Below are 57,671 nucleotides of genomic sequence, written 5' to 3'. Positions count from 1 at the left end.
ACCCGGCGCGAGCGAACCTCGACCGAAGGTTTGATGTTGTCGAGCGCTTCGTGGAACACTTCGACAGGAGCGCGCTTTACCTTGTTCTCAACGCGGTCAAATGCGTTGTAGACGATGCGCTCTGCGACCGACTTCTTGCCGTCGATCATCAGGTTGTTCATGAATTTGGTCAGTACCTTGTCGCCAAATTTGGCGTCAGGCAGGACTTCGCGTTTTTCGGCGGCGTGACGACGTGACATATCAGCCTCTCCTTCTTACTTGGGACGCTTCGCGCCGTATTTCGAACGACGTTGCTTACGATCTTTGACGCCCTGAGTATCCAGAACACCGCGCAGGATGTGGTAACGCACACCGGGAAGGTCTTTCACACGGCCGCCACGGATCAGAACAACCGAGTGTTCCTGCAGGTTGTGGCTTTCACCGGGGATGTACGAGATGACCTCGAACCCGTTGGTCAGGCGCACCTTGGCAACCTTACGCATCGCCGAGTTCGGCTTTTTAGGCGTTGTGGTATAGACACGTGTGCAGACACCGCGCTTTTGCGGGCACTGCTCCAGGTGCATGGACTTCGAGCGTTTGACTTTGGGCTGCCGCGGCTTGCGGATCAGCTGTTGAATAGTTGGCATTCCGGTTCTTTCCCCGTTTTGCAACACACATGACATGCACGCGCGTTGCGTGCGGCTAAATTCGCTGCACTTATGCGTCCACAAGCGCAAAACCCACGAGCGTTCCCATTCCGAGGTGAACGTCGCGGTTGGTTCTCAGAGGGCGCGAACTGCAAAATTGTCCGGGCCTTGACCAGTTCATTACTGGAATCGGCTACGGGGCGGCCCCCGGTACCGAGATGACGCGCGTATAGGGGGAGTCGGCCCAAGTGTCAACAGCACGATACCGGCGCCCCGGCGCGCGCGTTGAATGCAGCCTGTAGGATTGCCATTCCTGCGCGCCGCTGTCCCGGTTGCGGCTGAACCGCCGCAAGGGCATAGTCGGGTCGAATATCTGCTGATGGATTACAGATGCAAGTGATTGGCCTTTGCCGGTTTTCCTATCCCGCAACCGGCGGTTTTCGGCTGAACCGGGATACGATCGAAGAGCAACGGCAATTTCTGTATGCCCCCGACAGGCTGGAAGAACGCTTTCGTCTTTTCGAGGCGATCACCCTGCCCGGTTTTCGCATCCAGACCGATGAGACGTTCGAGTTGTTTGTTTTGACCGGGACGTGCCTGCCTCAGATCCATGCGGACCGGCTGCGCGACCTGACCGCCGGGATTAAACAGATCCGTATCATTGCAAAAAAACCAGGGGATCATAAGCAGATTGTACGAGAGGTGCTGAACACCGCCCGCGCGGACCCGCATCAGCCGTGCCTACAGTTTCGGCATGATGACGATGACGCCGTTTCCGTTGATTTCATAGAACGCCTCCGCGCTGCTGTTGTCGAAAACACAGGGCTGATGCTGCAGAGCGAGTCCGTCGGTATAGATTTCAATCAAGGGTACATCGCCCGGCGCGAAGCCCACGGAATTCGGGCAGCTCGGGTCTATCGATCGCTGCTGGGCGTTGGCCTGGGCATGCATGTTCAAGCCGGAAGCACGCGGACGATATTTGACCGGTTGCACAACAGGCTCGCCCGGTTCATGCCCGTGGTCAGCTATCCGGACACGCCCATGTGGGTTAGGATGCTGCACGATTTCAACGACTCGGACCACGCGCGCAAAGATACCAGCGAGTTGTCGCCTTTCACGCCTGAACAGGCTGAAGACTTGCGGGTACGGTTCTCGATCGACCCTGACGCGTTCGAGGCCAGATATGCGGCGCGCTGAGAAAATGCAGGTCATCGGTCTTTGCCGGTTTTCCTATCCCGCAATTGGCGGCTTTCAGACAACGCACGAGTGTGTCGAAGATAGACGGCAATTCCTGTACCAGCACGACAGGTTGGAAGAACGGTTTCGCCTGTTCGAGACGGTCGCCCTGCCCGGTTTCAAAAAACAGTCCGACGAAGATTTCCAGTTGGTGATCGTGGTCGGCCACTGCCTGCCCAAGCTGGCATTTGACCGCCTCAACGATCTGACCGGTGGGCTGAAACAGGCGCGCATAGTCGCGAAACCTCCGGGGCGTCACAGAAAAGTCATGCAGGATGTCCTGAATTCGGCAAGGACCGATCCCGACCAACCCTGCCTTCAGTTTCGCCACGACGATGATGATGCAGTGGCCGTGGATTTTGTCGAGCGGTTCCGGGGCTGTGTCAGGGAATGTGTCGGCTTGTTCGAAAGGCACGCGATGGTCGCCGTTGACTTCAACTGCGGTTATCTGGCCCGCGCCAATTCCGAGGGGATACAGGCCACGCGCGTGCATCGCCCGTTGATCACTGCCGGTCTGGGAATGTACGTGCGGGGCGGGCAGCGGAAGTCGATCATGAATTTTGCCCATAACAGGATCAACCGCGCGATGCCCGTTGTGACCCGACCCGACAGTCCGATGTGGGTAAGAGGATTGAACCGGTTCAATGACTCACCGCGAACCAGAAACATGGATGTCGCGCTCAACCCTCTTACCCGGCAGCAGGAGCTCGAGTTTCAAACCCGTTTCGCCATTGATCCGGACATGGTCAGACGGAGTCACGCCAAGCCCTGACGCGCACGTGCCCGGAACAAGGTGAACAGACCGGCACCCACGATCAGGACAGCACCCAGCATCGTCAGGCTGTCAGGCCATTCGTCAAACACGACCCAACCCAACCCGAGCGCCCAGATCAGACTGGAATATCTGAATGGTGCAACGAATCCGACATCTCCCTGACGCATGACCATGACGCTGAACAAATAGCCAAGCAGCACAAACACGGCCGCCGCCGCGACCAGGGAACCCGCCGTTGCCGAAACCACAACCCATCCTTCGAAAACCGAGGCTATTGCCGCGGCCCCCGCTATGGAAACCGAGGTGGCAAGGGTAACCAGCATTGACGGCACGTCGGCTGACATGCGTCGCGTGATGAGGTCCCGAACTGTAATCGAAACCACTGCAACCAGCGCATAGATGGAATACACGCTGAACCCCTCTGGCCCGGGTCTTACGATCAGCAGCATTCCGACGAACCCCACGGCGATTGCCAAAGCGCGTCGCCAACCAACCTGTTCGGAAAAAACCAAAGCAGCACCCAATGTTACCGTAAGCGGCAATGCCTGAAGAATGGCCGTAACATTGGCAAGCGGCATGTTCTTCAGCGCCGTCAGGAAAAAGAATGTCGCCGCCAGCTCTGCAAGGCAGCGCAGTGCAACCAGCCACTTGTCATGGCGCGAAAAATTCAGATGCAACGTGCCCAGTGACCGGGCAAGTACATAGATCAGAAATACAGCCAGGAACCCGCGCATGGCCACCAACTGAAACAATGGCAGATCCTGCAAGGCAACCTTCACCAGCGTATCGTTCAAGGTAAAGGCAGCCATGCTGCCCATCATCAGCAAAGCGCCTTTGGTGTTTGGAGTCATGCTGCTTCGGGCTCCGGGGCTATTGATCGCCCCGCATTGGCCGCCGAGTCGGGTTGGATGTCAATAACGCACCACGGGGTACAGAGATCATCAACCGAATGGGAGGATGGTCCCGAACAGGTTCAGGCTGGAAGGCTCTGTCGTGTCTTTTACAAACTCAACCCAGTCTTCCCCGTATACAAGTTCGAAAAACACAGGATATTTCCACACGAAATTATGAAAGGAAAAGGTCGTCACCAACGCACCAACCGTGAGCGCCCCGGCGAACTCTCGCAGTTTACCTTTCAAAAACAGCATAACCATGATGCAGGCCCCGCCTGCGAGGCCGAGGCTGACGAAATCCTGCGTTCCCACCTTGCCGGGCACCGGAATGCCAACCGATTGATATTGAATCAGGCGGGACAGGAAGACCGCAATAACACCCAGTATAAAAGCCCCCAGAAACGCAGCGGGATAACCCAGACGTTGCCAGATACTCTCGGTTCGAGGCAGAGGCGACTTGCGTGTGCTTTCTTCTGAACGCTTCTTGATCCGTGCCACACGGTCCTCGAAAGAGTTGCCTTTGGTGTCCATTGTTCAGCTCAATATAATCCGAAAACACAGAATATCGCTAAACCACCGATTGCAGAACCACAAGCCTGATGCAATCGGGTCAAAGGCTGTGCTCTGTCACGAAGGTTCACAATTGCGCACCTGGAGCGGCAACAAAAAAGGCCCCACGAAATCGCAGGGCCTTTTTTTGGTTTTGAATGACGCGGTTTATTCGCGGCTTTCCGGTGTTTCGACCAGAACGTCCAGCTCATCCCCGACCATATCATCATCCATGATCGGTGCGGCCAGGGCGGCGGCGGCCTCGGCCTCTTCCCGGCGGGCTTCGATCACCACATTGTCACGCGACTGCGCGATGTGGCGGACAGCCTGCGTTGCCCCTCCGGTACCGGCGGGGATCAGACGACCGACGATGACGTTCTCTTTCAGGCCGACCAGCTTGTCCTTCTTGCCCTGAACCGAAGCTTCGGTCAGCACGCGGGTGGTCTCCTGGAACGACGCCGCCGAGATGAACGAGCGCGTCTGCAACGAGGCCTTGGTGATCCCCAGCAGGATCGGCTCACCCTGAGCAGGGCGACCACCGCGGGCGATGGTCTTCTCGTTGGCCGCGTCGAACTCCTGCTTGTCGACATGTTCGCCCTTCAACAGGGTGGTGTCACCCGAATCCAGGATCTCCCACTTCTGCAGCATCTGGCGCACGATGACCTCGATGTGCTTGTCGTTGATCTTCACGCCCTGCAGACGATACACGTCCTGCACCTCGTCGATCATGTAATCCGCCAGCGCTTCGACACCCATGATGGACAGGATGTCATGCGGAGCCGGGTTACCGTCCATCAGGTATTCACCCTTCTGGATGAAGTCCCCTTCGGCGACCGGGATGTGCTTGCCCTTGGGCACCATGTACTCGATGGTCTCCATGGACTCGTCAGCCGGTTCGATGCTGATGCGGCGCTTGTTCTTGTAGTCGCGGCCAAAGCGCACGTAACCATCGGCCTCGGCGATGATCGCGTGATCTTTCGGACGGCGGGCTTCGAACAGTTCGGCCACACGCGGCAGACCACCTGTGATGTCCTTGGTCTTGGCACCTTCGCGCGGGATACGCGCGACGACGTCACCGGCTTCGACCTTCTGGCCGTCTTCGACCGACAGGATCGCATCCACCGACATCGGATAGTGAACCGGGTTGCCCGCATCGTTGCGGACCGGCTCGCCATCTTCGCCAACCAGAATGATCTCGGGCTTGAGGTCGCTGCCTTTGGGGGCGGCGCGCCAGTCGATCACGATCTTCTGGGTCATGCCGGTTGCTTCGTCGGTCTCGTCGCGGACAGCGAGGCCCGAAACCAGATCGACATATTTCGCAGTACCGGCTTTCTCGGCGATGATCGGCAGGGTGTAGGGATCCCACTCGAACAGCTTGTCGCCACGGGCCACCTTAGTGCCGTCCTTGACGAACAGCTTGGAGCCGTAGCCCAGCTTGTGGCTGGCACGCTCTTCGCCGTGTTCGTCCTTGATCACCAGCTTCATGTTCCGGCCCATGACCAGGCTTTCGCCGGCTGCGTTGACCAGAATCTGCGGGTTCTCGAAGGAAACGATACCTTCCTGGCTGGCTTCCTGGAACGACTGCTGACCACCCTGCGCAACACCACCGATGTGGAAGGTCCGCATGGTCAGCTGTGTACCGGGTTCACCGATCGACTGCGCCGCGATGATGCCGACAGCTTCACCTGTGTTTACCATTGTACCGCGTGCGAGGTCACGACCGTAGCAGGTTGCACAGACGCCTTCCTCGGACTCACAGGTCAGAGGCGAGCGGATGCGCATCGACTGAACGCCGGCTTCGTCGATTGTGTCGGCCATACGTTCGTCGATCAGCTGACCGGCTGCGACGATCACCTCATCGGTGCCCGGACGCAGAACATCGTCAGCGGCCACACGGCCCAGCACACGTTCGGCCAGCGAAGCGACAACCTCACCGTCGTTCACGGCTGCTTCGGCGGTGATCGCACGCTCGGTGCCGCAGTCGATCTCACGAACGATGCAGTCCTGCGCCACATCCACCAGACGACGGGTCAGGTAACCCGAGTTCGCCGTCTTCAGAGCGGTATCCGACAGACCCTTACGGGCACCGTGGGTCGAGTTGAAGTACTCGAGAACGGTCAGACCTTCTTTAAAGTTCGAGATGATTGGCGTCTCGATGATGTCACCGTTCGGTTTGGCCATCAGGCCACGCATACCACCCAGCTGTTTCATCTGAGTAACCGAGCCACGCGCACCCGAGTGGGCCATCATGTAGACCGAGTTCGGCTCCATGTCCGACCCGTCTTCGGCCTTGGCAACGTCCGAGATCGTGCTCATCATTGCCTCGGTCACGCGGTCGTTACACTTCGACCAGGCATCAACAACCTTGTTGTACTTTTCGCCCTGAGTGATCAGGCCGTCCATGTACTGCTGTTCAAAGTCTTTCACCTGACTGCGGGTGTCATCGACGATGCTCCACTTGTCGCCTGGGATGACCATGTCATCCTTGCCGAACGAGATGCCCGCCTTGAACGCTTCTTTGAAGCCCATCGACATGATTTGGTCACAGAAGATAACCGACTCTTTTTGACCGCAGTAACGGTAGACAGTGTCGATCACCTGCTGCACTTCTTTCTTCCGCAGCAAGCGGTTGACCAGCTCGAACGGCGCCTTGTTGTTCATCGGCAGCAACGCACCCAGACGCAGACGGCCCGGAGTGGTTTCATAGCGCTTCTGAACTTCGTTGCCTTCCTCGTCGATCTGCGTGATCCGGGCAGTGATTTTCGAGTGCAGATGCACCTCACCCGCGTCCAGCGCGTGCTGAACTTCGTCGATCGAACCAAAGACCTTGCCTTCACCCGGCATGCCTTCGCGTTCCAGGGTCACATAGTACAGACCCAGGATCATATCCTGCGACGGAACGATGATCGGCGCGCCGTTTGCAGGCGACAGAACGTTGTTCGTCGACATCATCAGAACACGGGCTTCCAGCTGCGCCTCAAGGCTCAGCGGTACGTGAACGGCCATCTGGTCACCGTCGAAGTCGGCGTTGAAGGCCGAACAGACCAGCGGGTGCAGCTGGATGGCTTTCCCTTCGATCAGAACCGGCTCGAACGCCTGAATGCCAAGACGGTGCAGCGTCGGCGCACGGTTCAGCATGACAGGGTGTTCGCGGATCACTTCGTCGAGGATATCCCACACTTCGGGACGCTCTTTCTCGACCAGTTTCTTCGCCTGTTTCACGGTCGAAGACAGACCCTTGGCTTCAAGGCGCGAGTAGATGAACGGCTTGAACAGCTCCAGCGCCATCTTCTTGGGCAGACCGCACTGGTGCAGCTTGAGTTCCGGACCGGTCACAATGACCGAACGGCCCGAGAAGTCGACGCGTTTCCCCAGAAGGTTCTGACGGAAGCGGCCCTGCTTACCTTTCAGCATGTCCGACAGCGATTTCAGCGGGCGCTTGTTGGCACCCGTGATCACGCGGCCGCGACGGCCGTTGTCGAACAGAGCGTCCACGGATTCCTGCAGCATCCGCTTTTCGTTGCGGACGATGATATCAGGCGCGCGCAGTTCGATCAGGCGCTTCAGACGATTGTTCCGGTTGATGACACGGCGATACAGATCGTTCAGATCCGAAGTCGCAAAACGGCCACCATCCAGCGGAACCAGCGGACGCAGTTCCGGCGGAATGACCGGGATCACGGTCATCACCATCCATTCGGGCCGGTTGCCCGACTCGAGGAAGGATTCAACAACCTTCAGACGCTTGATGATCTTCTTAGGCTTCAGTTCGCCGGTCGCTTCGGCCAGATCAGCGCGCAGCTGCTCTGCTTCGGCTTCCAGATCGATCTGGGCCAGCATCTCACGGATGGCTTCGGCACCGATATTCGCGGTGAACGCGTCCATGCCATAGGCATCCTGCGCGTCCATGTACTCTTCTTCGGTCAGCATCTGGCCGTAGGTCAGGTCGGTCAGACCGGGCTCGATGACGACGTAGTTTTCAAAGTACAGAACGCGTTCCAGATCGCGCAGCGTCATGTCCAGCATCAGACCAATGCGGGACGGCAGCGATTTAAGGAACCAGATATGCGCAACGGGCGCGGCCAGTTCGATATGACCCATACGCTCGCGGCGGACTTTTTGCAGGGTGACTTCCACACCGCATTTCTCGCAGACAACGCCGCGATACTTCATCCGCTTATATTTGCCGCACAGACATTCATAATCTTTGATCGGGCCAAAGATGCGCGCGCAGAACAGGCCGTCACGTTCAGGCTTGAACGTCCGGTAGTTGATGGTTTCGGGTTTCTTGATCTCGCCATAGGACCAAGACAGAATCCGCTCGGGCGACGCCAGTGAGACCTTGATCTCGTCGAATACTTTCGGCGGCGTCAGCGGGTTGAACGGGTTGTTGGTGATTTCCTGGTTCATTTGTTACCTCAAATCTTGCGGAAGGGGGGACGGGAGAAAGGGCAAGGCCCTTACTCCTCAACCTCCGCATCCAGGAGTTCCATATTCAGGCCGAGGCCACGGACTTCTTTCACCAGAACGTTGAACGATTCCGGTACGCCCGCTTCAAAGTTATCCTCGCCCTTGACGATCGACTCATAGACCTTGGTCCGGCCGGCGACGTCATCCGATTTCACGGTGAGCATTTCCTGCAGGGTGTAGGCGGCGCCGTAAGCTTCCAGAGCCCAGACCTCCATCTCACCAAAGCGCTGACCACCGAACTGCGCCTTACCACCCAGCGGCTGCTGGGTCACCAGGCTGTACGGCCCGGTCGAACGCGCGTGGATCTTGTCGTCCACAAGGTGGTGTAGTTTCAGCAGGTACTTGATGCCCACGGTGACCGGACGCGCGAATTGCTCACCGGTACGACCGTCGAACAGGATCGACTGACCGCTTTCCGAGAAGCCCGCGCGCACCAGAGCGTCGTTGACGTCAGCCTCTTTGGCGCCGTCAAAGACCGGGGTTGCGATCGGAACACCGCGAGTGACGTTGCTGGCCGCTTCGATCAGCTGGTCCTCGTCCATGCCGCTGATGCCCTCTTCATAGACATCCTCGCCATAGGCGTGTTTCATCGCGTCACGTACCGGCGTCAGATCGCCCGAACGGCGGTATTCCTGTAGCGCCTCATCGATGTTCAGACCCAGACCGCGTGCGGCCCAACCCATGTGGGTTTCAAGGATCTGACCAACGTTCATACGCGACGGCACACCCAGCGGGTTCAGACAGAAATCAACCGGCGTACCATCGGCCAGGAACGGCATGTCTTCCATCGGAACGACCTTGGAAATCACACCCTTGTTCCCGTGACGACCAGCCATCTTGTCGCCCGGCTGCAACTTGCGCTTCACGGCAATGAAGACTTTAACCATCTTCATCACACCCGGCGGCAGATCGTCGCCACGACGGACTTTCTCGACCTTGTCCTCGAAACGGGCATCCAGAGCGCGCTTTTGCACTTCGTACTGCTCGTTCAGAGCTTCGACGATCTGTGCATCCTGCTCGTCTTCCAGCGCCAGCTGCCACCACTGACCACGGGTCAGGGTTTCCAGCAGCTCCTCGGTGATCACCGACCCTGCCTTGACGCCTTTCGGGCCTTTGACAGCGGTTTTACCCAGGATCAGACCTTGCAGACGCGCATAGATGTTGCGGTCAAGGATCGCCAGCTCGTCGTCCCGGTCACGGGCCAGACGTTCGACTTCCTCACGCTCGATCTGCAGCGCACGCTCGTCTTTCTCTACACCGTGACGGTTGAAGACGCGAACCTCAACGACCGTACCGTAGTCGCCCGGCTTCACGCGCAGCGAGGTGTCGCGCACGTCAGATGCTTTTTCACCAAAGATGGCGCGCAGCAGCTTTTCTTCCGGGGTCATTGGGCTTTCGCCCTTCGGAGTGATCTTGCCGACCAGAATATCGCCCGGCTCAACATCCGCACCGATGTAAACGATGCCCGCCTCGTCGAGGTTGCGCAGCGCTTCTTCACCGACATTCGGGATGTCGCGAGTGATTTCTTCCGGACCCAGCTTGGTGTCACGGGCGGCGACTTCAAATTCCTCGATATGAACCGAGGTAAAGACGTCGTCACGCGCGATACGCTCCGAGATCAGGATCGAGTCTTCGTAGTTGTAACCGTTCCACGGCATGAACGCGACGACCACGTTCTTACCCAGGGCCAGTTCACCCATATCGGTCGATGGACCATCGGCAATGACTTCGCCCTTCTGGACGGTGTCACCCACCTTGATCAGCGGACGCTGGTTGATGCAGGTGTTCTGGTTCGAACGCTGGAACTTGCGCAGACGATAGATGTCAACGCCAGCGTCGCCCAGTTCCAGATCTTCAGTGGCGCGGATAACGATACGCTGGGCATCGACCTGGTCGATGATACCGGCGCGTTTCGCCTGGATCGCAGCACCCGAGTCGATCGCAACCTTTTCCTCGATGCCGGTACCGACCAGCGGTGCCTCGGCCCGCAGCAGCGGAACCGCCTGACGTTGCATGTTCGAACCCATCAGAGCGCGGTTGGCGTCGTCGTTTTCAAGGAACGGGATCAGCGATGCAGCAACCGAGACCAGCTGTTTCGGCGACACGTCGATCAGGTCCACATTCTCGCGCGGGGCAAGCGTGTAGTCACCCGCCTGACGGGTCGAAACCAGATCGTTGATGAACTTGCCATCCGCATCCAACGTCGCGTTGGCCTGTGCCACGGTATGACGCATTTCCTCGGTCGCGGACATGTAGTGGACCTCGTCGGTCACCTGCCCGTCTTGTACGACGCGATAAGGGGTTTCGATGAAGCCGTACTTGTTCACGCGGGCGAAGGTGGCCAGCGAGTTGATCAGACCGATGTTCGGACCTTCGGGCGTTTCGATCGGGCACATCCGGCCATAGTGGGTTGGGTGAACGTCGCGCACCTCAAAGCCCGCACGTTCACGAGTCAGACCACCGGGGCCAAGCGCCGAAAGACGGCGTTTGTGGGTAACCTCGGACAGCGGGTTGGTCTGGTCCATGAACTGCGACAGCTGCGAGCTGCCGAAGAATTCACGAACCGCGGCCGCCGCCGGTTTCGCGTTGATCAGGTCCTGTGGCATGACGGTGTCGATCTCGACTGACGACATACGCTCTTTGATTGCGCGCTCCATGCGCAGCAGGCCGACGCGGTACTGGTTTTCCATCAGTTCGCCGACCGAACGCACACGACGGTTGCCGAGGTGGTCGATATCGTCCACATCGCCTTTGCCGTCGCGCAGCTCCACCAGCGCCTTGATGCAGGCCACGATGTCTTCGCGGCGCAGGGTACGCAGGGTGTCAGGCGCATCCAGTGCCAGACGCATATTCATCTTCACGCGGCCAACAGCGGACAGATCATACCGCTCGCTGTCGAAGAACAACGTGTCGAACAGAGCCGACGCAGCCTCGACGGTGGGCGGCTCACCCGGACGCATAACGCGGTAGATGTCCATCAGCGCGCTTTCACGGTTCAGGTTCTTGTCCTGAGCCATGGTGTTGCGCATGTAGGGGCCGACATTGACGTTGTCGATGTCCAGTACCGGGATGTCGGTGATACCCGCGTCGATCAGTTCCTTGACGGTACCGCCGATCAGGTCGCCATCCTTGTCGTATTCCAGGGTCAGCTCATCACCGGCTTCGACATAGATCGCGCCGGTTTCTTCGTTGATGATGTCCTTGGCGACAAACTTGCCGACGATGTGATCAAACGGAACCAGCAGATCAGTGACGGTTCCTTCGTCGATCAGCTTCTTGACCGCGCGTGGGGTAACTTTCTTGCCCGCTTCGGCAATCACTTCACCGGACTTGGCGTCAACCAGATCATAGGTCGGGCGGGTGCCGCGCACGCGCTCGGGGAAGAACGGTGTCACCCAACCCTTATTCTTGTCCAGCTTGTAGGACACGGTGTTGTAATACGCGTCCATGATCGCTTCCTGATCCAGACCCAATGCATAAAGCAGGGTTGTCACAGGCAGTTTGCGGCGACGGTCGATCCGGGCGAACACGATGTCCTTGGCGTCAAACTCGAAGTCCAGCCAGCTGCCGCGATACGGGATGATGCGGCAGGCAAACAGCAGCTTGCCCGAGGAATGCGTCTTGCCTTTGTCGTGGTCAAAGAACACGCCGGGCGAACGGTGCATCTGCGATACGATCACACGCTCGGTCCCGTTCACGACAAAAGTGCCGTTCGGCGTCATCAAAGGCATATCGCCCATGAAGACATCCTGTTCCTTGATGTCCTTTACCGATTTTGCGCCGGTGTCCTCATCGACATCGAACACGATCAGACGCAAGGTAACCTTCAGCGGTGCGCTGTAGGTCATGTCGCGCTGCATGCACTCTTCGACGTCGTATTTGGGTTTTTCCAGATCGTATTTCACGAATTCCAGAACGGAGGTTTCGTTGAAATCCTTGATCGGGAAAACCGACTGGAACACGCCTTTGATGCCTTCGCCGTCAGTGGGCTGCTCTGCATCGCCGGAGCGCAGGAAAAGATCATAAGAAGATTTCTGGACCTCAATGAGGTTCGGCATTTCCAGCACTTCGCGGATTTTGCCGTAATATTTACGAAGACGTTTCTGGCCAAGGAACGTTTGAGCCATGTCAGATGTCACCTTTCGATGTTCTCAGCGGGCAAAGACACCGTCGGGCCCCGGCATCTTGCACAATCGAGACAACACGTCCGGATCAATTCATGGCCACCGTCCCGAAGGCGGCCTCCCGATCCGAAAACCGTGTCTTAGAAAACGCCTCGCGTCTTGAGGCCCTTTCTAAGACAGGTTCGGCTGGACCCGGATTTCTCCGGACCCAGCCAAATTTTTTGGCACATCAGCGATGCACCTGAGACCAAGCTTAGGCCAGCTCGACTTCGGCGCCAGCTGCTTCCAGCTTGGCTTTGACGTCTTCTGCTTCTGCTTTGTCCACGCCTTCTTTGATCTTGCCGCCGGCTTCGACCAGTTCTTTGGCTTCTTTCAGGCCCAGGCCGGTGATGCCGCGAACTTCTTTGATGACGTTGATTTTCGATGCGCCGGCGTTCTTCAGAACGACGTCGAATTCGGTTTTTTCTTCCTCAGCTGCACCGCCGGCGTCGCCAGCTGCACCTGCGACCATTACGGCGCCGCCAGCTGCGGGCTCGATGCCGTATTCGTCTTTGAGGATGGTTTTCAGTTCTTGTGCTTCCAGCAGGGTCAGACCCACGATGCTTTCTGCGAGTGCTTTCAGATCAGCCATTTTATCAGCTCTTTCCGTTTACAGTGTGTGTTCCAACGTCAGGGCAAATGCCCCACGCAGATCATTCAGTGCCAACCGCTTACGCAGCTTCCGCCTTCTCTTCGATGGTGGAAAGGATGCTTGCGATATTGCTTGCAGGTGCGCCAATCGCGCCGGCGATGTTCGAAGCAGGTGCGCCAATGCAGCCCACGATCGAAGCAATAAGCTCCTCGCGAGACGGCATTTTCGAAACAGCTTCGACGCCTTTGCGGTCCAGAGCGTTCTCGCCCATTGCACCGCCAAGGATTTCGAACTTCTTGTTCTCCTTGGCGAAGTCCTCGGCCACTTTGGCTGCTGCCACAGGGTCCTCGGAATAGGTCAGAACGGTCATCCCTGTCAGCAGGTCGGCCATGCTTTCACACGGCTTACCCTCAAGGGCGATTTTGGCGAGCCTGTTTTTGGCAACACGCACGGAACCGCCCGCTTCGCGTGCACGCGCGCGCAGGTCCTGCATCTCGGCAACTGTCAGACCGGCGTAGTGGGCAACCACTACGACGCCAGAGCTTTCGAAGATTTGGCCGAGTTCCTCGACCACTTTCTCTTTCTGGGCTCTATCCACAGTTCTCTCCAAGTTAGGGGCGAAATCTCACCCCGGCTCATATTTGCCGCAGCTTTCGCTCCGGCGTTCAGGTCCTTGTTACGGGATTGGCCAAAATGCGCCCGAGGGTGGGACCCCCAGAATTCTTTGGTCTTACCCGTCTCAGGCAGGGAATTAAGGGGCCGAATGGACCCACCCACCGTCTTGGACGAAACGAAACAAAGCGCACGACGAATCGCACGCTTTGTTCCGCAGGTCTTCTTAGGGCAGATAGAGGAGGTTTCCAAGGGGTAAATTACACCCAATTCAGATCATACAACACCCAAATTCCAAGGGCATGGTTCAGAACTTCCCGTTGTCGTTTTTCCATTCCTCGCGCGGCGGAACCGCTTCGATGGTGTTCCAATGTTCGACGATCCGATCAGCGTCCCAGCGATACAAATCATAAAAGCTGGAATGCACCCCATTTCTTTCCCCTTCGCACACGCAAAGGACGAAATTTCCCTCTGCCAAAACCCGATGCAAATGCTTGTAGACAAATTTTGTCCCGCTTTCGCTTGTTCCTTCCAACACGTTCTTGAGCGCTACGATTCCGTCGGCCATGTCCGGATTGTGCTGTTTTAGATCCTCTGCAACAAAGTCCGCCAATCTGTCAAACCTGCGCTTTATCAGAACGTCTGTGACAAACATGCTGCTAGCGGCTCGATTTTCTTCCGTCTTCTCCAGGTCCGTTACTTCGGTGTGACCATCCAGCATTCCACGCCCAGAAAGGTTTGGACCGCGCAAGGGCTGAATGTTGTCCCAATGCTCTACGGCTTTGCCATCTTCGAACCGAAACACCTCAAACGCGGCGCGCAGGCTACTGAAATCGTACTCGATATGCGCAAAGGCAAAGTCGCCATCCTCGAAAACCCTTTTGAATGTAACCTTGGGCGAGGTTTTGGACAGCCTTGCGAACAGGTCGGCAATACCTTCGCTGCCTTCGTGAGTTTGAGGGTTGTGCTGGATGTACTTCTCTTCATTCACAACCGCTGCCGCCATGGCGTCACCGGTTTCCAATCCCTTAAGAAATCTTTGGAGGAGTTCGCGCTTAGTTTCCATAGCCATGGTCCGTTCGATTGCCAGAACTGAAATGCATGCGATTTATCTTCGCACCGAACCCGGCAAAATGAAAATCCCGGGCAGTTTGCACCACCCGGGATCAATACTTTACAGCAGATTTGTCTGGCTTACTCGCCCGAGGCCTCTGCTACATCAACGGTCACACCGGGGCCCATGGTCGAGCTCAGCGCGATTTTCTTCATATAGGTGCCTTTGGCGCCCGACGGTTTCGCCTTGGCAACAGCCGAGACAAACGCGCGGACGTTTTCAGCCAGTTTGGCTTCGTCGAACGACGCTTTGCCAACACCGGCATGCACAACGCCGCCTTTTTCCGCCTTGAACTGAACTTCACCGCCCTTGGCTGCTTCCACGGCCGCTTTCACGTCCATGGTCACGGTACCAACCTTGGGGTTCGGCATCAGGTTGCGGGGGCCCAGAACTTTACCCAGACGACCGACGATCGGCATCATGTCCGGGGTTGCGATGCAGCGATCGAATTCGATGGTGCCGCCCTGAATGGTTTCCATCAGGTCTTCTGCGCCAACGATGTCCGCACCTGCTTCTTTCGCCTCATCGGCCTTGGGGCCACGAGCGAAAACAGCAACGCGCATCGCTTTACCGGTGCCGTTCGGCAGGCCGACAACGCCGCGAACCATCTGGTCCGCGTGGCGGGTGTCAACACCCAGGTTCAGTGCGATTTCGATGGTCTCGTCGAATTTCGAGGTTGCATTGGCTTTGACCAGGGCAACTGCTTCTTCAACCGACAGGTTTTCCTTGCCGGCGACAGCTTCGCGCGCAGCGCGGGTACGTTTACCGAGTTTTGCCATCTTACTTCACCTCGATGCCCATAGAGCGGGCCGAGCCCAGGATGATCTGCATTGCGCCTTCGACGTCGTTGGCGTTCAGATCTTTCATTTTGGCTTCTGCGATTTCACGAACCTGCTTCGAGGTCACGGTGGCCACGGTCTCACGACCGGGGTTTTCCGCGCCACGGGGGCGGTTACGCTTGCCGACCGGCTTCAGACCAGCTGCTTTTTTCAGGTAGTAAGACGCGGGCGGCGTCTTGATGTCCATGGTGAAGGACTTGTCCTGATAATAGGTGATCACGGTTGGGCAAGGTGCGCCCTGCTCCATGTCTGCGGTCTTGGCGTTGAACGCCTTGCAGAATTCCATGATGTTGATGCCGCGCTGACCCAGCGCCGGACCAACTGGCGGCGACGGGTTCGCCTGACCTGCAGGAACCTGCAGTTTCATTGTACCAGCAAGCTTCTTGGCCATTTAGTTTTCCTTTCAACTTGGGTGAAACGCGTCCCACCCAGATTATGTTGCGTGGTCCGGTCCGGGATCGCGACCCCGGCAACCTCCCACGAGAGAATCTCGCCCGAAGACGATAGAGGCGGCGTTTACATGGGATCAGGAGAGATGACAAGTGGTTGGCGCACCATTCGGGTTGTACCGAATCAAACCCTGAGAGGATTCTTGCTGCCTGCGTGATTACACGCGAATGTCCGCGCGGTTCCAAATTCCTCTAACAATCTGCAAAGACATGTAAAACCGCCAGTTTTCAGCCAATTGAACGCGACATTGGCGCTTGCTTCGCCACAACGCAGATGACCGTGCTATACTCCTTAAAAATAGTGATTATTGGTGGAGGTTAATTATGATACTTCGTTTAGCTTTAACTCTTGGCATCGCCTTTTCTCTTGCTGCTGCCATCCCTCAAACGGCGCGGGCCGACGCTGGAGAGTTTCTTGGTGGTGCGGTCGTCGGCGGGATCGTTGGTTACGCAATCGGCAAGGACCAACAAAAGAAAAAATCTCAGAGAACAACTACATCGAACCGCACCTATCGGTCAGGCATTCCGTCGACCACGCAAGGCGCGCAAACCCAGACTGCGCTCAATTACTTCGGGTACAATGCAGGAAGGGTCGATGGTCAGGTCGGTCGTGGCACCCGGTCCGCAATCGAACGCTATCAGGCCTCGATGGGTTATCCTATAAACGGCTATGATTTTCAGCCGTATCAGTATGATTTTCTGATGCAAGCCTACTATTGGGCCACAAGCGGTGGACAGGCAACGACTCAACTTGCGGGCCAACCGCTTCTGATGGCGTATCGCCGTCAGGTGCAGACGGGATCTGCTTTGGCTACTGCCCCTCAGGCGCCGGCACAAGCCGCCCCGGCACAACCTGTTCCGGTTGCGACACCGCAAGAACCTGAGCCGGAGACAACCGAAACAACGTCTGCCAGCCTGCCGAGCCTGTTTTCCGGCGGCACCGGAGGCCCGTCGCTGGCCAATCGCTGTAGCGGGGTCATGCTGCAAACATCTACCAATGGCGGCTATACGACCCTGGCGAACATGTCCGATCCCGACTTTGCGCTCAGCGAGCAGTTCTGTCTTGCCCGCAGCTACGCGATGGCGCGCGGTGAAGATCTGATTCAGGATATCCAGGGGCTGACGCCGGAGCAGGTGAGTGCTCAATGCGACTCGTATGGTGAAATGGTGGCGCCTCAGGTTGATGCTCTGTCTATCAATTCGAAAACCGAGGCTGAAACCCAGATGCGCAAGCTGGCGCTGGACTCGGGCCTCAGCCCCCAAGACCTTGCCGCGACAAGTAAGGTTTGCCTTGCGATTGGCTATCGTCAGGACAACATGGATGCCGCGCTTGGGTCTGCCCTGATGTTGGTCGCAATGGGTGAGCCCGCCTATGGCGAACTGATTGGCCACCATCTGCGCGAAGGCTTCGGTGTACAGAAACGTCGCGATCTTGCGATGCAGTGGTATGACGCGAGCCTGTCGGCCCTGGACGCCGGATCGCAGGCTGTGTTCCTGCCCTCGCAGACCGACCGCCCGCAACTTTTGCGCGCGGCCATGGTGCAGGCGCAATAGGTCGACACGTTTTCAGCGAATACCCAAACAAAAAACGCCGCGTTGCCCTTGGCATCGCGGCGTTTCAATTCTCGAGGAGTGTTTCCTCAGCTCTGCTTGGTGACCTGCGTGAAATCCAGCTCGACCGGAGTTTCCCGGCCGAAGATCGAAACCGAAACCTTCAGCTTCTGGTTTTCGTCGTCCACACCTTCGACCATGCCGTCGAAATCTTCGAACGGGCCATCGTTGACTTTGACCTTCTCACCGACCTCGAAGCTGATCATCAGCTTGGGTGCTTCTTCACCTTCCTGAACACGGTTCAGGATCTGGTTCACTTCGGCGTCGCGCATCGGCATCGGGCGGCCTTGCGGGCCCAGGAAACCGGTGACGCGGTTGATCGAGTTGATCAGGTGGTACCCCTGATCCGACATTTCCATATGCACCAGAACGTAACCAGGCATAAATCGGCGTTCGGTCGTGACCTTCTTGCCCCGGCGAACTTCGATCACCTCTTCGGTGGGCACCAGAACTTCGTCGATATCGTCCTCAAGGCCCTGTTCAGCCACCGACGTGCGGATCTGTTCTGCGATCTTCTTTTCGAAATTCGAAAGAACGCTGACCGAGTACCACCGTTTCGCCATGAACCTGTCGTCCTTGTTTGTCTTCGGGGTATCAAGCGTACCGGACACACCCGTCATTAAAATCTTGCCACGCCATCCGGAATAAAAAGCGGCGCGCAGCCCGAATCGCCACACGCCCATTCCGAATAGTACCGCGTCACCTACTCTGACATTGCCCGCAGCGCAAGGGGGCAGAGACGTTTCAGCGCGCTGATCCCGTTTAGCTGAAAGCACCCAGGATCAGTTGAAGACCACCCCGGATACCCAAATCGACCAAAGCGAAAAATACAGCCGTCAGCGCCGCCATGATGAAGACCATTACCGTGGTCAACAGCACCTCGCGCCGGGTCGGCCAGACGACCTTGGAGACTTCGGCACGGACTTGCTGAATGAACTGGATCGGATTGGTGGTGGCCATTTGGCGTGTTCTCTCTGCTAGCGGATGGGCCGGACATAGCCGGGCATTGCGGCAATTTCAAGGGCAGTTGGTTCAACTCTGCCTCTATGGGGCATTCGTTCAGGGTTTGGGTTTGTCATCCCATTCGTCGCTCAGGATCCGGCGCGCGTCACCTTCGGGGTCTTCGTACTGGTTCGTACGAACGGTATATACGAAGGCCGCCAGACCAACGCCCCCCAGGAACAGGGAAATCGGGATCAGATAAGCAAGCACTTCCATTCAGATTACCTCAACCGCAGGGCGTTCAGGGACACGGTAATGGACGAGGTCGACATCGCCAAGGCCGCGATCAGCGGTGTCGCCAGTCCGATCACGGCCAGAGGAACGGCGATCACATTGTAAACGGTTGCGATCTGGAAGTTTTCGCGAATGCGTCTGGTGGCTTTGACGGCCGTGTCACACGCATCCGCAATGGGCGAAAGATCATTGCCCAACAGCACGATATCTGACGCGACCCGCGCCGCATCCAGCGCAGAGGCCGGAGAGATCGACACATGCGCCGCCGCCAAAGCGGCGGTATCGTTCAGCCCGTCGCCAACCATCAAAACTTTGTGGCCTTCATCGCTGAGATCCTGAATGCGTCTTGCCTTGTCCTGCGGCAAAGCCTCGGCAATCCAGTCCTCAATTCCCAGTTTTTCCGCCAAGGCGCGCACTGCCCCCTGCGAATCCCCTGAAATCAGAAGTACACGCTTGCCCGAAGCACGCAGGGCATCCACCGCCTCAGCGGCGCCCGGGCGCAACGCGTCCGAGAATCGGAAGGCCACGGGTGCTTCCTCGCCGATTGCCAGCCAGGCCGAAGTGTCTGTGCTCTGATCCGCGCCGACCCAGGCGGCCCGCCCCAGACGAACACGCTGACCACGGAATTCGCCCTCGGTGCCATAGCCGGGAACCTCGGCTACTCCCCGCACATTTGCTGGTTTGATGCCTGCCGCACGCGCCGCTTTTGCCAATGATACGGACAAGGGATGTGCAGAAGCCTCGGCCAGCGCCAGAGCGACCTCGACCTTGGCCCGTGCATGGTCTGCCAGATTGACCAGTTCCGGTGCGCCGGATGTCAGCGTTCCCGTCTTGTCGAATACAACTGTGTCAGCTTCGGACAGCCGTTCCAGTGCTGTGGCGTGCTTGATCAGCATTCCCTTGCGGAACAACCGGCCCGACGCGGCCGTGGTTACCGCTGGCACGGCCAGACCCAACGCACAGGGGCAGGTAATAATCAGAACAGCCGCCGCGATGTTCAGCGCCGTGCGCAAATCACCGGAATAGATGTACCACCCAACAAAGCTGAGCGCCGACAGAATGTGAACGCCGGGCGCATACAGCTTGGCAGCCTTATCGGCCAACGAGGTGTACCGGGACCGGCCAGACTCGGCGATGGCGACCAGATCAGCCATACGATGGAGCGACGTGTCTTCCCCGACCGCCGTTGCCCGGATTGTCAACGGACCCGTCAGGTTGACTTCACCCGCGCTCACAGCCTGCCCGGCCTCGGCAAAGACTGGCACCGTCTCGCCCGTCAGAAGGGATCGATCCAGTTCGGACTGACCCGACACGATCTGGCCGTCCACGGGCATGCGCCCACCTGGTCGGACAAGGATCAGATCTCCGACGCACAACTCGGCAACGGGAACTTCATCTTCAATCCCATCGGCGACACGAATGGCGCGGGGAACTTCCAACGCGGTCAATTCTTCGGCCGCAGATCGCGCCGCGGCACGGGTGCGGTAATCCAGATACCGTCCGGCCAGCAGAAAGAAGGTCAATGTCAGGGCTGCGTCGAAATAGGCATGCTCGCCGCTCAACGCGGTTTCCCACAGCGACGTGACCAGCGCCAACAGGATCGCCAGTACAATTGGCACATCCATATTCAGCCGTCGCACGCGCAGGGCGCTCCAGGCATTGGCAAAGAACGGCTGGGCCGAGAACGCAATGGCCGGCAGCGCGATGGCCGCTGAAATCCAGTGGAACATGTCCCGCGTTGCATCCGTCGCACCTGACCAGACCGACACCGACAGCAACATCACGTTCATGGATGCAAACCCGGCCACGGCCAGCCGCATCAGAAGATCACGCCCGGCCTTGTCCGTCTGGGTTGCGGACAAAGCCCCCGGATCAAGCTCATGTGCTTCGAAACCTGCCTGTTCAAGCACCGGGATCAGATCGCTTGCACGCGTTTCCGGCGTGGCTTTGATCATCGCGCGTTTGAGCGTCAGGTTCACCCGGGCGTCTTCGACACCGGGATGCGCGTTCAGTTCACGCTCGACCGTCGCGATACAGGCCGAGCAATGAATGCCCGGCAGCGACAAAGCGATCTGCACATCCTCCGGTATGGGCCGGGCCGGTTCTGCCGGGGCCGCAAGGCAGCCCGGGCAGGCTGCTGTGCCGGATGAAAGCTGAGCCGTCATGCTTACCCCTTTACGTAAAGCGGGACGCGCTGCGAGAATTCGGCGCCGTTTCCGTCACGCGCCACCAACCGGATGTTCCAGTTGCCCTTGCCCAGTGTAGCAGGCGTGGCATAGGCTGTACCGTCGAACGTAAAATCCGGCACGAAGTCGTCGCGCACATGGGTTGCCCGACCGACCACGGCCTGCAATTCGCTCACCTCAACCGGCGCACCGCTTTCGTCGGTGATGTGCAGGATCAGAAGGCCGCCTTTGGTTTCCGCCCGAACTGTCCAGCCCAGCGCCTGCTGCTCTTTCAGGCGCTCGTTGAACTCCTGGCTGGCGACGTAGGAGTTCTTGACCTCCAGCCCGGGAAAGGTTTTCACCGCATTGTACGCCAGCACGAGGTTCACCGCGATGATCACGCCAAAAGCGCCGACAAACACGGCAAGGGCGTGCTTTCCGGTGAATTTACGTTCGGCCATGATCAGTTCCCTCGTCCGTTGAACGTGGTGTCCTTGTATGCGCGTTCGCCGCTGCTGAGGTCTTCGACCCAGATCCGTACTGGTGTCGCATCTGCTGCGGCCGGATCGCTATTGCGGGAGGCCACGATATATACACGGGTCAATTGTGCCGTATCCGCCGTGACATTCACAGTATCGATATTGGTTCCCTCGATTTCCAGTCGCATCGCCGGATCGCCCGCCAATGACAGTTTGAAAAGACGGTCCTCACCGTGCTTGTTGCGCAGACGAACGTCATAGGTGTTGCGGATTGTACCGTCCGACAGAGTGACGAAAGTGGGGTTGCGAACCGGTGCAACAGTCAGATCAATGTCAGAACGGATGAAGAGCGCAAACAGCAGCCCGAACCCGACCAGCGCCCACAATGCGGTGTACAAAATCGTACGCGGCCTCAGAATGTGCTTCCAGACATTCTTGGCGGGCTCGCCGGATCGCTCATGGGCTTCATCGCTCAGCGCCATGTAGTCGATCAGCCCTCGTGGCTTTCCGATCTTGGCCATCATGTCATCACACGCGTCGATACAAAGGGCACAGGTGATACATTCCAGCTGCTGGCCATCCCGAATATCGATCCCGACAGGGCAGACATTCACGCAGGCCATACAGTCGATGCAATCCCCCAACTCAGAATCGGCCGTCCGCTTGCCTTTGCCGCGCGGTTCACCCCGCCATTCACGATAGCCGACAACCAGCGTGTCCTCATCCATCATCGCCGCCTGAATGCGCGGCCAAGGGCAGGCATAGATACAGATCTGCTCGCGGGCGAACCCGCCGAAAAAGAAGGTTGTACCCGTCAGGATCAACATCGTCGTGTAGGCAACGGGATGCGCGTTGCCCGTCACAAGATCACGGGCCAGCGTGGGTGCATCCGCGAAATAGAACACCCAGGCACCACCTGTCGCCAAACCGATCAGAAACCAGACCGCCCATTTGGTGACCCGCAAGCGAGCCTTTCGGAAATCAAGCTTTTCCTGACGGTGCAGGCGCAGGCGGGCGTTTCTGTCGCCTTCAATCCACCGCTCGACCAGAATGAACAGGTCCGTCCAGACGGTTTGCGGGCATGCATATCCGCACCAAACGCGACCCAGAGCCGACGTAAACAGGAACAGACCCAAACCTGCCATGATCAGCAGACCAGCGACAAAGTAGAATTCGTGCGGCCAGATCTCGATCCAGAAGAAATAAAAACGTCGATTTGCAAGATCCAGCAGGACAGCCTGATCAGGCAGGCTGGGGCCGCGATCCCATCTGATCCAGGGCGTCACATAGTAAATGCCCAGCGTCACGATGAGGATGATCCATTTCAGGTTTCGAAACGGCCCCGAAACACGTCTTGGAAAAATCGGCTCACGCGCGGCGTAAAGGCTGGGGGCGGGATCGGAATCGCTCACTGGCTGGCTCCACAAATGGGTCTTCTGAAGACGTCTTGTTCCAGATCATGCCTAGGCGAACTTTGACATGGGTCAAAAAGCGCATCGAGCAAACATCTTTTGAAGATCCGCCCTTCTTACCGGCGCTGGAAATCAGGTATTTTACCCGATTTTGAGCCTATTTTGGCGGAAAATCTGCTTGTGGCGCGATACCAGCTGCACGTGGTACATGCAGTTTTCCAAGTACCGACCAATTGTCGCAGCCCCGGGTCAGCCCTGCCCGAACGCGGGTGATAAGCCGTCGTTGCGAAGAACAGAATGGCAAAACAAAAGGAATTCAGTGTAAAAAAGCACCGGCTGTTCAGGAAACGCGCGAACAGATGGAACAGCCGGTGCTACAGCCTTCGGGCGGCCAGCCGCCCGAAGGTGCCCTCTAGGTCTTACTGGCCACCACCCAACTGGTGGACATAGGCGGATACCGCACGGATCTGCGCCTCGGTCAGGCGGGTATCCCAGTTCGGCATGACGCCAAAGCGGCTGTAGGTCACTGTTTCGGTCAGAGCTTCTTCGCTACCGCCATAAAGCCAGATCGCGTCGGTCAGGTTCGGCGCCCCCTGGAAGATGTCACCTTTGCCATCTTCACCATGGCAGGACACGCAGTTGTCTTCGAAGACAACCTTGCCCGCCTGTGCCGCCGCGTCATCGGTCTGAGCATTGCTCAGCGACATGACATACTGAACCACCTGCGTGATTTCGTCATGCTCCAGGATTTCACCGAAGGCAGGCATCTCGGAATAGCGCGCATCGTCACTTTCTTCGTTCCGGATACCATAGCTGACGGTGTAGACGATATCTTCCATCGTACCACCCCACAGCCAGGCGTCATCCAGCAGGTTCGGGAAACCCGGCGCGCCCTGCGCACCGGAACCGTGGCACTGCGCACACCATGTACGGAACACGGCACCGCCAGAGTTCACGGCATATTGCTGAAGCTCAGCGTCCTGCGCGATGTCTTCCAGCGGTGTTTCCACCAGTTTGGCGTTCCAGGGTGCATTTGCCTCTTCGAATGCGACCATCTCCTGCTGGACCAAAGCCCGTGAAGACCAGCCCATGACGCCGGCGGTGGCCGACTGGACCAGGGGCCATGCTGGATACATAATCGTGTAGATCACGCCCCAGAAGATAGTGGCGTAGAAGGTCCACAGCCACCAGCGCGGCATCGGGTTGTCGAACTCTTCGATCCCGTCCCAGCTGTGCCCGGTTGTGTTCGGATCACCCGGCTGTTTTTCAGGTGTCTTGCTCATTGCCGCGCCTCCTTGGATGTGGCGGGTTTGTCTTGATGCCGGAAGGGGATGTTGGCGGTGTCCTTGTATTCCTTGCTGGCACCGGGGCGGAAAACCCAGATGACGATACCAACGAAGAAGGCGAACAACAGCAGCAGCATCCAGCTATCCGCGAACTGCCTGAGAATTGTGTATTCTTCCATCACGATCCTCCTTTAGCGGCTTGCGTCCGGGGTGAAGGTCGAGAAATCGACCAACGTGCCCAGCATCTGAAGATAGGCAACCAACGCATCAGCTTCGGTCAACTCGGGCTGGCCGTCGAAGTTGCGCACGTTGACCTTGTCACCATAGCGCTCCAGCAGCCCGTCATAGTCGCTGTCCGGGTCAGCCTGAGCGAGGAAGTCGGCTTGTGCGTTTTCCAGCATCTCTTCGGAATAAGGCGTCCCGACCAGAGCATTGGCGGCCATCACATCACCGATGTACTTGCCGTCAATTTTGCGATGTTCGAGGAAGCCGTATTTCGGCATCACCGATTCAGGCACAACGGATTGCGGATCCCGCAGGTGGTCGACATGCCATTGATCGGAATAGCGGCCACCGACACGCGCCAGATCCGGTCCGGTCCGTTTGGACCCCCACTGGAACGGGTGATCGTACATCGATTCCGCCGCCAGCGAGTAGTGGCCATAGCGTTCGACCTCATCCCGCATCGGACGGATCATCTGACTGTGGCAGACATAGCAGCCTTCGCGGATGTAGATCTCGCGACCCGCCATCTCGAGGGGGGTGTAAGGGCGCATGCCCTCCACCTTTTCGATTGTGTTCTCAAGATAGAACAGCGGGGTGATCTGTACGATGCCACCGATGGTCACGACCAGAAAGCTGAAGATCAGCAGGAGGGTCGCGTTGGTCTCGAGGATCTTGTGTTTGTCGAGAATTGCCATTGCTCCGGCCCTCCTTATTCAGCCGGGACCGCGACGGTCAGGCTGGCCTCTTTGGCCGGCGCTTTCCGCACAGTCATCCACAGGTTGTAGCACATGATCAGCGAACCGGCGACGAACATCACGCCACCCAGAGCACGCACCACATACATCGGGAACTTGGCAGCCACGGTGTCGGCGAACGAGTTCACCAGGAAGCCGTTGGCATCCACTTCGCGCCACATCAGGCCTTCCATGATACCGGTGACCCACATCGACGCGGCGTAAAGCACGATACCGATGGTGGCGAGCCAGAAGTGCCAGCTGACCATTTGCAGCGAGTACAGACGCTCACGCTTCCACAGGACAGGCACCAGGAAGTACAGCGCACCAAAGGTGATCATGCCGTTCCAGCCCAACGCGCCCGAGTGCACGTGACCAATTGTCCAGTCGGTGTAGTGGCTCAGCGAGTTCACCGCGCGAATCGACATCATCGGGCCTTCGAAGGTGGACATGCCGTAGAAGCCGACCGAGATCACCATCATCCGGATCACAGGGTCGGTGCGCAGCTTGTCCCACGCGCCCGACAGGGTCATCAGACCGTTGATCATACCACCCCAGGACGGCATCCACAGGATCACCGAGAACACCATGCCCAGCGTCGAGGCCCAGTCAGGTAGCGCAGTATAATGCAGGTGGTGCGGGCCGGCCCAGATGTACAGAAAGATCAGCGCCCAGAAGTGGATGATCGACAGCTTGTACGAGAACACCGGACGCTCGGCCTGCTTCGGAATGAAGTAGTACATCATGCCCAGGAAGCCGGCAGTCAGGAAAAAGCCCACCGCGTTGTGGCCATACCACCACTGGATCATGGCATCCTGCACGCCCGACCAGACGATGACCGATTTCGAACCCCAGATGCTGACAGGAATGGTCATGTTGTTGACCAGATGCAGCATGGCGACGGTGACGATAAAGGCCAGATAGAACCAGTTGGCCACATATATGTGGGGTTCTTTCCGCTTTATGATCGTACCCAAGTAGACAGCCAGATAGGCGACCCAGACAATGGTCAGCCACAGATCGACATACCATTCAGGTTCGGCATATTCCTTGGACTGCGTTCCGCCCAGAACATAACCCGTCGCCGCCAGAACGATGAACAGCTGATAGCCCCAGAAAACGAACCAGGCCAGATTGCCGCCCCAAAGCCGCGCCGCGCTGGTACGCTGAACGACGTAGAACGACGTTGCGATCAATGCGTTGCCGCCAAAGGCAAAAATCACTGCCGACGTATGCAGCGGACGCAAACGACCGAAATTCAGATACCCCTGTGCCCATTCAAAGTTCAGCACCGGAAAAGCCAGCTGAAATGCGATGAAGGTCCCGGCCAGAAACCCGATCACGCCCCAGAAGGCGGTTGCGATCACGCCATAGCGGATCACGTCATCCATGTATTCGCCCGAGCGGTCGACTAGAATATCTGGCTCGTCAGTGTTTCGAAGCGTCCAGATAAACAGGCCACCGGCGATAAGCATCACCAGCAGTGCATGTACCTGATACGCCAAATCGCGTGCATAATTGGTTCCGATCGCTGCAAACAGCGCGATCAGACCAAGCACGATCAGCTTGATGTAATTCGACATATTGCGTCCCTTTGCCATGCCCCGCGCGTTTTTGATTCTTATACGCGCGAAACCCATTTGACTGGCTGCCGTTCTGAAGCACGGCGGCTGTTACTGCTTTGATCTGTATCAAGACAGTTCTGCGTTTTCTGTGACACGCATTGTAAAGGAAACAGGCCAACTGGTCACATGAGACCAAATGCCCGAATCATGAGGTCGCAATGACTTACAAATCTCTACTCACTGTCATGACCGAAACGCAGACAGCACCCGCCGCTCTGGCGCAGATGGTGGCCCTGGCGGAATCGCAGGATGCACATGCCGAAGCCCTGTGCCTTGGCGTCGATCGCAGTCAGACAGGTTACTACTATGCGGGTGCCAATGCGCTGATCGTTCAGGAAACACTGAGCCGGGCCAACGCCGAGGCCCAGGAGCTGTTAAACTTTGCCAATGACTACCTTGGCAAGTCCGGCGTTCGCTGGTCCGCCGAGCATGGTGTCGCGCAGATTGCCGATATCGGACGCCATGTCGCGCATAGGGCACGGTTTTCCGATCTGGTGGTCCTGCCGCACCCTTATGGAAAAGACCGCGGTGCCGAGGCCGAGCCCATCATCGAAGCCGCCATGTTCGAAGGGCATTGCCCGGTTCTGGTCGTACCGGACGACGTCGAGCCCCTGACGGTGCCGCGCAATATCATGATAGGTTGGAACGAAAGCGTAGAGGCCATGTGCGCCATTCGTCACGCCCTGCCCTTCCTGAAACAGGCCGAGCTGGTCCGAATCGTGGTCATCGATCCGCCTCGCCATGGTCCGGACCGGTCTGATCCGGGCGGAATGCTGTCACAGATGCTGTCCCGTCACGGGGTCAAATGTGAGATTGATGTGCTAAGCAAAAGCATGACGCGCGTGTCGGATATTCTCAACCGTCACGCATCCGATACAGAATCGGATCTGATCGTCATGGGCGCTTACGGTCATTCCCGTTTTCGCGAGGCCATTCTGGGCGGCGCAACACGCAACATGCTGGAGCAGTCTGGCGTACCGGTATTCCTGGCCCATTGATACGCCCATCAAAAGCCGCCCGACTTGGCGGCTTTTGTCATCCTCTCTTTTGTCATCCTCTGCGGATCAGGCCTATCAGGAACAACAGGATCACGGCACCTGCTGTTGCGAATAGGATAGACGACAACAGGCCGCCGCCAACGGCAAATCCAAGCGCCGGAAATATCAACCCCGCCAGAAACGCGCCTACGATTCCGACAACTATGTTTCCGAAAAGGCCAAAACCCCTGCCCTCCATGATCTTTCCGGAAAGCCAACCGGCGATTGCGCCGACCAAAAGCATTGCCAACAAACTGGTAAATTCCATGCCGAGCTCCTGAATTAGATATCCCGCGAAAAAGACTGCGGCGGCTGTCAGTGGTCAAAAGCCTATTACGTCAGACCGGAAAGCCGCCATCCGAATCGTCACCCGCCTCTTCCATCAGGCGGCCCAAATCGGGGATGGTCACGTGCCGCTTTCCTTCAAGCGTGATCACCCCGTCTTTTTTCAAAGCTGATATCTGGCGACTGACCGTTTCCAATGTCAAACCCAGGTAATCCGCCATTGCTTCTCGGGTCAGGGGCAGGTCGAACACAATGGGTCCTGATACAGCTTTTTGACTGATTGAACCGTCCCGGCGGGCGATAATTGACAACAAACTGGCAATCTTCTCACGCGCCGTTTTGCGCCCCAGAACCAGCATCCACTCGCGGGCGGCATCAAGCTCGTCCAAAGTCATCTGCAAAAGACGATGGGCGATATGCGGGGTGTGGTCCATCAACTCTTCGAACGGTTTCTTGCGGAAACAGCACATCACGACATCCGTCGTAGCCTGAACATCATAAGGCGCAGTATCGCGACCCGGGCGGCCAACAAAGTCGCTTGGCAGCAGCAGACCAACCATTTGGGTGCGGCCATCTTCCATCGTCTGGGTCAACGACGCGATTCCGGCCACAACCGAGCCGACAAAACTCATCTGATCCCCAGACCAGATAATCGTCTGACCCGCCTCAAAACTGCGGTAATATTTAATGCTTTCAAGCTCTTCCAGCTCATCGGCATCACAACGGGCACAGACGGCGCGATGACGAATCGGGCAATCTCCGCAATTTGAATGGTCAAATTGTGCTTTTACTGTCATGCGCGTTCCCACTTGATCTCCATCAAAGCACCTGTGTCGCCTGTCGCATAAGGGTATCGCCATGATAGTGAAACCACAATTGGCAAAGCTTGGACTTTTTGACGCGAAAGTACCGCGTTACACAAGCTACCCCACCGCCCCCCACTTCAACAACGACGTGGGAGCAGATATGTTTGGCGACTGGATTTCCGGGATCAAACCCGGCAGTGCAATTTCGCTGTACATTCATGTCCCATTCTGCCGCAGGTTATGCTGGTTCTGCGCCTGCCGGACACAAGGCACACAAACCGACAACCCGGTAATCGCCTATGTCGATGTTCTGAAGGCCGAACTGGACCTTCTGGCGGCACGTCTGCCTGAGGGTGTGGTCCTGTCGCGTCTGCACTGGGGCGGCGGCACACCAACGTTGCTGAACGCCCAATTGATGCGCGAATTGGCACAACACATCCTGGGTATCGTCCCCATGGGGCCGGATGCCGAATTCTCGGTCGAGATCGATCCGAACGAGATTGACGAGGCGCGTCTGGATGCGCTGGCTGACGCGGGCATGAACCGCGCCTCGATTGGGGTGCAGGATTTCGATGACGAAATCCAGAAAACCATAGGCCGTATTCAAAGCTATGACACCACGCGCGACGCTATCGACATGATCCGTGAACGTGGCATCACCAGCCTGAATGCGGATATTCTTTACGGCCTGCCACATCAGACCAAGGCGCGCATGACGGAAAGCGTACAGAAACTCCTGTCGCTCAGCCCGGATCGCGTGGCACTTTATGGTTATGCCCACGTACCCTGGATGGCCAAGCGGCAGCAGCTGATTCCGTCGGACGCACTGCCAACGCCCGAACAACGCCTTGAACTGTTCGACACAGCCCGGCGTTTGTTCCTTTGGGACAATTATGCCGAAATCGGCATCGACCATTTCGCCACTCAGGATGACGGGCTGACCCACGCGTTGCGCGCGGGCCGCCTCAAGCGGAACTTCCAGGGTTACACCGACGATCAGGCCGATGTTCTGATTGGTGTCGGGGCCAGCTCGATCTCTCGTTTCCCGCAAGGTTACGCGCAGAACGCTCCGGCCACCTCTGCCCATACCAAAGCCATTCGCGATGGGCAGTTTTCGACATCCCGAGGGCACCTTTTCAAAGGTCAGGACATTCTGCGTGCCCGCCTGATCGAAGCATTAATGTGCGATTTCAAGATCGACTCAGCAGAAATCCTGCGGGATCACGATATTTCAGCCTCTGACCTGGACGAGATGTATCACGCAGCCAATGCATCTTTCGACGGGATGCTGCAAATCACTGAAGCCGGGCTTTTCATACCGCCCGAAGCGCGCGCGCTGACCCGGATGATCGCCCGCAGCTTTGACGCCTATGACCTCAGCAAAGCCGGGCACAGCTCGGCCATCTGACCCTTTTTCGGCGGGCAACATTCGGCCCGTGACGCGCAAAACACATCAGGGGCTTGACGCACGCCTGCGGTTTTTCCCACACTCATGCTGTAGGGCGGCATCTCGCTCTGCGGTCTGAGGCGGGCAAAATACAGACAACCCTTGTCGGCGCCAACGCGTCGGTCGGTCCCTTTCGTGTAGCCAATCTGCAACCTGAAAGAGGGACAACACTCATGCGCGTTTTCACCGTCCTCGGGCCCAGCCAATCGGGCAAATCTACGCTTGTCGAGGCCATCAGCCGCCTCGACGGGCGCCCCACCACATTCGATGTTTCCGGAACCGTGCATTTGCACGGTTTTTCTTACCTGGACGAGCCCTGGTGCGCGATCGACGTCGATGGGGGCGGCGATGCGCTGGCCTATGTCGGCCCCGCAATGGCGATTTCGGACGCCGCCGTGGTCGTGGTGCCCCCCGACCCGAATGCCGCCGTTCTGTGCGCGCCCTACCTGCGGTTGGTCGAAGAGGCCGGCATCCCCTGTTTTCTGTTCATCAACCGGATGGACAACCCCAATGGCCGCGTCCGCGATATCATCGCCGCTCTGCAAACATACTGCACCCACCACATTGCCCTGCGTCAGGTGCCGATCCGCGAAGGGGATACGATCATCGGGGCGGTTGATCTGATCTCGGAACGGGCCTGGAAATATCAGGAGGGCCAGCCCTCGGCCCTGATCGAACTGCCTCAATCCGTCGAAGACCGCGAGCAGGAAGCGCGAACCGAGCTGCTCGAAACCCTGTCCGATTTTGATGACAACCTGTTGGAACAGCTGATAGAAGACAAACAGCCGCCAAGTGGCGAGGTCTATGATCTGGCGGCACAGGTCCTGAAGAACCATCAGTTGATTCCCGCCTGCCTGGGTGCCGCAAGTCACGGCAACGGGCTGACGCGTCTGATGAAGGCGCTGCGGCACGAAGCCCCCGAATTTGACATCGCCGCCGGGCGCGACGAGGCCGCTGACAGCGCCCGCGCCATTGCCGGTTTCGCGGATGTCAAAAAACACATCGGAAAAATCGTGGTTCTGCGCGGCCTGGGGGACGGCGTGCAAGCCCATGAAGCCTTGGGCGGTGAGACCGTCGGCAATCTGACAACGCTGGATGCCAAAACCCAGATCGCCACGCTGGAGGCCGGGCAGATTGGTCTGGCGGTGAAATCCGATCACCTCGAACCCGGCTACATCTACGACAGCAATTCGGCGACGGAACTGCCGGAATGGGCGGCCTCGCATCCGGTGGCGCATCGTCAGATTGTCTCGCCCGCGCATGAGCGGGACGATGTGCGCCTGTCAAACGCCCTGAGCCGCTTGGCCGAAATCGACCCTGGCCTTCACCTGCAACAGGATGAGCTTACCGGCCATGCCGTTCTTGGGTCTCAAGGTCCGCAGCACATGCGACGCGTGACCGCCAAGCTGGCCGAGGATTTCGGGATCGAGATTGAAGCCGACCCGGTCGAAACCGCCTATCGCGAAACCATCCGAACACCTGTCGAACATCGCCACAGACACCGCAAACAATCCGGCGGGGCTGGGCAGTTCGCGGATGTGGTGATCTCGGTCGCGCCGCTGCCGCGCGGATCTGGGTTCCAGTTCGAAGAGGTGGTCAAGGGCGGCGCGGTGCCCAAGAATTACATTCCATCCGTGGAACAGGGCGCCAGAGACGCGCTGGAGCAAGGCCCCGAGGGTTTTCCGGTGGTGGATGTGAAGGTCACGCTGCATGACGGCAAGCATCACAACGTAGACAGTTCGGATTATGCCTTCCGTACCGCGGGCAAGAACGCCGTGCGCGAAGCGCTGCCTCAGGCCAAGCCCGTTGTTTTGCAGCCGATCCTGAACGCTGAAATCCACCTGCCTTCTGATTTTGTCGGCGACCTCGTGCCGACGATCAGCTCTCTGCAAGGGCAGGTTCTGGGATTTGAGGGCAACCCGAACGCATCAGGCTGGGAGATTTTCAACGCTCTGATTCCCTCCGTTGCCGAAGATGAGTTGCATCGCACTCTTGCCAGTGCCACGCGCGGAACCGGGTGGGTCAAGCTGAGCTTTGATCACTATGAAGAACTGCGCGGGCCGGTGCCGAAAACGGCGGCCAAAGAAAAAGCCAGCGCCTGATGGCCTGACGATGGCGGGCTGATCTCAGCCCGCCGCAGCAATCAATTCGCGGGTATAGTCGGTCTGGGCATTTTCGAACAAATCCTCGGCCGTGCCCATTTCAACCACATCTCCGTTTCGCATGACGATCACCTTGTGCGACATCGCCCGCACAACTTTCAGGTCATGGCTGATGAACAGATACGCCAGCCCGTATTTCTTTTGCAGATCGCGCAGCAGATCGACGATCTGAACCTGAACCGTCATGTCCAGCGCGCTGGTCGGTTCGTCCAGAACCAGCAGCTTGGGCCGCAAGACCATCGCGCGCGCAATGGCTATGCGCTGACGCTGACCGCCCGAAAACTCGTGCGGATATCGGTCCATGGCCGCAGGATCCAGGCCCACTTCGGTCATCACCTCAGCGACCAGCTCGCGCGGCGCGCGATGAGGATCAATGTTGTGAATGGCCAGACCTTCCGCGATGATCTGCTGACAGGTCATGCGTGGGCTGAGGCTGCCGAACGGGTCCTGAAACACGATCTGCATATCCTTGCGCAGCCGGCGCAATTCGCGGGTCGACCATCTTCGCACATCCTGATCGCGGAAGGTGATGCCGCCTTCGGACGCGATGAGGCGCATGATCGCAAGCGCCAGCGTGGTCTTGCCCGACCCGCTTTCGCCCACGATCCCCAAGGTCTCACCCGCGCGTACACTCAGCGTGGCGTCATTCACCGCCTTCACATAGCCGACCGTGCGTTTCAGAAACCCGCGCTGGATCGGGAACCAGACTTTCAGATGATCCGTACGCGCGACTTCCTCGGCATCTGTTGCAACGGCGTCTGGCTGACCCGAAGGTTCCGCGGCCAGGAGCTTGCGGGTATAGGGGTGCTGCGGGTTGTCGAAGATCTCGGCAGTCGCGCCGGTCTCGACGATCTCACCATCCTTCATCACGCAAACCCGGTCGGCGATGCGCCGCACAATGCCCAGATCGTGGGTGATGAACAGCATCCCCATGTTTTCGGATTTCTGCAAACTGGCCAGCAACTCGAGGATCTGTGCCTGAATGGTTACATCCAACGCCGTCGTCGGTTCATCGGCGATCAGGATGTCCGGCTTGTTCGCCAGCGCCATGGCGATCATCACGCGCTGCCGCTGTCCGCCCGACAACTGGTGCGGATAGCTGTCCAGCCGGTCTTCGGGGTCGCGGATACCGACCTTGTTCAACAGTTCAAGAATTCGTTCGCGCGCGACATCACCCGTGACCCCCTGATGCAGGGCCAGCGATTCCGCCATCTGCTTCTGGATCGTGTGCAGCGGGTTCAGCGATGTCATCGGCTCCTGGAAAATAAAGCTGATGTCATTGCCGCGCACATCCATCAGGCGTTGCTCCGAGGCGCCGATCATCTCCTGCCCGTCATAGGTGACGGACCCTTCGACGATCGCACTGTCGCCCAGCAACGATACGGTGCTGAGCGCGGTGACAGATTTGCCCGATCCGGATTCGCCCACCAGCGCCACGGTTTCCCCGCGATCGACATGGAATGACACGCCCCGAACCGCAGCACTGATCTGACCGTCCTGCCGGAACGAGACCTTCAGGTTGTTTACATCCAGCAGGCTCATGAGAAGGTCTTTCTGGGATCGAACGCATCCCGTACGCCTTCAAAGATGAAGACCAGCAGGGACAGCATGATAGCAAAGGTGAAAAAGGCCGTGAAAGCCAGCCATGGGGCCTGAAGGTTCTGTTTTGCCTGCAAGGTGAGCTCCCCCAGCGAGGGGGCCGAAGACGGCAGACCAAAACCCAGATAATCCAGCGAAGCCAGCCCGCCTATGGTGCCAGTGACGATGAAGGGCATGAAGGTCAGCGTGGCCACCATTGCGTTGGGCAGCATGTGGCGGAACATGATCGTCATGTTGCCCACACCCAATGCCCGTGCAGCGCGCACATATTCAAGGTTTCGCGCCCGCAGGAATTCTGCGCGCACCACGCCAACCAGTCCGGTCCAGCTGAACAGGATCATCAACGCGACCAGCAGCCAGAAACTTCGCCCCAACACCGCGAACATGATGATGATGACATAAAGCGACGGGGTTGCGGACCAGATCTCGATGATCCGCTGAAAGATCAGATCCAGCCAACCGCCGAAGAAACCCTGTACGGCACCGGCGAAAATACCGATCAGGCTGGCAGCACCCGTCACCAGCAGCGTGAACAGGATCGACAGGCGGAAGCCGTAAATCACCCGTGCCAGCACATCGCGCTTGGTGTCATCGGTGCCCAGCAGGTTCTGGCCGTTGGGCGGCAAGGGTGCAGCCCCGGGGCGGTCCACAGACGTGTTGTAGGAATAAGGGATCAGCGGCCAAAGCGACCAGCCACGCTCGAACCCCTCCGCCTGGAACGTACCGGCGTCGATCTGTTCGATAATGCCTTCGGGATCGTCAAAACAGTCTTCCAGGCCGCCGCTGTCTATCAGACACTGAACCTCGGGGTCGCGATAGATCGCCTCTGTCTGGAAGTCTCCGCCAAAATCGGTTTCCGCGTAGAAGTTGAAGACCGGCATGTAGAACTCGCCCCGGTATTTCACCAGAATCGGTTTGTCATTGGCGATGAACTCGGCAAACAGCGACAGGCCGAACAACACGGCGAAGATGATCAACGACCAGAAGGCGCGCTTGTTGCGGCGAAAGTTGCTCCAGCGGCGCTGGTTCAGGGGGGACAATGCCATTTACCCCTCCCGCTTTTCAAAATCGATGCGCGGGTCGACCAGCACATACATCAGATCGCTGATGATGCCGACCACCAGCCCCATCAGGCCAAAGATGAACAGCGTGCCGAAAATCACCGGGTAATCCCGCGCCACGGCGGCTTCAAAACCCAGACGTCCCAGACCATCAAGTGAGAAGATCGTTTCGATGATGATCGAACCTCCGAAGAACACGCCGATGAACACGGCCGGAAATCCGGCTATGACGATCAGCATCGCGTTGCGGAACACATGGCCATACAGCACTTTGCGTTCGCTCAGGCCTTTGGCGCGGGCGGTCATGACATATTGCTTTTTGATTTCATCGAGAAACGAGTTCTTGGTCAGCAGCGTCAATGTCGCAAAGGCCGAGATCGTCAGCGCGATGGTCGGCAACGCGATATGCCAGAAATAATCTGCGATTTTGCCAAAAAGACTCAGGCTGTCCCAGTTGTCAGATGTCAGCCCCCGAAGCGGGAAGATCTGCCAATAGGATCCACCGGCGAAAAGCACCAACAGCAGAATGGCAAACAAGAAGCCAGGGATCGCATAGGCCACGATGATCGCTGCGCTGGTCCACGTGTCGAACTGCGAACCGTCCCTGATCGCCTTGCGAATGCCCAGAGGGATCGAAACCAGATAGGCGATAAGCGTTGACCACAGGCCCAGCGAGATCGAGACCGGCATTTTCTCGAGCACCAGATCAATCACGCTGATCGAGCGGAAATAGCTCTCGCCGAAGTCCAGCGTCAGATAGTTGCCCATCATGACCAGAAAACGTTCCAGGGGCGGTTTGTCGAAGCCGAATTCCTTTTCAAGTTCAGCAATGAACTCGGGCGGCAGGCCCCGTGCACCGACATATTTGTCGTCGAAAACGCCGCCCGCCGGCTCTGACCCCGCGCCGGCATCGCCCGCACCCGCAAAACCGGCGAAAACATCCCCCTGACCTTCGATCTGGGCAATGATCTGCTCAACCGGCCCGCCAGGCACGAATTGTACCAGCGTGAAGTTGACGATCATGATGCCCAGAAGGGTCGGGATGATCAGCAACAAACGTCTTAGAATATAGGCGCCCATGTTATCGCAGCGCGCCTTTCGCTTTCAGTGCAGCCTCTTTTTCCGGATTGATCCACCACAGATCCAAATAGCCCAGCGAATAAGGCGGCAGGTTTTCCGGGTATTCATACATATCGTAATATGCCACCCAGTGGTCAGCGATGTATCCTACGGGGATCACGAAGAACTCGTACCGCAAAGCGCGATCCAACGCCTTCAACGCCATGTCCTGATCCGCCTGATTGTCAGTATCAAAGGATGCTTCGATGATTGCGTCAACCAATGGGCTTGCCAATCCGGCCGGGTTGAAAAGACTGAATGCGGCCTCTTCCGACCCGTACATCTGGCTCAACCCGCCACCGGTCGACAAAAAAGACCCGTAACGAGTGGAATAGACCATGTCATAGTCCCGCTCGCGGCTGCGCAGCGTGTATTGCGCCGGGTCAACCTTTTCCGCCGACGCATCCACGCCAATGGCTTGCAGGTTCTGGACATAGGTTTCAATCATCGTGGCCGTCGAAGTCGGCAGGTTTGAAGGATAGGGGATATTAACCTTCAGTGTCTGCCCTTCCGCGTTACGCCGCACATTGCCATCGCCGACCGGCCACCCGGCCTCGTCCAGCAGTTTCGCGGCTTTTCGCAGATTTCTGCGATCGTTCAGGCGCGCGGGGTTTGACTCGTGAACCGTCACGGCAGGTTCTGAAAGAAGGTCCTCGGGCACAACCTCACCCAGCGCTTGAAGAAACGCCAGTTCATCGCCCTCGGGCAGGCCTTGCGCTTCCAGCGGGGTGCCTTGTGTAAAAGAATTGCGCGGTGAATTCAGACCAAACAGCAGGGATTCATTTGCCCATTCGAAATTGAAGGCCAAGGCAAGGGCCTTGCGTACGTTCTTGTCGGAAAACTGCGGTTTTCCGAGATTGAAGACGAAGCCGGACGGTGTTGGCGGGCTGCCATCCGGTATCTCGTCCCGTACGATCACACCTTCGTTCAGCTTCGGAAAATCATACGCCGTCGCCCAAAGCTTGGGATCACTTTCAATCCGCAACGTGTATTCACCGGCCTTGAACCCCTCGAACGCCGCTGTCTGATCGGCGAAATACTCGACGCGAATGGTATCGAAATTGTTGCGACCGACATTGAATGGCAGATCCTTACCCCAATAGTCGTCACGTCGCTTGTAAACGATACGGCGATTGATGTCATAGCTGTCGAGTTTATAGGGACCCGAGCCGACCGCCACTTCCAGACGCGGCTCATCCAGACGCCGGGACTCGTCCGCCTCGAACCATGCTTTCGAAAAGACGGGGGTCGACCCGACGGTCTCGATCAAACTGCGGCGGGTGACTTCCGGATTGAACGTGAATTTGACCGTGTGATCATCCAGCGCTTCGGCCCCCGTCACCATGCGGCCCACGGCTTGGGCGTAGGAAGGCAGGCCCTGTTCGATGAACAGGCGATGGCTGTAGACAACATCTTCGGCCGTCACCGGCGTGCCATCCCAAAAGGTTGCTTCGGGTCGCAAATGGAAAATGACGTAGTTGCGCCCTTCATCATATTCCAGACTTTCCGCCAGCACGCCGTAATACTGCCCGACACCGTCATCAGAGCTTTCGAACAGGCGGTCATATTGCAGCGTCGTCAAGGCGCCTGCGCGCCCCTTGCGGGAATAGGGATTCAAGGAATCGAACGTCCCCGAAGCCGCCAAGGACAACTCACCACCTTTGGGCGCATCTGGATTCACGTAATTCAGATGCGGATAGTCAGCAGGGTAATCCAGATTGCCGAAATACGAATATCCATGACTGCGGGTAACCCCCTCATCCAATGCCAAAGCAGCTTGCGGTGAGAGCAGAACAGCACAAAGCCCGAATATGCCAGCCAATGGCCTGACCTTAAGATCACATGCAGCAGGCATTAGGGATATCATGGGGCTCATCCTCTGGGTTATTGTAATCTTTTATGTCGCATACGCTAGCTAAAGTGCCAACGCTGACAGTTTCAAGTTTAGAATGCGTGAGCGCTTTGTGAAGTTCCCTTCAGACAAAAAAAGCCGCTGCGCGGGGCAGCGGCTCTGAACTTCAATGGTCTCTCAGGCAATCAGTTGCCAATTGTCTGGAGATAAGCAATCAAGTCCGCGCGGTCCTGAGGTTTTTTCAAGCCAGCAAAACTCATCGATGTTCCCGAGATATAGGCGCTTGGGCGTTCCAGGAAGGCATCCAACGCTTCGGGCGTCCAGTTGCCGCCATGAGCCTGCATACTGGCTGAGTAACCGGTGAAACCTTTTGCCGAGGCAACCGGGCGATCAACTACGCCATACAGGTAAGGGCCGGTTCCATTCGCCCCGTCTTCCAGCTTGTGGCACGCGGTGCACTTGCGGAATACTTTCGCGCCCTTCTCAACGTCAGCGGCGGCCAGCAGATCTTCAAAGACCACTTCTTCGCCGTCGGCGCTTTCGCCCGAGCTTTCGGTTTCGATAATGTAGGCGGCCTCAGCCGAGCCATGGCCACCGGAAGAATAGAGGATGTCAGCCCCCCATTTGGCCAGAAGCAGCACCAGGAAAGTGCCGAACAGGCCTGCGGCGGCCTTCGTAACTGTCATCGTGTCGAACATTGATCGCGTGTCCATTTCAGCTGTCTGCGCAGGTGTCTAAGGCTTCCACTTGCGAGAGGCAAGGTATAGACACCGCGACGAAACGACCAAATCGCGAACTTGTTGCATGGAATCGACCAAATGACCAATCGCATTGCTTTTCAGGGCGAACCCGGCGCCTACAGTCACGAGGCCTGCCGCAACGCACGACCCGAAATGGAGGCCTTGCCCTGCCGCACATTCGAGGATGTGATCGAATCAGTTCGCTCGGGCGCGGCCGATCTGGCGATGCTGCCGGTCGAAAATACGACCTACGGTCGCGTTGCCGATATTCACCGGCTGTTGCCCCATAGCGGGCTTCACATCATCGATGAAGCGTTCGTGCGTGTTCACATCAACCTTCTTGGTGTACCCGGCGCAAAACTGGAAGACATCACCGAAGCGCATTCGCATCTGGTGCTGCTGCCGCAATGTTCAGAATTTCTGAAAGAACACGGTATTCGTGGCCGTGTCAGTCCCGACAATGCCCGCGCCGCGCGCGAAGTGGCCGAAATCGGGGACTTGCATTCCGCCGCTCTGGCAAGCGAGCTTGCGGCTGAAATCTACGACCTGAACGTGCTGGCCCGCCATATCGAGGACAATGACGATAACACGACCCGCTTTCTTGTCATGTCACGCGAAACGGATTTGTCCCGCCGGGGCGATCATGGGATGATCACCAGTTTCGTGTTTCAGGTCCGCAACATCCCGGCCGCGCTGTACAAGGCCATGGGTGGCTTTGCCACCAACGGGATCAACATGACCAAGCTGGAAAGCTATATGGTCGACGGGTCCTTCACGGCAACGCAGTTTTATGCGGATATTGTTGGACATCCCGAAGACCGCAACGTGCAGCTGGCAATGGACGAACTGGAACACTTCACGACCAATGTCGAGGTTCTTGGCGTCTACCCTGCGGCCCATCCTCGCGGCTGACAGGTCACGCGAAAGACTGGCTGAATTCCGATTGGCGCAGGTCACTGCGCCATGCCTGAAGAATTGTCTGCACGTTGGCTTCAATGCCGTCCATGGAATCAATCTCGATATCGTAAACTCTACCAGCATGGATCATGGTTTGGTCCCGCTGGGCGCTTCCCACCGGACGGTCGCCGCGTAATCGTTCGCGCGCGTTCAACTCGGGAACCGGGCAATGGACAGCTACGAACAGAACATCAAACGGGCGCAAGAGGTCGCGCAAATCTTTGTCCCACCCCGGCGTATCCAGAATATGTTCCAAAATCAAATTGTTGCCCGAGGCCGCGTAGGCAGCTAGCGACTGATGAAACCCATCAAAGACAGTCGATCGGTCGTCGGACCAATCGAACTCGCCACGGCGATAGCGATCCAGCGGCAGAACACCAGAATCGCGAAGGTGGTCGATCGAGATATGCCAGAACGGCTTCTCTATCTTCTGCTGCAAAGCCCGCGCGATTGTCGATTTTCCACTGCTTGATGCGCCATGCAGAAAAATAATGTGCGACATCCGAGGTTTCTTTTCCAATCCTTGCCCCGATCAGCCCAGCGGACGCCGTTCACGCCCCGTGCAGGTGACGCTGTTCCAGTTCACGCGCAAACTCGCTGAACCGCACCTGGAATTGCTTGCGGAACTTTGACTGTCCAAGCTTCATGGACTGCAACAGCAACCGCGCGGGCAAGGACTTTGCGGCCAAGGACATCTCGATGCTCAGGCGTGTCCGGCGCGGAGACAAGGCCAGAAAATCTACTGTCGTCAGGCCGGTCATCCCTTTGCTGGCCGCCTCGAACCGCATTTGCGACGGCTTGTCGAAATCCGTCATCACCACCGACATCTGGCGCGGCTTTCCACGCAACTTGAATTCGGTTTTCCATTCAGTGCCGGCAACCACCATCGCATCAGTGTCCAGACGCCGCACGTCGATGCCACGACGCATCGCCATACGTTCGAACCTTTCGAAATCCGACACCATGTCGAACACCGAATTGATCGGGGCTTCGATATCTTCGCGCGCTGAAAACTGCATAATGACCTTTGCTGTTTATGGCTTCACCAGTTTTTCTTCAGTCCAGCGTATCCGCAAGCCAGTTCTGAAGCAGAAAATGAGCGATAGCCCCCTTGCGAGCCGGCAACAACCGGGGATGTTCGCCGGCAAATGCCTGCATCATTTCGGATTTGCTGACCCACATCGCCTCTTCGATCTCGACCGGATCGATAACGATGTCACGCGACAGGGCCTCGCCGGCGCATCCGAACATCAGGGATGCCGGGAACGGCCAGGGCTGGCTGGACAGGTACGACACCGCACCAACCGGTACGCCTGCCTCTTCCATCACTTCGCGGCGCACCGCCGCTTCGAGCGTTTCGCCGGGTTCGACAAATCCCGCCAGCAAGGAAAACATTCCCTCGGGCCAACCCGGAGACCGCCCCATAAGCACGCTGTCCCCATGCGTAATCAGCATGATCACAACCGGATCCGTGCGCGGAAAATGTTGCCCGCCGCATGACGGGCAACTGCGCTGCCATCCCGCTTGCGACATATCGCTGGCTGCGCCGCAGCGAGCACAGAAGCGATGTGTTTCGTGCCAACCGACAACCGCCTTGGCCGATGCGGCCAACTCGGCATCACGAGGCGACAATCGCGCCATGATCCGGCGGAGCTCGGCAAAAACATGCCCTTCAGGCAAATCCGGGTGCTGCTGTTCGGATCTGTCCACGAACTCTCCCAGGCCGGTCAGATCCAATCCCTCTGCCCCCCAGGCCGAGATATCTGCGGCAAACAGGGGTGCGCCCTCTGCGCTCAGGCCCAAAAAAACCGGTGCTTCGATCACGCCGCCGGGGCCATCGCATACCAGCGGGTGGGTCATCTGCGTCAGGGCAAGCTGATCCAGCGCCGCGCCCACGACCAGAAGCTTGCCTCGCCACAACAATATGCATCGCGCAGCAGGGTCGCCCGCCATCTCGGACAGCTTCTCTGAATCCCCACGAAGATGCGCTGCCCGATTCAGGCCCGAGCCGCCGAAAGTCACCTGCTCTGCGTTTTTCATTGGAATTCCTTCTGGTCTTGCGCACAGGGCTGCCATGTCTCAGGCCCTGTTGCAATGGCAATTCAAGGCGCAAAACGCAGGGACACGCCACCGAAAAGCCGCATGGCGGCCCCGGAAAAATCATCTAGACTGCGTTTTGATGATTTTAGCCCATTACCACACTCAAAAGCAGAACAACAAAAGTGAAGCAAACCCCATCGACGCAGGTGCAACCCACAAAAGACCGTGGGCGTATTCGTATTCTTGCCACCTCCGACGTGCATATGCATCTGACTGGTTTTGACTATTACGCGGACACACCGGACCCGACGCTTGGGCTGACACGCACCGCCAGCCTGATCCGCAAGGCCCGACACGAGGCCACAGACGCGCTGGTGCTGATGTTCGACAACGGGGATTCGCTTCAGGGAACGCCGATGGGCGAATGGGCCGTTCGGAACGACAATCCCCACCCGATGATGCAGGCATTCAAGGCGCTGGACTATGATGCGATTGGTCTGGGCAACCATGATTTCGGGTTCGGGCTGCCGACATTGGACAAGACCCTTGCACAAGCCCCGTGCCCGGTTCTGTGCGGCAACCTTCATCGGTCCGGAGAACACCAATCTTGGCAGCGTTTTGCGATCCTTGACCGTATCGTTAGGGTGGGAAACAAGGATGTGCCCATTCGCGTCGGCGTGTTTTCGGTGCTGCCACCGCAGACAACACGTTGGGAAGAACACAATCTGAACGAAACCGTAGAGGCGGACGACATCGTTGTCGCGGCACAGTCCCTGACGCGTATCTTGCGCGAAAAGGGGTGCGATCTGATCGTGGCGCTCGCCCATTCCGGGCTTGGACACCCGGACACAGCGACCGACACTGAAAATGCCGTTATTCCCCTAGCCGCGATCGAGGGCATCGACGCTGTCGTCGCCGGGCACACGCACCTGACCCTTCCCGCACGCACCAGCGCGCAAACCCCGAATGTGGATTACGTGAAAGGGCTGGTGCATGGAACGCCGGTTGTCATGCCCGGTTCGGCAGGCGCATATCTTGGAGTAATCGATCTGGCCGTTACCCTAGAGCCCCAGTCGGGGCTGCGTGTTGTCGACAGCCACGCCGAATTGCGCCCGGTTTCGGTGGGCGGCACCGCGATTGGCGAAGATTTGGAATTCGCGCATCTGGTTGAACCCGCACATCAGCAGACCCGTCAGGACATGGCCGCGCCCGTTGCGCGCGCCTCGGACACATTGCACAGCTATTTCAGCTTCTGTGCGCCGGATCGTGGGTTGGCGCTTGTGGCCGCCGCACAGGCAGCCGCGTTGCGCCCTTTTTTACACGGCACCACGCTTGCAGAGCTGCCGCTGTTGTCAGCCGCGTCGCCGGCCAAATGCGGCGGACGCTCTGGCCCCAGGCACTATACGGACGTGCCGCCCGGCGAAATCTGTCTGCGTCACGTGGCGGACCTGCATGTCTTTCCAAACGAATTGCGCGCGGTTCAGATCACGGGCGCGCAGCTGCTGGAGTGGTTGGAGATGTCAGCCAGCGCATTCAACCAACAATTCCCCGACGCCGAGGCAGAGCTGTTCGACCGGGATCGGGCGGGATACAATTTCGATGTCATCTTTGGCTTGTCCTATCAGATCGACCCGTCGCAACCGGCGCGTTACGATGTCGGGGGGCAAATGATCCATCCCGGCCACAGGCGGGTGCATCATCTGACTTGCGCAGGCCAAGCCGTGCAACCCGATCAGGCATTTGTCGTCGCGCTCGATAATTATCGCGCAAGCGGGGGCGGACATTTCCCGCATGTGTCGTCGGCTCCGGCCATCGATCTGCCCCCGCTGGATATCCGGGACATTTTGCGGGACTACATGACGCACCGCCTGCCACCCGACCCATTGGCCCGGCAACCTTACCCGTTCTCTCTGATGCCGAAATCGGGGGTGACGACCATTCTTCGGACCGGTCCCGGTGCGTTGAAGCATATCGACGAATTGAACAGGTTTGCCCCCAGGATACTGGAACCTGACGAAAACGGTTTTGCACGCATTCGGCTGACGCTCTGACGGGTTGTCTTTTGCCGAAGCCTTCCCTATATCCAGAGTCGAGAGGTTGGCGCGGGCGAGCGCCTCGCCAACCTGGTCAGGTCCGGAAGGAAGCAGCCACAACGAGCCCCGCTTGGGTCGATGTCCAACCTCTCACTTTACGAACCTTGGCCGCAGGAGGGCTTTATGATTGTAGCAAAGACCCTTCGGGCAGCACGGTTCTGACCTCACGGTATCGACTGACTGCCTGAACACATGACCCGGGGATGAGCGATCGCCATCCGTCGGGAGTGCTGTTTCTGACGACGGGCAAACCAATGTTTCTTGCACTTTCGGACCTGGGATGGTCCTCTCACTTTGCCGCGCAACACGCGGCTTATCCTTCCTGCACGCCTTTTCGCATCACTTCCGTTCATCGGGACCGCCTGATAGGGCTTAACCCTGACGGCGAAGTTCCGTTACTGACCCCCGATCAAACGACCGGCAGCTATGCTGTTGGCGATTGGGTTCTCGCCGATGACGACAAACGCGTGCGCCATTTGCTCGACCGGCGCAGCCTGCTGCACCGACGCGCCGCGGGTACAGGCGCCGCGACGCAACTGATCGCAGCCAATGTCGATGTGCTGTTCATCGTCAGCTCGTGCAATGCCGATTTCAAACTGCCCCGGCTGGAACGATATCTGGCGCTCGCGCATCAGGCCGGGTGTTACCCGGTCGTTGTTCTGACGAAGGCCGACAAATCGGCGGACCCCGACAGTTTCTCGGGGCAGGTGCAATCTCTGGATCCGTTCCTGACGGTTCTGGCGATCAACGCGCTGGACCCGGCAGAGGTTGAAAAGGTTCTGTCGTGGTGCCCCAAAAGCCAGACCGGAGCGCTGGTTGGATCGTCGGGCGTTGGCAAGACGACACTTGCCAATACCATGACCGATCAGGATCTCGCCACCTCGGACATTCGCGAGGATGACGCGCGGGGCCGGCACACGACGACCGCACGCGCATTGCACCGGATGCGCAACGGTGGCTGGTTGATCGATACACCCGGAATGCGCGCGTTGCGCCTGCTGGACGCTCGGGACGGGATCGACGACGTTTTCTCGGACCTTGCCGAGTTGAGCCGGGACTGCCGTTTTTCGGATTGCCAGCACAGCTCCGAGCCCGGATGTGCCGTGCAAAAGGCAATAAGCCACGGCACGCTTGATCCGGCTCGATTGGACCGGTGGCGCAAGCTTCGGCGCGAAGATCAGCGCAATTCTGAAACCGTCGCGCAGTCCCGGGCGCGGGACAAAGCGTTCGGCAAGATGGTCCGTGGCGTCATGAAGGAAAAGAAACTTCGCAACCGGTGATCGTTGGACGGTGCCCGGCCCGTCCTGCGCCGCGTCTGATCAAGCGATCAGTCGCGGCCAAACCGCTGCATTGCGCCGGGCAAATGCTCCGATATGACCAACCTCAGGCAACCTGAAATCGGCAGGGCTCAGCAGGTGGCGGTTGGCATCGGGGCCGTAAAGATCCGCAAGCCGCCAAACCGCTTCCGGCGGCACCATCTGGTCGTCCTCGAAGGTGAACAAATCCACGGGCGTTCCAGAATCCTTCCACTGCGCCGCAGGTAACTCATGCCCGATTTCAGGCACATAGTTCAAAGGCGCCGTACACCATTTGCGCCACTGCCAATAGACCGATGCCGGCAGATCCGAGCCGAACCCGATCGCCTTTCCGGGAAGGTAGCCAAGGGCTCGGGCCAAAAGCGGGGCATGACCATACCAGAACAATCCTGCCAAACCACGATAGGGCCATGGATGGTCGCTTAGGGTTACCAGCCCCGAACACACACAGATCATGCGATCAATCAGATCGATATCCGGCTGCACAGGCCCCAACATCGCGCCGATCGAATGGCCGATGGTCCAATGCTGCGAATCGGGAAACCGTCTGCGCATTTCTGCCCGTGCCGCGGGCATGTCGATCAAGGCCCAATCCGCCATGGTCGCACGCGAATCTTTCAGGCGGCCGGTCAAGGAATGCCCGTAATCGCGATAGTCATAGGTCAGGCAGGCCATACCCCGCTCGGCAGCAAGCCATCGTGCGAAATGACGGTAATAATCGCGCGGCACACCCGTTGCACTGTTCAGCACGACGACGATTTCGGGCGAAGACAGCGGGCTGTACAACCGGGCAGACAGTGTTTTCTGCCCGGACGGAAAGCGAAATTCTTCGGTCATTACCGTTTGCTCTGTGTCCAACATGATCTCTGGCTTTGCGCTTGGTAAATCCGGTTTCCGAACCTCAACGCCCTCGACACTATGCATGAACCAACACCGTATCCAGCATGACCAAGCGTCCGGTCAAAAGATCGGCTTGACTCGATGCGTGCTCAAACGCTAGCGGTTGTGTGATGGTTTCCGGCCTCCACAAGGGGTCGGGATGAAAAGGGAACACGGTGCGGTATTGTCTGGTCATGCAGGCAACAACCAAATCCGCGACTGCCCCCGCAACTGTAAGCGGTAAGCGATGCCGAAACACCACTGGCCCAAAGGCTGGGAAGGTCGGCAAAGCGATGACCCGCAAGTCAGGAGACCTGCCATCGGAAACGAAACCGAAACTCGGGCGGGGTGTCCGGGCAGGTCCTGACGGCATCACGCTGTCCCACCTGTCCCAAATATCCTGTCCACCAAGCGCGGAGGGCGCAGGATGATCTGGAAGACAAAGACACATGAATTCAGTGCAACAGTATGTCAGCGGACGGGCAAAACCTGTCCCGCTTTGGCGCGGCTGGCGCGCTCGATATCCGAAGCCATGGCCCAGGCGACCTCGGCCACAAGTGACGATTTCGAGATTGAGGGCAGCAGCGAGCTGTCACATTGCAGCGAAGGATGTCATGCAATTTTCCGCGCGCAATCAGACCGCATTCGTGTCTTTTGCGGGACGCAGCCCGAAACCACGATTGAGCCGCTGAACGGCTATGCCGACCTGATCTTCGGAAACACGTTCAGTGCGATGCCATCCGGCGTCGTGAAAACCCCACCCTGCGCGATGATCGAAGTTTCCACGATCCGGCCTCGAAAACCTGCTTGCGCGCCCGCGCAGATTTCAATCTGAATCCAGACTGACCTGTGCCTGGGCACGCCGAGAGGCCCAGGCCAGTTGCGCATCCGTTTCGACGGCGCAAGGGCGCACCGCCCGCAATCGTTGCAGCGCCGTGTCCGCGCCTTCGCCGCATTCGACCATCAGCCGCAGGACAATCATACCTGACCTGCCACAGCCCCCGCGGCAGTGTACCAATACGCGACCTCCGCCGGACAGCGCGTGCCGGGCCGCGGCGCTGACGAACGGCCACGCGTCATCAATCGCTTTTGTCGGCGCTCCGAAATCTTCGATCGGCAGGTGAACCCAACGGCTGGCGCGGCTTTGAATATCGCTGCCAAATTCCTGCGCCCCGTCCTGAAGCATTTCGACATCCGTCGTCATCGAAACAACAAGCCCAGGCTGCCAGGCTGCGATCATATCCAGATCGCTGGAGTAATCTCCGCCGCGTCCGGGCATCGAGGTCAGCGCCAGCGTTCCGCCACCGACTTGCAGGGCGTAGATCACCAACTGCGACATGAATCCTGTCCTCCCCAAAGAACTCTATACAAAAATGAGCCATTAAATCCGCTGATGCAGTTTAGTGCGAAAGCGACTCGTTTCTAAATCAAAAATCATCGCGCCCCGCTGTGGACGCGGGCAACGGTGGCCACTACGCTGTGCCCAAGCACCGAATCCCAACGAGAAGACATGACAGACAGCTCCAGCCCCGCCTATCAGGTTCTCGCCCGCAAATATCGCCCGGAAACCTTTGCCGATCTGGTGGGTCAGGATGCCATGGTGCGCACCCTGAAAAACGCGTTCGCGGCCGACCGGATCGCGCAGGCCTTCATCATGACCGGCATTCGCGGCACCGGCAAAACCACGACCGCAAGGATCATCGCCAAGGGCATGAACTGCATCGGACCCGACGGAACCGGTGGCCCCACGACCGAACCCTGCGGTCAGTGTGAACATTGTGTCGCCATCATGGAAGGCCGCCATGTAGACGTGATGGAGATGGACGCCGCCAGCCGTACGGGCGTCAACGACATCCGCGAGATCATTGACAGTGTCCGCTATCGCGCCGCCAGCGCGCGTTACAAGATTTACATCATCGACGAGGTTCATATGCTCTCGACCAGTGCGTTCAACGCGCTGCTCAAGACGTTGGAAGAACCGCCCGCGCATGTGAAGTTCATCTTCGCAACCACTGAAATCCGCAAAGTCCCTGTCACTGTGCTGTCCCGCTGCCAGCGTTTCGACCTGCGCCGGATCGAACCCGAAGACATGATTGGCCTGCTGCGCAAGATCGCCGAAGCGGAAAACGCCCAGATCGCCGAAGACGCGCTGGCGCTGATCACCCGAGCAGCGGAAGGATCGGCCCGGGATGCGACCTCGTTGCTGGATCAGGCGATTTCGCATGGGGCTGGTGAGACGACCGCCGATCAGGTCCGTGCAATGCTTGGACTGGCAGACCGTGGCCGGGTTCTGGACCTTATGGACATGATCCTGCGCGGCGATGCCGCCGGAGCACTTACCGAGTTGAGCGGCCAATACGCCGAAGGCGCAGACCCGCTGGCGGTGCTGCGCGATCTGGCCGAGATCACGCATTGGGTGTCCGTCGTGAAGATCACGCCTGACGCGGCACAGGATCCGACGGTTTCTCCGGATGAACGGACCCGGGGCCAACACATGGCCGAGGCTCTGCCGATGCGGGTTCTGACCCGGATGTGGCAAATGCTGCTGAAGGCGCTCGAGGAAGTCTCGGCTGCGCCCAACGCCATGATGGCCGCTGAAATGGCCGTTATTCGCCTGACCCATGTGGCGGATTTGCCCAGCCCCGAAGAGCTGATCAAACGGTTGCAAGATGCCCAGCCACCGCCGCCGGGCGGGCCCAATGGCGGCGTTTCGATATCCCGACCGGGCGCCGGTCCGGCGCCGGCTGGCGCGACCCATCCACCTGCCTACGCGCCGTCCCCTCGCGGTGCCGGTGGCGCACCGGTTGCAGCCCTGGCGCAGGATGCCCAGACGGCCCTTGCCCATTACCCGACCTTCGACCACGTGGTGGAACTGATCCGGACCAATCGCGACGTAAAGTTGCTGGTCGAGGTGGAAAACGGCGTGCGCCTCGTCTCCTATCAACCCGGACGAATCGAATTCACACCCGCCACCCAGGCACCGGCGGATCTGGCGCCACGACTGGGCACTGCCTTGCAACGCTGGACAGGAAATCGGTGGGCTGTCTCGATCGTCTCGGACGGAGAAGCCCCCACGATTGCAGAAGTTAGGGATGCGGCCGAGCTCGCACTGAAATCCGAAGCCGAACAACACCCGTTGGTGCAGGCGGTATTGGCGCAATTCCCAAAGGCGAAAATCACTAGGATCGAAACGCCGGAGCAACGCGCCGCCAAGGTCGAGACCGAAGCGCTTCCCGAGGTGGAAGACGAGTGGGACCCGTTCGAGGAAGACTGACCCCGCCGCCCGTCACCCCCCGTTTCAAACGAAGCTGACCGAGGTTTCGATCGAACACATCCGCCCGCATGTCTCAGATCGTTTGTTGCGACACCGGCCAGCGGAAGGCGGCCCGTGACCATTCTGATCCGAATGCTGCGTAGCCATTCGAACCCCGCCCAGATTTCCTGTGTTCCGTGCAATCAGTCTCGGCAGCAGACCATATGCGCGCCAAGGACGATCTGCGCTTGTCGGGCCTGCTGGCAAATATGGTGTCGCAGATGGTTAGCACGTTCCTGCTGACGCCTGCGCTGATCAACATGCCGACCGGAACGGATGAGCCTCCGACCGGCGGGAGAACCCTTGTGCCATGTCGCTGCTGCCCGTATCTAGAGCGCAAACGGAGACACAGGAGAATACTATGCTGAAAGGACTCGGCGGGCTTGGCGGTCTGGGCGACATGGCCAAGATGATGAAATCTGCGCAGGACCTGCAAACCAAGATGACCGAAATGCAGGAAGAGCTGAACAACATGATGGTTGTCGGCGAATCCGGTGCAGGCCTGGTCAAGGCAACGGCGACGGCCAAGGGTGAACTCAAAGGTCTGGATATCGACCCTTCCATCTTCAACGGCGATGACAAGGAAGTGGTCGAAGACCTGATCCTGGCCGCCATCAAGGATGCGCAGACCAAGGCAACCGAACGTTCGCAGGCTGAAATGGCCAAGCTGACCGAAAGCATGGGCCTGCCCAAAGACATCAAGCTACCGTTCTGAGCTTTATCTTTTCCCAAATACTCCCGCCGGAGGCTCCCTCTGGCGCAATGCAGGATTGGCCATGAGTTCGAACAGCGACATCGACAACCTGATCGACCTGATGGCCAAACTGCCGGGCCTGGGCCCGCGCTCTGCCCGCCGCGCGGTTCTGCACCTGATCCGCAAACGCGCCCTGCTGCTGACGCCCCTCTCGGACGCGATGCAACAAGTGGCCGCCACCGCCCGCGAATGCCTGAACTGCGGCAATGTCGGCACCACCGATATCTGCGACATCTGCGATAGCGCGGATCGCGCGACCGGAGAGCTGTGCGTGGTCGAAGACGTCGCCGACCTCTGGGCGATGGAGCGTGCCGGAGTATTCAAAGGGCGCTATCACGTTCTGGGCGGCACATTGTCGGCTTTGGATGGGGTCGGCCCCGACGAACTGCGCATTCCCCGACTCAAGGATCGGGTGATGGCCGAAGGGATTTCCGAAGTCATTCTGGCCCTGAACGCAACCGTCGATGGCCAGACCACCGCCCACTACATCGCCGATCAGCTCGAGGGACAGGTCCGCCTGACTTCGCTGGCGCAGGGTGTTCCGATTGGAGGCGAACTGGATTATCTGGACGACGGGACGATCACGGCCGCGCTGCGGGCGCGGAAGGAACTGTAGCTCTAACTTACCGGTTCTTTTTTCGCGAGGCCTTTGCGCTAGGCGGCGCCAGCGCAACGCACGAGACACGCTCAAGTATCGCGGTAACTAGCTTGACAGCTGTACAGTTATTGGATGAGTTTCTTTCTGTTAATTCCACGGATTATCAAACACGATGAAACACTTAGCGTTTTTTTTGCAATTGTTGGTGCTTTCGCCTCGCCTATTGCCGCTGAAACTCTCTACTTATTCGAAGACACGCACGATTTACCGCCGCCATACAAACAATGGTGGAGCGCAATTCCAGAAGACAAAAGGTATGATGAACAAACACACAGGCACGTCTATGTTCGCGGTGAAGGTAAGTATGGCGATTTTTTCGGCGTTCTATACGTTGATTGCATTAACCCTGAATACTCCGAATGGTTTGCTGTCGGAGGATCGCTGAATTCAGAAGACGTTCCAAACCAGGCAATTGTTAACCTGAGACTTGAGATCTGTTCCAACGGCGAGGAGACCTGACACGGCGCGCGGGAAATTAATGGATTGTCTAACTTCTACAACAATTTACAATGACATGAATAGATTGTCTGATTTGTGGATATGCTATGACCCGCCTTCTCGCCCTCGCCTTCGCCGCTTTGACAGCCACCTCCGCCCTAGCCCAAGACCTCATCGACAAGGGCTTTGTCGACGGCTGGAACATCATGATGGACCCCGCGCTTGGCAACGGGTGCCTGATCCAGACGGTGTATCAGGATCTCTCGGTGGTGCGGCTGGGCTATGATGCCTTGGGCAATCGTGGGTATTTCGCCGTGTTCAACAAGGCATGGGGCGACATTAAACAGGGTGAGAGTTATCCGATCCGCTTTGATCTGGACGGCAAAAGCTATGATGCGACGGCCATCGGGTTCAACGAACGCGACGTGCCGGGCGCAACCGTGTTTTTCACTGACCGGAGCTTTGTGAACGCCATCGCTCAGAACAAAACGATGACCGTCTATAACCCGGCAGGTGAGGTGGTGATGGCCATCGATCTGAAAGGCACCGCCAAGGCGCTGGACTATGCGCGGGATTGCCAGAACAAAAAGCTTTAACGAATCGGATCGAACAGCGCGTCCTTGGCCGTGCAGTCGCGGATCACGTCGCGGCCACAGGGTACGGAATCAAGATCGCGGGACAGGCACAGGCGGACTTCTTCGATATAGCCCTGTTTGCAGGTGATCGTGATCATGTCGCGCTCCAACTCAGGGTTGGCCTTCAGGAATGCCTCCTCGACCACTGAAGCCGGCAGTCTGACGGATGAATCCAGCTTGCGGAACACCTCAGGGCGCTTGACGGCTTCGTAAGCCCGCCGGGACAAGGCAAAGTAGTCGGATGCCGACAATCCCGAGCATGTGCCGTGTTTCTTCCATTGATGCCAAGCAAGGCCGGAACTGCCTTGTATGTCCTCCATTTCCCGCGTCGTGCGTCGCGAAGGTGGGCCTTCCGGGGTACGGCAGTAGGACGGCCAGCCCTGATGGAACTGTGGCCATAGCCCGTGCAGTATCCAGCCGTGATCATGCCGATCGTCACATTGATCCGAGCCGCGCGCGTCACCTTCGCGGGCGCACCAGTTGGGCGACCAACTGAGCGACAGCACGTAGTAATCGAACTCGCCCGCCTTTTCGCCCTCGGCCGGCGCAGCGACCGCGCTCAAGACCCACAAAACCAGCCCCGTAATCCCTTGGCGCATTCGCCTCTTCCCTTCTTGCCTTTGCGCGACTATATACGGGCCAAGTTCCCCGACAACGGAAACCTGCCCCAAAACCAAGGGGCCGCCGAATTCCGGCGACGGGACAGATGTATGTATAGGAGACGGGCTGATGGCAAAACCGCTTATGGCCAAGGCAACCGCCGTATGGCTGGTGGACAACACCACGATCAGCTTCAAGCAGATCGCGGATTTCGTAGGAATGCACGAGTTGGAAGTGCAGGGTATCGCTGATGGCGACGTCGCCGCCGGCGTCAAGGGCTTTGACCCGATCGCCAACAACCAGCTGACCCAAGAAGAAATCGACGCGGCACAGAACAACCCGCTTCACAAGCTGAAGCTCAAGTTCAACCCATCGGCCGCCGGTGAGGAAAAGCGCCGTGGTCCGCGCTACACGCCGCTTTCGAAACGTCAGGACCGTCCGAACTCGATCCTGTGGCTGGTCAAGTTCCACCCGGAACTCAGCGACGGCCAGATTGCCAAGCTGGTGGGCACCACCAAACCCACCATCCAGTCGATCCGCGAACGCACGCACTGGAACATCGCCAACATGCAGCCAATTGATCCGGTTGCTCTGGGTCTGTGCAAACAGTCCGAACTGGACACCGCCGTGCAGAAAGCGGCGGCCAAGAAAGCGGCTGAAGGCGGCGTGATGAGCGATGACGAACGTCGCAAGCTGGTCTCGACCGAGCAGTCGCTGGAAATGGACGCAGCGCCGAAAATCCCGACCGCAATTGAAGGTCTGGAAACCTTCTCGCTGTCCGACGAACCGTCGGAAGAGAAAGACGACGAGCCGATCATCGACGCAGACAGCTTTTTCAACCTGCCCAAGGGTGGGGCGGATGACGAAGACGAAGACGATCTTCGCCCGTAACGCGCAAACAGCCTCGGCCATGACGGCTGGGGCTTTTTTCACGGACTTGCCATGCTGAACGTTCTATCTGCGGTATTTGGCCCGCATCGCGCCGTCACGATTTATGCCTTTCTGAAAACGTGGGGGCTTGGTCTGGCCGGCGGCGTTGTCATGATTGCCATCGTCACGACATTGTTTCTGCTGGGGGATGAAGGCGAACACGAGCATGAGGCGTTTCTGACCGTCCCGGTTCTGTCTGCAACTCCGGTGAACGGAGATCTGAAGAACGGCGTCGTGGCATCTGTCCGCTTGCCGGATGGGTCCGCCACATCGATTACGTCTACAGATGCGCAGATTTCGCAGACAGTGGGCACGACGGCCTGTATCGAAAAACGCGTTTACCTCGAAAGCGGAGAAGCCCGGTACCGGCTCAAACTGCCACGTCTGTGCGACGGTAGTTGATCGACGGCACCGAACGGATAGAAGCCGCCCGATGTGACACCGGGCGGTTTTTGCGTTCATACCAATTGAAAGATGATACCAGCCACGATTGCGCCACCGACCCCCAGGGTCAGATAGGTTGCAAAGACACGTGGTTTGACCAATGACCAGACCGCAGCCATCGCCGGGATGGAACTGACAGCACCGGCAACCATGAACGACATGGCCGCACCCGCTGTCATACCTTGCTCCATCAACCCTGCCAGCAAAGGCGGCGCCACGTACGAGTTCAGGTATGCCGGCATACCCACCAGCGCAGCAACGACGATCGGCAGCACGCCCTCGCCGCCGACCACGCCGGCGATCAGGTCGGCAGGCACATAGTTAACCAGCAGAGCCTCAAGCACATAAGCCAGCGCAAGCCATTTCAACAGGAACAGACCGTTGTGCATGAATTCCGAACGGAACCGGACGCGGCGCTCGGGCTCCTGCCAGAATTTCCAGACAGGTTTGTCGTCCATTTTCGGACCACATCCGCAGCATCCGGCGGGCTTGTATTCGCGCAAAGGCTGGGCAAACGCACCTTTGCGCATCAGCAACCGAACCGCGAACCCACCGAACAGGCCAAGCGCAACCGCAGCGACAGCCTTGCCGATGGCAAAGGGCCATCCCAGCGCACCGGCGGTAATCAAAAGCGTCGGCGGATCGATCAAGGGTGAGCTGAGCCAGAACGCCATGACTGCGGACAACGGCGCACCAAGGGCCAGAAGACCCGCGATAAAGGGGATAACCTCGCAAGAACAGAACGGTGCAAGACCACCGAACAATGCAGCCAGAAAGATCATCCGGGTCTCACGACCTTCAAAGGCACGCGCCACCATCACCTCTGCGCCGGTCGCCTTGAGGTAAGACAGCAGAAGCACTGCAAACAGAATATATTGCCCTGTATGCGCCAGAGCCTTGGCAGCGAATGTCACCACCCCGGTCAAGTTTCCGGGATCCAGGATTGCCACTGCCGCAAGAATGACGACGATCAGCGCCCAGGGCGTCTTGATCAGGTCCAGCACCCCTTTGGCAGTCATGCGCGGGTTCTGTGTCAACTCAGCCATCGTTCGCAGCCTTTCCAACTTCGTCGGCGCAACACTCGCTGAGAATGAATTGCGCAAGATTTCTCAATTCGTCGTAACTGGCGCGGTTGATCGTGGTGCGACCGACCTTTTCCTGTTCGACCACACCACCGGCCGCAAGAAACCGCAGGTGATGGGCCAGTGTCGACGGGGCAATCCCCGTCCGGTCCTGTATCTCGCCAACGGTCAATCCGGCTTTGCCAGCCCGGACCAGCGTCTTCAGGACTTTCAGCCGGGCTTCAGAGCCCATGGCAGAAAACCCGGCAGCAGCAGCTTCCCACATCCATTATCTCCATTAAACTAGATTTCTAGTTATTTAGCCCGAAGGGGATCTTCGGTCAACCCTGCTGACAAAATTTTGTGACTGCGATGTAAGTCCAGATTGCCCCGCCCTTAAGTCCACCCTATAAGCAGGCATGGGGATTTCGGTCGATACATTCTTTCTTGAACTCAATGGTCAGGGCACATTGCAGGCCCAGATCCAGCAGATGATTGCCGAAGGCATCTTGTCGGGTCGCTTTCACGTCGGAGAAAAACTCCCTTCGTCACGCAAACTGGCCGCGCATCTGGGGGTCAGCCGAATAACCGTAACATTGGCCTACACCGAACTGTTGGCCAATGACTACCTGACGGCCAAGGGGCGGTCCGGATACTACGTTTCGCAAAACGCTCCTGTCCCCCCCAAGTATTCACCTGTCCAGCGCGGCACCGAATCCGTCGACTGGGACAAGGCACTGGCACGCCGCTTTCTGGACAGCGACGTTCTGCCAAAACCCAGCGACTGGCGAGAGTACCGTTACCCGTTCATCTACGGGCAGGCTGACCGAACCTTGTTTGACCACGCCAATTGGAGGTTATGCGCCGTCCGCGCGCTGGGGCATAAAGATTTCGATTCACTGACCGGAGATTACGTGGATCTGGATGATCCGTTGTTGATCGAGTTTATTGCCCGTCACACTCTACCACGCCGTGGCATCGCGGCCCGCCCCGAAGAGATCTTGATCACTCTGGGCGCGCAGAACGCGCTCTGGCTGGCATCGCGCATTTTGCTGACCCACAATCGCACGGCCGTCATAGAAGACCCATGTTACTATGCGCTGCGCAGCCTTCTGAACCATTGGGACTGCGCGGTCACGCCCTTGAGCGTGGACCGGGACGGTCTGCCTCCCGAGGCGATTCCCGACGAAGCGGACGTCATCTTTACCACCCCCAGCCATCAAAGCCCGACGACCGCGACGATGCCGATCGACCGCCGCAACCAATTGCTGGATCGAGCACGCGAACTCGACGCGATGGTCGTCGAGGATGATTACGAGTTTGAGATGGCCTTTCGGGGTGCGCCTTCGCCGGCGCTGAAATCCATGGACCGGGATGGCCGCGTGATCTATGTCGGCAGTTTTTCCAAGTCGCTGTTTCCAGGGCTGCGACTCGGGTACATGGTCGGCTCGGAACCTTTTATCCGCGAGGCACGTGCGCTGCGCTCATTGGTCCTGCGCCACCCACCAGGCCACATTCAACGCACGGCGGCGTATTTCCTGTCGTTGGGCCACTACGACGCGCAAATTCGGCGTATGTCGAAGGCCTTGCAAGAGCGGCGCGACGCGATGGACAAAGCCATCGCGGAAAGTGGGCTGACCGTGGCTGGGCGGGGTGTGATCGGCGGCTCTTCAATGTGGATGTCAGCCCCTGAGCATGTCGACACAACTCAACTGGCATTAAGACTGCAAAACCAGGGTGTTCACATTGAGCCCGGCGCACCGTTCTTCTCGGGACCGGACAGGCCACAGAATTTCTATCGACTTGGCTACTCTTCAATTCCAACTGACCGCATCGCGCCCGGCGTGAAACTGATCGCAGATGCAATTCGGGCCGTTTAAGCCTCATCTGGACCTAATCCGGCTTTCGTTTTGGCCCTAACGCAGGTCGCACCCTTGCGCCAAAACCATATCAAACGCCGGGCACAGTGCCCGGTTTCACTCACTCTTGTTTGGAGAGCACCCACATGAAGATGACGACGGAAGAGGCGTTTGTTAAGGTTTTGCAGATGCACGGGATCGAGCATGCGTTCGGGATCATTGGATCTGCGATGATGCCGATCTCGGACTTGTTCCCGAAGGCCGGGATCATGTTCTGGGACTGTGCGCATGAAGGCTCGGCCGGCATGATGGCCGACGGCTATACCCGCGCCACCGGCAAGATGTCGATGATGATCGCGCAGAACGGCCCGGGCATCACCAACTTCGTGACGGCGGTGAAGACGGCCTACTGGAACCACACCCCGCTGCTGCTGGTCACCCCGCAGGCGGCGAACAAGACCATCGGTCAGGGCGGTTTCCAGGAAGTTGAGCAGA

At 58.2% G+C, this 57,671-nt stretch carries 55 protein-coding genes, 1 other RNA gene and 1 riboswitch (1 of these 57 running past the window's edge); of the genes, 20 read left to right on the top strand and 36 right to left on the bottom strand.

The annotated features are described in order from the left end of the window. Both rpsG and rpsL read right to left on the bottom strand, forming a co-directional pair. Positions 1-239, bottom strand: partial view of a 30S ribosomal protein S7 gene (rpsG, locus tag GS605_RS20245; protein ID WP_010441203.1) — the 5' portion only. Its footprint begins 232 nt before the window's first position; 239 of the gene's 471 nt are visible here — the first part of the coding sequence; the start codon lies at positions 237-239; its stop codon lies beyond the left edge, outside the window. A gap of 15 nt (positions 240-254) precedes the next feature. Further along, positions 255-626: a 30S ribosomal protein S12 gene (gene rpsL / locus GS605_RS20240; RefSeq protein WP_005621086.1), complete on the bottom strand. Its 372-nt coding sequence runs from the start codon at positions 624-626 to the stop codon at positions 255-257. 390 nt (positions 627-1,016) lie between these two features. On the opposite strand from rpsL, the gene GS605_RS20235 reads away from it, so the two are divergent. Together GS605_RS20235 and GS605_RS20230 are read left to right on the top strand one after the other, a co-directional pair. After that, a complete protein-coding gene (locus GS605_RS20235; protein WP_171725119.1) occupies positions 1,017-1,823 on the top strand; it encodes a putative rhamnosyl transferase in 807 nt (268 codons plus the stop codon). Positions 1,824-1,827: 4 nt separating this feature from the next. Next, positions 1,828-2,634, top strand: a complete 807-nt coding sequence (locus tag GS605_RS20230; RefSeq protein ID WP_171725122.1) for a glycosyltransferase — start codon at positions 1,828-1,830, stop codon at positions 2,632-2,634. On the opposite strand, the gene GS605_RS20225 is transcribed toward GS605_RS20230, so the two are convergent. The 9 genes from GS605_RS20225 to rplK form a co-directional block, all read right to left on the bottom strand. Then, positions 2,619-3,488 carry a DMT family transporter gene (locus GS605_RS20225; protein WP_171725118.1) on the bottom strand — a complete coding sequence of 290 codons (870 nt, stop codon included), beginning with the start codon at positions 3,486-3,488 and terminating at the stop codon, positions 2,619-2,621. The two genes, GS605_RS20230 and GS605_RS20225, sit on opposite strands and share 16 nt — an antisense overlap. Positions 3,489-3,578: 90 nt before the next feature. After that, positions 3,579-4,028 (bottom strand): hypothetical protein, encoded by a 450-nt coding sequence (locus tag GS605_RS20220; protein WP_171725117.1) that lies wholly within the window; start codon positions 4,026-4,028, stop codon positions 3,579-3,581. A gap of 219 nt (positions 4,029-4,247) precedes the next feature. Next, the gene (rpoC, locus tag GS605_RS20215; protein ID WP_171638236.1) at positions 4,248-8,489 is read right to left on the bottom strand and encodes a DNA-directed RNA polymerase subunit beta'; all 4,242 of its coding nucleotides are present in this window, start codon (positions 8,487-8,489) and stop codon (positions 4,248-4,250) included. Between the two features lie 50 nt (positions 8,490-8,539). After that, positions 8,540-12,676, bottom strand: a complete 4,137-nt coding sequence (gene rpoB / locus GS605_RS20210) for a DNA-directed RNA polymerase subunit beta (protein WP_171725116.1) — start codon at positions 12,674-12,676, stop codon at positions 8,540-8,542. A gap of 250 nt (positions 12,677-12,926) precedes the next feature. After that, positions 12,927-13,304, bottom strand: coding sequence for a 50S ribosomal protein L7/L12 (rplL, locus tag GS605_RS20205; RefSeq protein WP_152459178.1), 378 nt, complete (start codon positions 13,302-13,304; stop codon positions 12,927-12,929). A gap of 79 nt (positions 13,305-13,383) precedes the next feature. Continuing rightward, entirely contained in the window at positions 13,384-13,902 is a 519-nt protein-coding gene (rplJ, locus tag GS605_RS20200) for a 50S ribosomal protein L10 (protein ID WP_171638240.1), read from the bottom strand. A gap of 321 nt (positions 13,903-14,223) precedes the next feature. After that, on the bottom strand, positions 14,224-14,982 hold the full coding sequence (locus tag GS605_RS20195) for a nuclear transport factor 2 family protein (protein ID WP_171725115.1): 759 nt from the start codon (positions 14,980-14,982) through the stop codon (positions 14,224-14,226). Positions 14,983-15,110: 128 nt separating this feature from the next. Further along, on the bottom strand, positions 15,111-15,809 hold the full coding sequence (gene rplA / locus GS605_RS20190) for a 50S ribosomal protein L1 (RefSeq protein ID WP_171638244.1): 699 nt from the start codon (positions 15,807-15,809) through the stop codon (positions 15,111-15,113). 1 nt (position 15,810) lies between these two features. Continuing rightward, the gene (gene rplK / locus GS605_RS20185; protein ID WP_037314971.1) at positions 15,811-16,260 is read right to left on the bottom strand and encodes a 50S ribosomal protein L11; all 450 of its coding nucleotides are present in this window, start codon (positions 16,258-16,260) and stop codon (positions 15,811-15,813) included. A gap of 382 nt (positions 16,261-16,642) precedes the next feature. Here rplK and GS605_RS20180 point away from each other — a divergent pair, with 382 nt between their 5' ends. Then, positions 16,643-17,872 (top strand): peptidoglycan-binding domain-containing protein, encoded by a 1,230-nt coding sequence (locus tag GS605_RS20180; RefSeq protein WP_171638246.1) that lies wholly within the window; start codon positions 16,643-16,645, stop codon positions 17,870-17,872. An 86-nt stretch (positions 17,873-17,958) separates the two neighbouring features. Here GS605_RS20180 and nusG read toward each other — a convergent pair whose 3' ends face one another. The 10 genes from nusG to ccoN all read right to left on the bottom strand — a co-directional run bounded on the left by nusG (position 17,959) and on the right by ccoN (position 27,049). Then, positions 17,959-18,492 (bottom strand): transcription termination/antitermination protein NusG, encoded by a 534-nt coding sequence (nusG, locus tag GS605_RS20175; protein ID WP_152459924.1) that lies wholly within the window; start codon positions 18,490-18,492, stop codon positions 17,959-17,961. Between the two features lie 199 nt (positions 18,493-18,691). Further along, on the bottom strand, positions 18,692-18,889 hold the full coding sequence (secE, locus tag GS605_RS20170) for a preprotein translocase subunit SecE (RefSeq protein ID WP_050605011.1): 198 nt from the start codon (positions 18,887-18,889) through the stop codon (positions 18,692-18,694). A gap of 99 nt (positions 18,890-18,988) precedes the next feature. Next, on the bottom strand, positions 18,989-19,147 hold the full coding sequence (gene ccoS / locus GS605_RS20165; protein ID WP_152459183.1) for a cbb3-type cytochrome oxidase assembly protein CcoS: 159 nt from the start codon (positions 19,145-19,147) through the stop codon (positions 18,989-18,991). A 5-nt stretch (positions 19,148-19,152) separates the two neighbouring features. Further along, entirely contained in the window at positions 19,153-21,330 is a 2,178-nt protein-coding gene (locus GS605_RS20160; RefSeq protein ID WP_171725114.1) for a heavy metal translocating P-type ATPase, read from the bottom strand. A gap of 2 nt (positions 21,331-21,332) precedes the next feature. Continuing rightward, complete coding sequence (locus GS605_RS20155) at positions 21,333-21,791, bottom strand: FixH family protein (protein ID WP_171638250.1); 459 nt, start codon at positions 21,789-21,791, stop codon at positions 21,333-21,335. A 2-nt stretch (positions 21,792-21,793) separates the two neighbouring features. After that, positions 21,794-23,221 carry a cytochrome c oxidase accessory protein CcoG gene (ccoG, locus tag GS605_RS20150; RefSeq protein WP_171638252.1) on the bottom strand — a complete coding sequence of 476 codons (1,428 nt, stop codon included), beginning with the start codon at positions 23,219-23,221 and terminating at the stop codon, positions 21,794-21,796. 419 nt (positions 23,222-23,640) lie between these two features. After that, the gene (gene ccoP / locus GS605_RS20145) at positions 23,641-24,504 is read right to left on the bottom strand and encodes a cytochrome-c oxidase, cbb3-type subunit III (protein WP_171638254.1); all 864 of its coding nucleotides are present in this window, start codon (positions 24,502-24,504) and stop codon (positions 23,641-23,643) included. Continuing rightward, complete coding sequence (locus GS605_RS20140) at positions 24,501-24,686, bottom strand: CcoQ/FixQ family Cbb3-type cytochrome c oxidase assembly chaperone (protein WP_050605006.1); 186 nt, start codon at positions 24,684-24,686, stop codon at positions 24,501-24,503. The genes ccoP and GS605_RS20140 overlap by 4 nt, the downstream gene beginning before the upstream one ends. A gap of 12 nt (positions 24,687-24,698) precedes the next feature. Then, positions 24,699-25,427 (bottom strand): cytochrome-c oxidase, cbb3-type subunit II, encoded by a 729-nt coding sequence (gene ccoO / locus GS605_RS20135; protein WP_152459189.1) that lies wholly within the window; start codon positions 25,425-25,427, stop codon positions 24,699-24,701. A 14-nt stretch (positions 25,428-25,441) separates the two neighbouring features. Continuing rightward, positions 25,442-27,049, bottom strand: a complete 1,608-nt coding sequence (gene ccoN / locus GS605_RS20130; RefSeq protein WP_171725113.1) for a cytochrome-c oxidase, cbb3-type subunit I — start codon at positions 27,047-27,049, stop codon at positions 25,442-25,444. A gap of 200 nt (positions 27,050-27,249) precedes the next feature. On the opposite strand from ccoN, the gene GS605_RS20125 reads away from it, so the two are divergent. Beyond that, positions 27,250-28,089 carry a universal stress protein gene (locus GS605_RS20125; RefSeq protein WP_171638259.1) on the top strand — a complete coding sequence of 280 codons (840 nt, stop codon included), beginning with the start codon at positions 27,250-27,252 and terminating at the stop codon, positions 28,087-28,089. Positions 28,090-28,141: 52 nt separating this feature from the next. On the opposite strand, the gene GS605_RS20120 is transcribed toward GS605_RS20125, so the two are convergent. Both GS605_RS20120 and fnrL read right to left on the bottom strand, forming a co-directional pair. Then, positions 28,142-28,396 (bottom strand): GlsB/YeaQ/YmgE family stress response membrane protein, encoded by a 255-nt coding sequence (locus GS605_RS20120; protein WP_152459192.1) that lies wholly within the window; start codon positions 28,394-28,396, stop codon positions 28,142-28,144. A 70-nt stretch (positions 28,397-28,466) separates the two neighbouring features. Then, entirely contained in the window at positions 28,467-29,210 is a 744-nt protein-coding gene (gene fnrL / locus GS605_RS20115) for a transcriptional regulator FnrL (protein WP_171638263.1), read from the bottom strand. A 61-nt stretch (positions 29,211-29,271) separates the two neighbouring features. Between fnrL and hemN the strand changes: the two genes are divergently transcribed. After that, the gene (hemN, locus tag GS605_RS20110; RefSeq protein WP_171725112.1) at positions 29,272-30,627 is read left to right on the top strand and encodes an oxygen-independent coproporphyrinogen III oxidase; all 1,356 of its coding nucleotides are present in this window, start codon (positions 29,272-29,274) and stop codon (positions 30,625-30,627) included. Between the two features lie 212 nt (positions 30,628-30,839). Then, positions 30,840-32,768, top strand: coding sequence for an elongation factor G (locus GS605_RS20105; RefSeq protein WP_171725111.1), 1,929 nt, complete (start codon positions 30,840-30,842; stop codon positions 32,766-32,768). 24 nt (positions 32,769-32,792) lie between these two features. Here the strand turns inward: GS605_RS20105 and GS605_RS20100 are convergent, their stop codons facing one another. From GS605_RS20100 to GS605_RS20080, 5 genes are all read right to left on the bottom strand, one after another. Next, a complete protein-coding gene (locus GS605_RS20100) occupies positions 32,793-34,370 on the bottom strand; it encodes an ABC transporter ATP-binding protein (protein ID WP_171638269.1) in 1,578 nt (525 codons plus the stop codon). Further along, entirely contained in the window at positions 34,367-35,473 is a 1,107-nt protein-coding gene (locus GS605_RS20095) for an ABC transporter permease (protein ID WP_171725110.1), read from the bottom strand. Before GS605_RS20095 ends, GS605_RS20100 begins: the two co-directional genes overlap by 4 nt. Then, positions 35,474-36,568 (bottom strand): microcin C ABC transporter permease YejB, encoded by a 1,095-nt coding sequence (locus GS605_RS20090; protein ID WP_171725109.1) that lies wholly within the window; start codon positions 36,566-36,568, stop codon positions 35,474-35,476. Between the two features lies 1 nt (position 36,569). Continuing rightward, positions 36,570-38,474, bottom strand: coding sequence for an extracellular solute-binding protein (locus GS605_RS20085; RefSeq protein WP_171725108.1), 1,905 nt, complete (start codon positions 38,472-38,474; stop codon positions 36,570-36,572). Positions 38,475-38,644: 170 nt separating this feature from the next. After that, positions 38,645-39,157 (bottom strand): cytochrome c family protein, encoded by a 513-nt coding sequence (locus GS605_RS20080; protein WP_152459925.1) that lies wholly within the window; start codon positions 39,155-39,157, stop codon positions 38,645-38,647. A 120-nt stretch (positions 39,158-39,277) separates the two neighbouring features. On the opposite strand from GS605_RS20080, the gene GS605_RS20075 reads away from it, so the two are divergent. Continuing rightward, positions 39,278-40,111, top strand: coding sequence for a prephenate dehydratase (locus GS605_RS20075; RefSeq protein ID WP_171638275.1), 834 nt, complete (start codon positions 39,278-39,280; stop codon positions 40,109-40,111). A 4-nt stretch (positions 40,112-40,115) separates the two neighbouring features. Here the strand turns inward: GS605_RS20075 and GS605_RS20070 are convergent, their stop codons facing one another. The 3 genes from GS605_RS20070 to nudC are packed head-to-tail and all read right to left on the bottom strand — an operon-like array spanning position 40,116 to position 42,196. Then, entirely contained in the window at positions 40,116-40,658 is a 543-nt protein-coding gene (locus GS605_RS20070; RefSeq protein ID WP_171638276.1) for a chloramphenicol phosphotransferase CPT family protein, read from the bottom strand. A 49-nt stretch (positions 40,659-40,707) separates the two neighbouring features. Beyond that, positions 40,708-41,175 (bottom strand): SRPBCC family protein, encoded by a 468-nt coding sequence (locus GS605_RS20065; protein WP_171638278.1) that lies wholly within the window; start codon positions 41,173-41,175, stop codon positions 40,708-40,710. A 37-nt stretch (positions 41,176-41,212) separates the two neighbouring features. Beyond that, on the bottom strand, positions 41,213-42,196 hold the full coding sequence (gene nudC, locus GS605_RS20060; RefSeq protein ID WP_171638280.1) for an NAD(+) diphosphatase: 984 nt from the start codon (positions 42,194-42,196) through the stop codon (positions 41,213-41,215). Between the two features lie 182 nt (positions 42,197-42,378). Here nudC and GS605_RS20055 point away from each other — a divergent pair, with 182 nt between their 5' ends. The 3 genes from GS605_RS20055 (at position 42,379) to rsgA (ending at position 45,569) form a co-directional block, all read left to right on the top strand. Beyond that, positions 42,379-44,247, top strand: a complete 1,869-nt coding sequence (locus GS605_RS20055; protein ID WP_371807783.1) for a bifunctional 2',3'-cyclic-nucleotide 2'-phosphodiesterase/3'-nucleotidase — start codon at positions 42,379-42,381, stop codon at positions 44,245-44,247. 39 nt (positions 44,248-44,286) lie between these two features. After that, positions 44,287-44,385, top strand: an RNA gene (gene ffs, locus GS605_RS20050) — signal recognition particle sRNA small type. A gap of 107 nt (positions 44,386-44,492) precedes the next feature. Continuing rightward, complete coding sequence (gene rsgA, locus GS605_RS20045) at positions 44,493-45,569, top strand: ribosome small subunit-dependent GTPase A (RefSeq protein ID WP_245218231.1); 1,077 nt, start codon at positions 44,493-44,495, stop codon at positions 45,567-45,569. A 39-nt stretch (positions 45,570-45,608) separates the two neighbouring features. Here rsgA and GS605_RS20040 read toward each other — a convergent pair whose 3' ends face one another. Then, on the bottom strand, positions 45,609-46,442 hold the full coding sequence (locus tag GS605_RS20040) for a hypothetical protein (RefSeq protein ID WP_371807782.1): 834 nt from the start codon (positions 46,440-46,442) through the stop codon (positions 45,609-45,611). 157 nt (positions 46,443-46,599) lie between these two features. Next, a riboswitch (cobalamin riboswitch) is annotated at positions 46,600-46,821 on the top strand. A gap of 90 nt (positions 46,822-46,911) precedes the next feature. Here GS605_RS20040 and GS605_RS20035 point away from each other — a divergent pair. Then, a complete protein-coding gene (locus GS605_RS20035; RefSeq protein ID WP_171725107.1) occupies positions 46,912-47,319 on the top strand; it encodes a hypothetical protein in 408 nt (135 codons plus the stop codon). Here the strand turns inward: GS605_RS20035 and GS605_RS20030 are convergent. Continuing rightward, entirely contained in the window at positions 47,311-47,823 is a 513-nt protein-coding gene (locus GS605_RS20030) for a dual specificity protein phosphatase family protein (protein WP_171725106.1), read from the bottom strand. The genes GS605_RS20035 and GS605_RS20030 overlap by 9 nt on opposite strands. Before the next feature lie 171 nt (positions 47,824-47,994). Here GS605_RS20030 and GS605_RS20025 point away from each other — a divergent pair, with 171 nt between their 5' ends. From GS605_RS20025 to GS605_RS20005, 5 genes are all read left to right on the top strand, one after another. Continuing rightward, entirely contained in the window at positions 47,995-49,758 is a 1,764-nt protein-coding gene (locus tag GS605_RS20025; RefSeq protein WP_171725105.1) for a DNA polymerase III subunit gamma/tau, read from the top strand. 400 nt (positions 49,759-50,158) lie between these two features. After that, positions 50,159-50,512, top strand: coding sequence for a YbaB/EbfC family nucleoid-associated protein (locus tag GS605_RS20020; protein ID WP_171725104.1), 354 nt, complete (start codon positions 50,159-50,161; stop codon positions 50,510-50,512). 61 nt (positions 50,513-50,573) lie between these two features. Continuing rightward, complete coding sequence (recR, locus tag GS605_RS20015) at positions 50,574-51,167, top strand: recombination mediator RecR (protein WP_171725103.1); 594 nt, start codon at positions 50,574-50,576, stop codon at positions 51,165-51,167. 114 nt (positions 51,168-51,281) lie between these two features. Further along, positions 51,282-51,668 carry a hypothetical protein gene (locus GS605_RS20010; protein ID WP_171725102.1) on the top strand — a complete coding sequence of 129 codons (387 nt, stop codon included), beginning with the start codon at positions 51,282-51,284 and terminating at the stop codon, positions 51,666-51,668. 86 nt (positions 51,669-51,754) lie between these two features. Continuing rightward, positions 51,755-52,243: a hypothetical protein gene (locus GS605_RS20005; RefSeq protein ID WP_171725101.1), complete on the top strand. Its 489-nt coding sequence runs from the start codon at positions 51,755-51,757 to the stop codon at positions 52,241-52,243. Here the strand turns inward: GS605_RS20005 and GS605_RS20000 are convergent. Next, positions 52,240-52,881 carry a ribonuclease T2 gene (locus GS605_RS20000; RefSeq protein ID WP_171638295.1) on the bottom strand — a complete coding sequence of 214 codons (642 nt, stop codon included), beginning with the start codon at positions 52,879-52,881 and terminating at the stop codon, positions 52,240-52,242. The two genes, GS605_RS20005 and GS605_RS20000, sit on opposite strands and share 4 nt — an antisense overlap. Positions 52,882-53,011: 130 nt before the next feature. Between GS605_RS20000 and GS605_RS19995 the strand changes: the two genes are divergently transcribed. Both GS605_RS19995 and GS605_RS19990 read left to right on the top strand, forming a co-directional pair. After that, positions 53,012-53,773 (top strand): DUF1013 domain-containing protein, encoded by a 762-nt coding sequence (locus GS605_RS19995; RefSeq protein ID WP_171638297.1) that lies wholly within the window; start codon positions 53,012-53,014, stop codon positions 53,771-53,773. A gap of 51 nt (positions 53,774-53,824) precedes the next feature. Beyond that, positions 53,825-54,214, top strand: a complete 390-nt coding sequence (locus GS605_RS19990; RefSeq protein WP_171725100.1) for a hypothetical protein — start codon at positions 53,825-53,827, stop codon at positions 54,212-54,214. A 56-nt stretch (positions 54,215-54,270) separates the two neighbouring features. Here GS605_RS19990 and GS605_RS19985 read toward each other — a convergent pair whose 3' ends face one another. Together GS605_RS19985 and GS605_RS19980 are read right to left on the bottom strand one after the other, a co-directional pair. Continuing rightward, positions 54,271-55,302: a permease gene (locus GS605_RS19985; protein ID WP_171725099.1), complete on the bottom strand. Its 1,032-nt coding sequence runs from the start codon at positions 55,300-55,302 to the stop codon at positions 54,271-54,273. Further along, positions 55,295-55,603: a helix-turn-helix transcriptional regulator gene (locus GS605_RS19980; RefSeq protein ID WP_170347301.1), complete on the bottom strand. Its 309-nt coding sequence runs from the start codon at positions 55,601-55,603 to the stop codon at positions 55,295-55,297. The genes GS605_RS19985 and GS605_RS19980 overlap by 8 nt, the downstream gene beginning before the upstream one ends. Positions 55,604-55,736: 133 nt before the next feature. Between GS605_RS19980 and GS605_RS19975 the strand changes: the two genes are divergently transcribed. Further along, the gene (locus GS605_RS19975; RefSeq protein ID WP_171725098.1) at positions 55,737-57,197 is read left to right on the top strand and encodes a PLP-dependent aminotransferase family protein; all 1,461 of its coding nucleotides are present in this window, start codon (positions 55,737-55,739) and stop codon (positions 57,195-57,197) included. 125 nt (positions 57,198-57,322) lie between these two features. After that, a partial coding sequence (locus GS605_RS19970) for a thiamine pyrophosphate-binding protein (RefSeq protein ID WP_253283319.1) occupies positions 57,323-57,671 on the top strand: 349 nt, incomplete at its 3' end.

Origin of the sequence: Ruegeria sp. HKCCD7559 (assembly GCF_013110575.1) — a bacterium.
Taxonomy (GTDB): Bacteria; Pseudomonadota; Alphaproteobacteria; order Rhodobacterales; family Rhodobacteraceae; genus Ruegeria.
This window is presented reverse-complemented; position numbering and strand designations above follow the sequence as displayed.

Bases quoted from the DNA above. Each gene is read 5' to 3' on its own strand.
- rpsL (WP_005621086.1), bottom strand. From the start codon at position 626: ATGCCAACTATTCAACAGCTGATCCGCAAGCCGCGGCAGCCCAAAGTC.
- GS605_RS20235 (WP_171725119.1), top strand. From the start codon at position 1,017: ATGCAAGTGATTGGCCTTTGCCGGTTTTCCTATCCCGCAACCGGCGGT.
- GS605_RS20230 (WP_171725122.1), top strand. From the start codon at position 1,828: ATGCAGGTCATCGGTCTTTGCCGGTTTTCCTATCCCGCAATTGGCGGC.
- GS605_RS20225 (WP_171725118.1), bottom strand. From the start codon at position 3,488: ATGACTCCAAACACCAAAGGCGCTTTGCTGATGATGGGCAGCATGGCT.
- rpoC (WP_171638236.1), bottom strand. From the start codon at position 8,489: ATGAACCAGGAAATCACCAACAACCCGTTCAACCCGCTGACGCCGCCG.
- rpoB (WP_171725116.1), bottom strand. From the start codon at position 12,676: ATGGCTCAAACGTTCCTTGGCCAGAAACGTCTTCGTAAATATTACGGC.
- rplL (WP_152459178.1), bottom strand. From the start codon at position 13,304: ATGGCTGATCTGAAAGCACTCGCAGAAAGCATCGTGGGTCTGACCCTG.
- GS605_RS20195 (WP_171725115.1), bottom strand. From the start codon at position 14,982: ATGGAAACTAAGCGCGAACTCCTCCAAAGATTTCTTAAGGGATTGGAA.
- rplA (WP_171638244.1), bottom strand. From the start codon at position 15,809: ATGGCAAAACTCGGTAAACGTACCCGCGCTGCGCGCGAAGCTGTCGCC.
- rplK (WP_037314971.1), bottom strand. From the start codon at position 16,260: ATGGCCAAGAAGCTTGCTGGTACAATGAAACTGCAGGTTCCTGCAGGT.
- GS605_RS20180 (WP_171638246.1), top strand. From the start codon at position 16,643: ATGATACTTCGTTTAGCTTTAACTCTTGGCATCGCCTTTTCTCTTGCT.
- nusG (WP_152459924.1), bottom strand. From the start codon at position 18,492: ATGGCGAAACGGTGGTACTCGGTCAGCGTTCTTTCGAATTTCGAAAAG.
- secE (WP_050605011.1), bottom strand. From the start codon at position 18,889: ATGGCCACCACCAATCCGATCCAGTTCATTCAGCAAGTCCGTGCCGAA.
- ccoS (WP_152459183.1), bottom strand. From the start codon at position 19,147: ATGGAAGTGCTTGCTTATCTGATCCCGATTTCCCTGTTCCTGGGGGGC.
- GS605_RS20160 (WP_171725114.1), bottom strand. From the start codon at position 21,330: ATGACGGCTCAGCTTTCATCCGGCACAGCAGCCTGCCCGGGCTGCCTT.
- GS605_RS20155 (WP_171638250.1), bottom strand. From the start codon at position 21,791: ATGGCCGAACGTAAATTCACCGGAAAGCACGCCCTTGCCGTGTTTGTC.
- ccoP (WP_171638254.1), bottom strand. From the start codon at position 24,504: ATGAGCAAGACACCTGAAAAACAGCCGGGTGATCCGAACACAACCGGG.
- GS605_RS20140 (WP_050605006.1), bottom strand. From the start codon at position 24,686: ATGGAAGAATACACAATTCTCAGGCAGTTCGCGGATAGCTGGATGCTG.
- ccoO (WP_152459189.1), bottom strand. From the start codon at position 25,427: ATGGCAATTCTCGACAAACACAAGATCCTCGAGACCAACGCGACCCTC.
- ccoN (WP_171725113.1), bottom strand. From the start codon at position 27,049: ATGTCGAATTACATCAAGCTGATCGTGCTTGGTCTGATCGCGCTGTTT.
- GS605_RS20125 (WP_171638259.1), top strand. From the start codon at position 27,250: ATGACTTACAAATCTCTACTCACTGTCATGACCGAAACGCAGACAGCA.
- GS605_RS20120 (WP_152459192.1), bottom strand. From the start codon at position 28,396: ATGGAATTTACCAGTTTGTTGGCAATGCTTTTGGTCGGCGCAATCGCC.
- fnrL (WP_171638263.1), bottom strand. From the start codon at position 29,210: ATGACAGTAAAAGCACAATTTGACCATTCAAATTGCGGAGATTGCCCG.
- hemN (WP_171725112.1), top strand. From the start codon at position 29,272: ATGATAGTGAAACCACAATTGGCAAAGCTTGGACTTTTTGACGCGAAA.
- GS605_RS20105 (WP_171725111.1), top strand. From the start codon at position 30,840: ATGCGCGTTTTCACCGTCCTCGGGCCCAGCCAATCGGGCAAATCTACG.
- GS605_RS20100 (WP_171638269.1), bottom strand. From the start codon at position 34,370: ATGAGCCTGCTGGATGTAAACAACCTGAAGGTCTCGTTCCGGCAGGAC.
- GS605_RS20095 (WP_171725110.1), bottom strand. From the start codon at position 35,473: ATGGCATTGTCCCCCCTGAACCAGCGCCGCTGGAGCAACTTTCGCCGC.
- GS605_RS20090 (WP_171725109.1), bottom strand. From the start codon at position 36,568: ATGGGCGCCTATATTCTAAGACGTTTGTTGCTGATCATCCCGACCCTT.
- GS605_RS20085 (WP_171725108.1), bottom strand. From the start codon at position 38,474: ATGATATCCCTAATGCCTGCTGCATGTGATCTTAAGGTCAGGCCATTG.
- GS605_RS20080 (WP_152459925.1), bottom strand. From the start codon at position 39,157: ATGTTCGACACGATGACAGTTACGAAGGCCGCCGCAGGCCTGTTCGGC.
- GS605_RS20075 (WP_171638275.1), top strand. From the start codon at position 39,278: ATGACCAATCGCATTGCTTTTCAGGGCGAACCCGGCGCCTACAGTCAC.
- GS605_RS20070 (WP_171638276.1), bottom strand. From the start codon at position 40,658: ATGTCGCACATTATTTTTCTGCATGGCGCATCAAGCAGTGGAAAATCG.
- GS605_RS20065 (WP_171638278.1), bottom strand. From the start codon at position 41,175: ATGCAGTTTTCAGCGCGCGAAGATATCGAAGCCCCGATCAATTCGGTG.
- nudC (WP_171638280.1), bottom strand. From the start codon at position 42,196: ATGAAAAACGCAGAGCAGGTGACTTTCGGCGGCTCGGGCCTGAATCGG.
- rsgA (WP_245218231.1), top strand. From the start codon at position 44,493: ATGAGCGATCGCCATCCGTCGGGAGTGCTGTTTCTGACGACGGGCAAA.
- GS605_RS20040 (WP_371807782.1), bottom strand. From the start codon at position 46,442: ATGACCGAAGAATTTCGCTTTCCGTCCGGGCAGAAAACACTGTCTGCC.
- GS605_RS20035 (WP_171725107.1), top strand. From the start codon at position 46,912: ATGATCTGGAAGACAAAGACACATGAATTCAGTGCAACAGTATGTCAG.
- GS605_RS20030 (WP_171725106.1), bottom strand. From the start codon at position 47,823: ATGTCGCAGTTGGTGATCTACGCCCTGCAAGTCGGTGGCGGAACGCTG.
- GS605_RS20025 (WP_171725105.1), top strand. From the start codon at position 47,995: ATGACAGACAGCTCCAGCCCCGCCTATCAGGTTCTCGCCCGCAAATAT.
- GS605_RS20020 (WP_171725104.1), top strand. From the start codon at position 50,159: ATGCTGAAAGGACTCGGCGGGCTTGGCGGTCTGGGCGACATGGCCAAG.
- recR (WP_171725103.1), top strand. From the start codon at position 50,574: ATGAGTTCGAACAGCGACATCGACAACCTGATCGACCTGATGGCCAAA.
- GS605_RS20010 (WP_171725102.1), top strand. From the start codon at position 51,282: ATGAGTTTCTTTCTGTTAATTCCACGGATTATCAAACACGATGAAACA.
- GS605_RS20005 (WP_171725101.1), top strand. From the start codon at position 51,755: ATGACCCGCCTTCTCGCCCTCGCCTTCGCCGCTTTGACAGCCACCTCC.
- GS605_RS20000 (WP_171638295.1), bottom strand. From the start codon at position 52,881: ATGCGCCAAGGGATTACGGGGCTGGTTTTGTGGGTCTTGAGCGCGGTC.
- GS605_RS19995 (WP_171638297.1), top strand. From the start codon at position 53,012: ATGGCAAAACCGCTTATGGCCAAGGCAACCGCCGTATGGCTGGTGGAC.
- GS605_RS19990 (WP_171725100.1), top strand. From the start codon at position 53,825: ATGCTGAACGTTCTATCTGCGGTATTTGGCCCGCATCGCGCCGTCACG.
- GS605_RS19985 (WP_171725099.1), bottom strand. From the start codon at position 55,302: ATGGCTGAGTTGACACAGAACCCGCGCATGACTGCCAAAGGGGTGCTG.
- GS605_RS19980 (WP_170347301.1), bottom strand. From the start codon at position 55,603: ATGTGGGAAGCTGCTGCTGCCGGGTTTTCTGCCATGGGCTCTGAAGCC.
- GS605_RS19975 (WP_171725098.1), top strand. From the start codon at position 55,737: ATGGGGATTTCGGTCGATACATTCTTTCTTGAACTCAATGGTCAGGGC.